Annotated in this window: 33 protein-coding genes (1 of these 33 running past the window's edge); 17 read left to right on the top strand and 16 right to left on the bottom strand. The window is 68.3% G+C overall.

The window, feature by feature from the left end:
• The first annotated feature begins 63 nt into the window (after positions 1-63).
• The 3 genes from F0U60_RS50680 to F0U60_RS50670 all read left to right on the top strand — a co-directional run bounded on the left by F0U60_RS50680 (position 64) and on the right by F0U60_RS50670 (position 2,930).
• A complete protein-coding gene (locus F0U60_RS50680) occupies positions 64-993 on the top strand; it encodes a LysR family transcriptional regulator (RefSeq protein WP_395811737.1) in 930 nt (309 codons plus the stop codon).
• A 102-nt stretch (positions 994-1,095) separates the two neighbouring features.
• Positions 1,096-1,713 carry a TetR/AcrR family transcriptional regulator gene (locus F0U60_RS50675; RefSeq protein WP_395811736.1) on the top strand — a complete coding sequence of 206 codons (618 nt, stop codon included), beginning with the start codon at positions 1,096-1,098 and terminating at the stop codon, positions 1,711-1,713.
• A gap of 50 nt (positions 1,714-1,763) precedes the next feature.
• A complete protein-coding gene (locus tag F0U60_RS50670) occupies positions 1,764-2,930 on the top strand; it encodes an FAD-dependent oxidoreductase (protein ID WP_395811735.1) in 1,167 nt (388 codons plus the stop codon).
• Between the two features lie 74 nt (positions 2,931-3,004).
• Here F0U60_RS50670 and F0U60_RS50665 read toward each other — a convergent pair whose 3' ends face one another.
• Positions 3,005-4,441 (bottom strand): alpha/beta fold hydrolase, encoded by a 1,437-nt coding sequence (locus F0U60_RS50665; protein WP_395811734.1) that lies wholly within the window; start codon positions 4,439-4,441, stop codon positions 3,005-3,007.
• Positions 4,442-4,559: 118 nt separating this feature from the next.
• Here F0U60_RS50665 and F0U60_RS50660 point away from each other — a divergent pair, with 118 nt between their 5' ends.
• Positions 4,560-5,543: a cupin domain-containing protein gene (locus F0U60_RS50660; RefSeq protein WP_395811733.1), complete on the top strand. Its 984-nt coding sequence runs from the start codon at positions 4,560-4,562 to the stop codon at positions 5,541-5,543.
• Here the strand turns inward: F0U60_RS50660 and F0U60_RS50655 are convergent.
• The 5 genes from F0U60_RS50655 to F0U60_RS50635 form a co-directional block, all read right to left on the bottom strand.
• Entirely contained in the window at positions 5,465-6,118 is a 654-nt protein-coding gene (locus tag F0U60_RS50655; protein ID WP_395811732.1) for a methyltransferase domain-containing protein, read from the bottom strand. The two genes, F0U60_RS50660 and F0U60_RS50655, sit on opposite strands and share 79 nt — an antisense overlap.
• Positions 6,119-6,331: 213 nt before the next feature.
• Positions 6,332-9,226, bottom strand: a complete 2,895-nt coding sequence (locus F0U60_RS50650) for a kelch repeat-containing protein (protein ID WP_395811731.1) — start codon at positions 9,224-9,226, stop codon at positions 6,332-6,334.
• Positions 9,227-9,475: 249 nt separating this feature from the next.
• Entirely contained in the window at positions 9,476-10,942 is a 1,467-nt protein-coding gene (locus F0U60_RS50645) for an amidohydrolase family protein (protein ID WP_395811730.1), read from the bottom strand.
• Positions 10,943-11,031: 89 nt separating this feature from the next.
• Positions 11,032-16,320, bottom strand: a complete 5,289-nt coding sequence (locus F0U60_RS50640) for an AAA family ATPase (protein ID WP_395811729.1) — start codon at positions 16,318-16,320, stop codon at positions 11,032-11,034.
• A 137-nt stretch (positions 16,321-16,457) separates the two neighbouring features.
• Entirely contained in the window at positions 16,458-17,675 is a 1,218-nt protein-coding gene (locus F0U60_RS50635; protein WP_395811728.1) for a tetratricopeptide repeat protein, read from the bottom strand.
• Between the two features lie 135 nt (positions 17,676-17,810).
• On the opposite strand from F0U60_RS50635, the gene F0U60_RS50630 reads away from it, so the two are divergent.
• From F0U60_RS50630 to F0U60_RS50605, 6 genes are all read left to right on the top strand, one after another.
• Complete coding sequence (locus F0U60_RS50630) at positions 17,811-18,617, top strand: protein phosphatase 2C domain-containing protein (RefSeq protein WP_395811727.1); 807 nt, start codon at positions 17,811-17,813, stop codon at positions 18,615-18,617.
• Positions 18,618-18,621: 4 nt separating this feature from the next.
• Positions 18,622-20,490 carry a hypothetical protein gene (locus F0U60_RS50625; protein WP_395811726.1) on the top strand — a complete coding sequence of 623 codons (1,869 nt, stop codon included), beginning with the start codon at positions 18,622-18,624 and terminating at the stop codon, positions 20,488-20,490.
• Positions 20,491-20,593: 103 nt separating this feature from the next.
• On the top strand, positions 20,594-21,664 hold the full coding sequence (locus F0U60_RS50620) for a nicotinamidase (RefSeq protein ID WP_395811725.1): 1,071 nt from the start codon (positions 20,594-20,596) through the stop codon (positions 21,662-21,664).
• Positions 21,665-21,753: 89 nt separating this feature from the next.
• Complete coding sequence (locus F0U60_RS50615; protein WP_395811724.1) at positions 21,754-22,566, top strand: hypothetical protein; 813 nt, start codon at positions 21,754-21,756, stop codon at positions 22,564-22,566.
• Positions 22,567-22,653: 87 nt separating this feature from the next.
• Positions 22,654-24,693, top strand: a complete 2,040-nt coding sequence (locus tag F0U60_RS50610) for a bifunctional metallophosphatase/5'-nucleotidase (RefSeq protein ID WP_395811723.1) — start codon at positions 22,654-22,656, stop codon at positions 24,691-24,693.
• A 167-nt stretch (positions 24,694-24,860) separates the two neighbouring features.
• Entirely contained in the window at positions 24,861-26,336 is a 1,476-nt protein-coding gene (locus F0U60_RS50605) for an ATP-binding protein (protein WP_395811722.1), read from the top strand.
• Here the strand turns inward: F0U60_RS50605 and F0U60_RS50600 are convergent, their stop codons facing one another.
• The 4 genes from F0U60_RS50600 to F0U60_RS50585 all read right to left on the bottom strand — a co-directional run bounded on the left by F0U60_RS50600 (position 26,337) and on the right by F0U60_RS50585 (position 32,692).
• Complete coding sequence (locus F0U60_RS50600; RefSeq protein ID WP_395811721.1) at positions 26,337-29,138, bottom strand: ELWxxDGT repeat protein; 2,802 nt, start codon at positions 29,136-29,138, stop codon at positions 26,337-26,339. It abuts the gene before it with no gap.
• A gap of 151 nt (positions 29,139-29,289) precedes the next feature.
• Positions 29,290-31,773 carry a cation-translocating P-type ATPase gene (locus F0U60_RS50595; RefSeq protein ID WP_395811720.1) on the bottom strand — a complete coding sequence of 828 codons (2,484 nt, stop codon included), beginning with the start codon at positions 31,771-31,773 and terminating at the stop codon, positions 29,290-29,292.
• Positions 31,774-31,814: 41 nt separating this feature from the next.
• The gene (locus F0U60_RS50590) at positions 31,815-32,243 is read right to left on the bottom strand and encodes a universal stress protein (RefSeq protein WP_395811719.1); all 429 of its coding nucleotides are present in this window, start codon (positions 32,241-32,243) and stop codon (positions 31,815-31,817) included.
• A 20-nt stretch (positions 32,244-32,263) separates the two neighbouring features.
• Positions 32,264-32,692 carry a universal stress protein gene (locus F0U60_RS50585; RefSeq protein WP_395811718.1) on the bottom strand — a complete coding sequence of 143 codons (429 nt, stop codon included), beginning with the start codon at positions 32,690-32,692 and terminating at the stop codon, positions 32,264-32,266.
• A 593-nt stretch (positions 32,693-33,285) separates the two neighbouring features.
• On the opposite strand from F0U60_RS50585, the gene F0U60_RS50580 reads away from it, so the two are divergent.
• A complete protein-coding gene (locus tag F0U60_RS50580) occupies positions 33,286-34,923 on the top strand; it encodes a sigma 54-interacting transcriptional regulator (protein WP_395825805.1) in 1,638 nt (545 codons plus the stop codon).
• A gap of 201 nt (positions 34,924-35,124) precedes the next feature.
• The gene (locus tag F0U60_RS50575; RefSeq protein WP_395811717.1) at positions 35,125-35,502 is read left to right on the top strand and encodes a hypothetical protein; all 378 of its coding nucleotides are present in this window, start codon (positions 35,125-35,127) and stop codon (positions 35,500-35,502) included.
• Positions 35,503-35,515: 13 nt separating this feature from the next.
• On the opposite strand, the gene F0U60_RS50570 is transcribed toward F0U60_RS50575, so the two are convergent.
• The 4 genes from F0U60_RS50570 to cynR all read right to left on the bottom strand — a co-directional run bounded on the left by F0U60_RS50570 (position 35,516) and on the right by cynR (position 44,155).
• On the bottom strand, positions 35,516-39,217 hold the full coding sequence (locus F0U60_RS50570) for a protein kinase (protein ID WP_395811716.1): 3,702 nt from the start codon (positions 39,215-39,217) through the stop codon (positions 35,516-35,518).
• 81 nt (positions 39,218-39,298) lie between these two features.
• Positions 39,299-41,167 (bottom strand): DUF4215 domain-containing protein, encoded by a 1,869-nt coding sequence (locus tag F0U60_RS50565; protein WP_395811715.1) that lies wholly within the window; start codon positions 41,165-41,167, stop codon positions 39,299-39,301.
• 57 nt (positions 41,168-41,224) lie between these two features.
• On the bottom strand, positions 41,225-43,066 hold the full coding sequence (locus F0U60_RS50560) for an OmpA family protein (RefSeq protein WP_395811714.1): 1,842 nt from the start codon (positions 43,064-43,066) through the stop codon (positions 41,225-41,227).
• A 201-nt stretch (positions 43,067-43,267) separates the two neighbouring features.
• Positions 43,268-44,155 (bottom strand): transcriptional regulator CynR, encoded by an 888-nt coding sequence (gene cynR / locus F0U60_RS50555; protein WP_395811713.1) that lies wholly within the window; start codon positions 44,153-44,155, stop codon positions 43,268-43,270.
• A gap of 99 nt (positions 44,156-44,254) precedes the next feature.
• On the opposite strand from cynR, the gene F0U60_RS50550 reads away from it, so the two are divergent.
• The 4 genes from F0U60_RS50550 (at position 44,255) to F0U60_RS50535 (ending at position 54,054) form a co-directional block, all read left to right on the top strand.
• Positions 44,255-45,871, top strand: coding sequence for an acetolactate synthase large subunit (locus F0U60_RS50550; protein ID WP_395811712.1), 1,617 nt, complete (start codon positions 44,255-44,257; stop codon positions 45,869-45,871).
• Between the two features lie 14 nt (positions 45,872-45,885).
• Positions 45,886-47,319 carry an aldehyde dehydrogenase family protein gene (locus tag F0U60_RS50545; protein WP_395811711.1) on the top strand — a complete coding sequence of 478 codons (1,434 nt, stop codon included), beginning with the start codon at positions 45,886-45,888 and terminating at the stop codon, positions 47,317-47,319.
• Between the two features lie 75 nt (positions 47,320-47,394).
• Complete coding sequence (locus F0U60_RS50540; RefSeq protein WP_395811710.1) at positions 47,395-48,786, top strand: cytochrome P450; 1,392 nt, start codon at positions 47,395-47,397, stop codon at positions 48,784-48,786.
• 3 nt (positions 48,787-48,789) lie between these two features.
• On the top strand, positions 48,790-54,054 hold the full coding sequence (locus F0U60_RS50535; RefSeq protein WP_395811709.1) for an AAA family ATPase: 5,265 nt from the start codon (positions 48,790-48,792) through the stop codon (positions 54,052-54,054).
• 17 nt (positions 54,055-54,071) lie between these two features.
• On the opposite strand, the gene F0U60_RS50530 is transcribed toward F0U60_RS50535, so the two are convergent.
• Positions 54,072-55,547 (bottom strand): PLP-dependent aminotransferase family protein, encoded by a 1,476-nt coding sequence (locus F0U60_RS50530; protein ID WP_395811708.1) that lies wholly within the window; start codon positions 55,545-55,547, stop codon positions 54,072-54,074.
• A gap of 41 nt (positions 55,548-55,588) precedes the next feature.
• Positions 55,589-56,056, bottom strand: a complete 468-nt coding sequence (locus F0U60_RS50525) for a rhodanese-like domain-containing protein (protein WP_395811707.1) — start codon at positions 56,054-56,056, stop codon at positions 55,589-55,591.
• Positions 56,057-56,281: 225 nt separating this feature from the next.
• Here F0U60_RS50525 and F0U60_RS50520 point away from each other — a divergent pair, with 225 nt between their 5' ends.
• A protein-coding gene (locus F0U60_RS50520; protein ID WP_395825803.1) for an AAA family ATPase crosses the window boundary here: on the top strand, positions 56,282-57,671 show its start. The gene runs 3,917 nt beyond the window's last position; only the first 1,390 of its 5,307 coding nucleotides appear in the window; the start codon lies at positions 56,282-56,284; the stop codon falls past the right edge of the window.

Raw genomic sequence — 57,671 nt, 5'->3', positions numbered from 1 at the left:
CGATCGCTACTCTGCGCATCTCGGGGCAATGCGTCCAACGCATCCTTGGCATAGACTCAATGCATGGACGACATTGCTCCCCCTCCGAGTCCCCGTCTCGACGTGCGCGACCTTCGCGTCGTGCTCGCCCTGGCCTCCGCCGGCACCACGGCGCAGGCGGCGTCCGTGCTGCATCTCACGCAGCCAGCGGTGAGCCGCGCGCTCCTCGCGGCGGAGGACAAGCTTGGCACGCGCCTCTTCGACCGTACGCCTCGCGGGCTCGTCCCCACCGCGGCCGGGCAGCGCCTCGTCACGGGCGCGACGCGCCTTCTGGTGGAGTTGGGTGACCTCGAGCATCTTGTGCGAGCGCCGGTGACTCCACCCATGCGCATCCGCCTCGTCTGCGAGTGCTACACCGTGTACCACTGGCTCCCGTCCACGCTCATGCGGTTGCGCAAGAGTCTGCCGGAGTTCGAGGTCGCGCTGGCGCTGGAGCACACGTATTCTCCCGTCGCGGCGCTCGAGGCCGGGGAGATCGACGTCGCGCTCGTCACGACGTCGGTGGTCCCTCGCGACAGACTCGAGGAGCGTCAGATCTTCTCCGATGAGGTCGTGTTCATCATGTCGGCGTCGCACCCGCTCGCGGCGCGCAAGACGCTCACGCCCGCGGATCTCCGTGAGAACAAGCTCCTGATTGGGCAGGGCGCGTCGGCGGAGTCGCACTGGTTCATGTCGAGCGTGTTTGGCCGGGCGAGGCCGCGGCTTCACATCGAGCGGCTGCCGCTCACGGAGGCAATTTTCGACGTGGCACGTGCAGGCATGGGTATCGCGGTGCTCTCCGAGTGGATCTCCAGCCCGCACCTCGGCAAGGGGGATCTTGTCGTGAAGCGTCTCGCGTCGGGACCGCTCCGCCGACCCTGGCGCCTCGCATGGCGGCGGGAGGTCGATGACGCCGCGCTCCGCCTCCTGTCCGCGCTCGAGGCCACGGCGCCCCGAGGGCTTCTGGCTGGTTGAGGAGCGGAAATCCGGCCCACGGCGACCAGGGGGGAAGGGGACGGAAGGTGTTGAAGGCGAGAATGCGTTGCGGATTAGACCAGTGGTCTATACCATTGGTCCATGCCACTCGAACGGTTCTACAAACTTCCCGAGGCCCGGCGCGCCGAGCTGCTGCGCATCGCGCTCCATGAGTTCACGGAGAAGGGAATCGAGGGGGCTTCGCTCAATGCGATCCTCGCGAAGGCGGGCCTGAGCAAGGGGGCCTACTACTATTACTTCGTGGACAAGGAGGACCTCTTCACGGCCGTCGCGGAGGACCTGTACGACCGCCTGGAGGCGCAGCTTCCGCCGCTCCTGCCCCGGCAGCCGGTGAGCGCCGAGGAATTCTGGCCGAGCCTGGAGCAGACCTTCTTGGCCTGGCTGGTGGCGGCTTCCAAATTCCCCGAGTTGCTCGGCGCGTTCCGTCAGCTCAGCCAGCAATTGCGCGCGAGCCCGCGGTTGGCCCCGATGCTGCGCCGTCGGCAGGAGGAGCAATTCCGCTCGGTCATCCAGTTGGGCCGCAAGCTCGGTTGCGTGCGCACGGATCTCCCGGTCGAGCTCCTGGTCTCGCTGATGGTGGTGAGTGACTCCGTGCTCGACGAGGCGCTCGTCGCCAGCCGCAAGACGTTGAGCGAGGCCGTCGTGCGCAAGCACGCGCGGGTGGTGTTCGACACCTACCAGCGCCTGCTGCGCCCTTGAATTCAGTGTGTGCGCCGAAACCGCGCACTCGAACCGAAGGAGGAATGAACATGAAGGTGCTTATCTCGGGAGGTGGAATCGGCGGCTTCGCCCTCGCGCGGCTTCTCCGCGACGCGGGCCATGACTGCCTGGTGATCGAGCGGGCGCGCGAATTCCGGCCGCAGGGCCACTTCGTTGCTCTGAAGGCCGAGGGCGTGGCCATGCTCGACCGGCTTGGGGTGCGCGAGGATTGCGAGGCCCGCGCGCTTCCGCTCTCGGGCCGGGTGCGGTTTCTCACGCGGGGTGGGCAACTCCTCCGCTCCGAGCGCCTGGCCGCCTTGAACGCGGGATTGGGGGGGTTCCTCCCGATTCGGCGGGCCGATCTCCACGACGTGCTCCACCGGCGCGTGCGCGACGACGTCGACGTGCGCTTTGGGACCGAGGTCACCGATTTCCGTGAGGAGGCCGGGCGCGTGACCGTGGTGCTCTCCGATGGCCGCGAGGAGTGGGGAGACGTGCTGATTGGCGCCGATGGAGTCCACTCGAAGGTGCGCAAGCGGCTCTTCGGCGAGAGCGGAGAGCTCCTGCTCGGAGGTAGCTACGTCGCCATCGACATCGATGTGGCGCATGGGCTCGAGCTCGGGGAGTTCTCGGCGTATCTCGGCTGCGGCAAGATGGTGGGGATGATCCCGAGCGCACCGGGGCGCCTCTCGGTGATCGTGTACCACGGCGGGGAGAGCCTCCGGCCGAAGCTCCGGGGGGCCGCCGCCACGCGAGCGTTCTTCGCTCGTGAGTACAACGCATTCGCACCGGTGGTGCGCACCGCCTTCGCGGGGATCGACGACCAGAGCTTCGTGTTCGTCGACGACATCAAGATGATCCGCCTCGACTCCATCGTGCGCGGGAGGGTCGGCCTGCTGGGTGATGCCGCCGCGTGCCCCACGTTCCTGTCGGGGATGGGAAGTGCCTTCGCGCTCCAGAGCGCCGTCGTGTTGGCCGAGGCGCTGAGCACCACCTCCGAGGCCCAGGCCGCGCTCGCTGCCTACTCGGCCCGCGTGCAACCCATCGCCGAACGGCTCCAGCGCAATGCCCGGTGGATGGGGTCGATGATCCTCGGACGGAACCGGGCGGTGGTGGCGGTTCGCGATTCCTTCCTCGCGCTCACGCCTCGTGGCTGGATGATGGAGGGGATGCGGGGCTTCTACAGAGCGCGCAGTGAGGGCGCTCGGGCCGCGTGACGTGGCTTCCCGGCCCGAGAGGGAGTGCGCATTAAGTGTCACCCGGCACTTCGACACGCGCCCTGGGTTCTCCGTTATCGAGAGTCACCAGCGGCGTCGGGCGCGGTCGCCCGTCCCGGCTCCGACGACATGAAGGCGTGGATCTCCGGAATCATCTGCTCCGCGGTGTCCTCGAAGAAGAAGTGATTCGCGTTGGGCAGCTCGATCGTCTTGTGGTTCGGGAAGGTCTGTTCGAACCGCTCGAGATCGGCCCGGGGAAACCCAAGGTCCTGGAGCGCCCAGAAGATGAGTGCCTTCTTGTCGGCCAGGCGAGTCAGGCTGGCTTCGACCTCCGCGAAGTACTCGGTCGCGGCGGTGATCTGCCCCGGATAGAACGCCGCGATGCCACGGCGCTCCAGGGGGCGAAAGGGTCGCAGGTAGACATCGAGGACGCCGGAGGGGAGCTCGCGCACGACGCCGTTCTTGATTCCGAACGAGGCGAAGCCGTTGAAGTTCACTTGCACGAACTCGCCGAGGGGCCCGCCAGCGATGACCGAGAACTTGCCGCGCGGAGAGCTGGTGTCTGTCGGCCACGCCCACGTGCTCCCGAGAATGACGCGGCGCACGAGCTCGGGGCGGCGTCCCGCGAGTCCGAGGCCGATGGGCCCGCCCCAGTCCTGCATCACCAACGTCACGTCGCGGAGCCCGAGGCGATCGACGAACTCCTCGACGACGAGGCTCTGCTCGCGAGGCGTAAAGCCAAACCCGGCGGGCGCCTCGGACAGGCCGAAGCCGGGGTAGTCGAGCGCGATGCAGCGGTACGAGCCTCGAAGTCCTCGAATGAGGTCGCGCCACTGGAACGACCATGCCGGGTTGCCGTGCAAGAAGAGAAGCGTCTCGCCCTCGCCTTCGTCCACGTAGTGGATACGGGCTCCGCTGGGGAGCTCGATGAACTTGTGGTCGACGTCAAACATCGCGCGAGGGAGCTCGAACGCGAGCCCCCGAGGGTCGCGTGGGGCAATGGTTTCGCTCGAGAGCGCGCCGAAGACACCGATGACCTCGAGCACGCCGAAGGCCACGAGCGCGACGGTGCCTCCTCGCGAGCGTCGCGGGCGATCGGCGAAGCGTGGGATGAGCAGGGCCAAGGCGACACCGACGCTGAGCACGGCGGGGAAGGCCGCGGCGGCGAGGCCGGGTGTTCCTACGGCCGCCATCCCCAGGAGGACGGCCAGCGCGAGCCCGATGAGCGTTGCCGCCAGGGTCGCACGAGGGCGCGCGGTACGCCTGGCCAGGGCGCGGTACAGAAATGCCGACGCGATTGCGACGAGAATACAGGCGGGCGTGACGACCGCGTAGCGGAGCGCTGGGAAGAACCCGATGCCTCGAATGTGCGGCGTTGCGAGGACGGCGAGCGTGGCCAGCGCCACGACGGGAATGGACGCGGCCCACCCGGACCAGAGCGCGTGGAAGAGCGCCCCGCGAGACCTCGGAGTCGCCTTCGTGGCGGTGGGCGTTACAGACATGGCAGTCATGGGTTGCTCCTTGGCGAACGGCTTCCTTCGTCTTGGCCCATGTTTAGAGCTGTGATTTCGGACGTTCCATGTGCAATCCTCTGATTTTCTGGTCCGATCGTCTGATGAGGAGGCACGAATGGACGTCCTGGCGGATTCGCTGCGCAGCCTTCAACTGAAGACCGAGGTCTATGGCCGCCTGGAGCTGAGCGCGCCATGGGGGCTCAAGCTCGACCTCGGACACCCGGGCTTCTTCCACGCGATTTCTCGCGGAGGTTGTTGGCTGGAGATCGAACACAAGCGCATCCCGCTTGCCGCGGGTGACTGGGTTTTCATTCTGGGTGGCACACCTCATGTCTTGAGGGACTCACCCAAGACACGCCCGTATCCCTTGCCTGAGATCTACGCGGCACATGGCGGCCAATGCGGAGGCATCCTGCGCTATGGCGGGGACGGGACGCCGACGACGCTCATCTCCTTCAGCTTCGGGTTCAAGGGGACGTGGCTCAACCCCGTGCTCGCGGGCCTGCCTCGGGTGCTGCACGTCAAAGGAGACGGGGTCGTCTCCTCGCGTTGGGTGGAATCCACCGTCCAGCTCGTCGCCGCGGAGATGGAGGCGGGACGGCCCGGGCACGAAATCGTCGCCACCCGGCTGGCCGACGTCTTGTTCATCCACGCGCTGCGCACCTACGTCGAGACGTTGCCCCCTGAGATGGGCGGATGGCTTCGAGCGCTGGAGCACCCTCAACTGGGGCCAGTCCTTCAGCAGTTGCACGAACGGCCCCAGCATCCGTGGACGGTGGACGCGATGGCGAGGATCGCCCGCATGTCGCGCTCGATGTTCGCCGCACGCTTCCAAGGCGTCATTGGCGAGAGTCCCTTGTCGTACCTCACGCGCTGGAGGATGCACACGGCCATGCAGCGGATGGCAGAGAGCGATGAATCCCTGACTGCCATCGCCGAGGCCGTGGGTTACGAAACCGACAGCGCCTTTGGAAAGGTCTTCAAGCGACACGTCGGCCAGACGCCCGGCGCGTACCGTCGTCAGCTCCGCCAGAGCAGGGAGAGCAGGCGGGGCACGGCCGTGCGCGGTTCACCCTCATCCCGGCAATCCCTCGCTTGAACCAGCACGAGGCCCGCGTCCACGGCTGCATTCAGGTACTCCGAGACGTCGTGCAGATAACTGCGGATGCTCTGGTGGGCGCCGGTGTTCGGATTCACGAAATACGCCCGCCTGCCCTGGAGCTGCCGGTAGGGGTGTAGCTCGCAGATGAAGAGCCTGCCACCTGGCCTGAGGACGCGTTTCGCCTCGGAGAAGACGAAGGACAGGTCCTCGATGTGCTCGAGCACCAGATTGCAGGTGACGGTGTCGCGAGAGGCCTCCTCAACGGGCCAAGGCTTGCGCAGGTCATGCAGGAAGAACTGGACGTGTTGAACCCCGGTGCGTTCGCGCGCGCGGTCCAACATCTTCTCCGAGGCGTCGAGCGCGACCAGGCTGCGGGCCCTGGGAGCGAGCCATTCCGTGTTCTTCCCGGTGCCACACCCAATCTCCAGGACGTCACCTCGGAAGAGGGAGGGGTCCTGGCTCTGGAGGATGGTGGCATCGAGGTCGCGCGTGGCGTTGGTCTGGGTGTCGTACACCTCGGACCAGACGTCGTACGCGGTCGCCACTTCGTCGGGGGTGGGCTTCGTCGTCATCTTCATCTCCTCCCGGGGAGGTGACGAAGGCTCGCCACCTCCCCGCGTCTCGGGCCTCTCGGCCCACGGGTTCAGGTGACGTAGCTTTGTTCGCCTCCTCGAGGAGGAGGCCCGCAGCAGCGTCACTGCTGCGGCCCAGCGGTCATTTGGCTACCACGGCTCGTGGAGGGTGTCAAAGCGCCCCGGTTGCCGATAGCAGCTTCACCGACGCCTTCACCGGCTTCGACGTGCGCCTTCTCGATGGAGCCAGAAGGCCACCAGCACCCAGGCCCAGAGCAGCGGGAAGGCGGGAGAGGTGGTGCAGCTCCAGCCGTAGTAGCTGCCGGGAGTGGCGAGGATGAAGGAAGAGGTGGTGGGCTCGCTGGTGTTGCCCGCCCGGTCTGTCGCGGTGACCGAGATGACATGGCGCCCGAGTGCCAGGGGCGGAGGGGGCGTGAACCTCCATGTGCCCGCGCCATTGGGCTTCAGCGTCACGGCTTCGCCCTCATCCAGTCTCAGCTGCAACACGCTATCCGGCTCGGCCCAGCCCAGGATGTCTGGCACCTGTTTCGTGTAGAAGGTGCTGCCGTCGGAGGGGGTCGTCACTTCCGGCGCATCGGGGGCCCGCGTGTCCACGGTGAAGTCGAGCACCTCGGAAGCAGGGCTCTCGTTTCCGGCCTCGTCGAGGGCGGTGAGCGAGACCGCGTGAGGCCCCTCGGTCAACGCTGTGTCCGGGGTGTAGCTCCAGGCTCCTCGCGCGTCGGCCGTGAGCGTCCACGTCTTCCCTCCGGACAGCGCCAGCCGCACCGTGCTGCCCGGCTCGGCGGTGCCGGAGAGGGTGGGCCGGGCGGTGTTGAGCCAGGTTCCTCTGGCCGGAGTCTCCACCTGGGGCGGAGCCGGAGCGGTGCCGTCCACCCGGAGGAGCTGCCCGCCGGTGATGCCGTTCGTCATCACGGACAGCAGGTAGTCGCCATCCCTCACCGCGGGCAGTGTGACGGTGACGGCCGTGTCCGAGAAGCCGCTCCCTGGAAGGCGGAGGAGCGTGTTCCCCTCCAGGGTCAGCAGCCCGACCAGGGGAAAGTTGGTCGCGGAGCTCTGGGTGATACCGCCGCTGGCCTCGGACAGGCCCCGGAAGCCGCGCCCGGTGAGCCGGAACGCCGCTCCTGGCTTCGCGACCAGCGCGTCCACGGCCGGGCGCCAGGTCTCGAGAACCCGCGGATCCGTGTACAGCGCCGCGTGGGAGGCATTCAGAGTGTTCGTGCCGCCGACCACCAGCACCTGGCCCGTGGGGAGCAGGGTCGCCGTATGGCCGGAGCGCTCGTCGGGCAGTGTGACGGTTGCGCTCCAGAGGCCCGTGGCCGGGTCATACTCCTCCGAGCTGAAGCCGCCGGTCACGCCGCCAGCGGCCAGCACCTTGCCCGAGGGCAGCAGCGTCGCCGTGTGGCCGGAGCGGGCGTGGGCCAGTGCACCCATCTCGTGCCAGATGCCCGTGTCCGGGTCATACACCTCGGCGCTGGTCAGTGCGCTTCCATCCACCCCGGAACCCCCGGCGACCAGCACCTGGCCCGAGGGCAGCAGCGTTGCCGTGTGGTGGGCACGGGCCTGGCTCATCTCGGTCGTCGTGCTCCAGGTGCGCCCGGCCGGGTCGTAGAGCTCCGCGCTGGCCGTTCCTCCTCCGGTGACCAGCACCTGGCCCGAGGGCAGCAGCGTCGCCGTGTGATGGGTGTGGGCCGAGGCCAGCGGGCCCGTCTCGCTCCAGGTGCCCGTGCCCGGGTCGTACTCCTCCGCATCCGTCCCGCTGACCACCAGGACCCTGCCCGAGGGCAACCGCGTCGCCGTGTGGCCGGAGCGGTTCGTCTTCATCGCGCCCGTCTCGTGCCAGGTGCCCGTGTCCGGGTCGTAGAGCTCCGCGCTGGCTGTCCCCCCTCCGGCGGCCAGCACCTGGCCCGAGGGCAGCGGAGTCGCTGTATGGCCGGAGCGGGTGTGGGTCAGCGCCCCCGTCTCGCGCCAGGTGTTCGTGGCCGGGTCGTACACCTCCGCTCGGCTCGTCCCCTCGCCCGCGGCCACCAGCACCTTGCCCGAGGGCAGCAGGGTCGTCGTGTGGCCACGATGGAGCAGGGCCGGCACGGCCACGGGGCTCCAGGTACTCGTGGCGGGGGGCACGTACACCTCCGCCTGCTGGCCTTGGACGAGCAGCACGTTGCCCGAGGGCAGCAGGGTCGCCGTGTGCAAGACGTGGCCCCCCGTGATGGGCGGAGCCGCCACGCTCCAGGTGCCCGTGGCGGGGTCGTACACCTCCACGCTGGTGAGGAGGCTAGAGAGGTCCCCCCCGACCACCAGCACGTTGCCCGAGGGCAGCAGGGTCGCCGTGTGGTCGGAGCGGGCCGTGGCCATCGCGCCCGTCATGTGCCAGGTGCGCGTGGCCGGGTCGTACACCTCGGCGCTGGTCAGCGCGCCGTCATCCTCCCCGGAGCCTCCGGTGACCAGCACCTTGCCCGAGGGAAGCACCGTCGCCGTGTGGTTTCTGCGGGCCTGGTTCATGGGCGCCGTCATGCGCCAGGTGCGCGTGGCCGGGTCGTACACCTCGGCGCTGGCCAGCGTGCGGTCCTCCCCGTGGCCTCCGGTGATGAGCACTTCGCCCGAGGGCAGCAGCGTCGCCGCGTGCTCCAGGCGGGCCGTGGCCATCGCGCGTGTCGTGCGCCAGGCGTTGGTGGTCGGGTCGTACTCCTCCGCTTCACCCTGGCTCACCACCAGCACCCTGCCCGAGGGAAGCAGCGTCGCCGTGTGAAGGAAGCGGCTGTTGCTCAGTGGCCCCGTCATGCTCCAGGTGCGCGTGGCCGGGTCGTACACTTCCGCGGTGGCGCCGGCGGGGTCCAGGAAGTCTCCCACCACCAGCACCTTGCCCGAGGGAAGCAGCGTCGCCGTGGCGGTGTAGCGGGCTTCGAGCATCGGGCCCATCGTGCTCCAGGTGCCCGTAGCCGGGTCGTACTCCTCGGCGTTCGTTCCTGGCCCTCCAGCCACCAGCACCTTGCCCGAGGGCAGCAGCGTTGCCGTGTGCATCTCGTGGTTGATGCGCGGCGTCGACACCGGCCCGGTTGCCAGCGGGGCCTGGCGCCGTCCCTGGGTCACGGCGGCACGGCCGTCCTCGTGAGGCGCCTGTGCTTGCTTTCCTCCGGACCCGCCGCAGCTCAGCCACACGCACACCAGAGGCAGCAGTCTCCAGGCACCAACAGGTGAGGGTGCCCCACGTCTCAGCCACGAAATCTTCATGCTCGCTTTCATACCGGGCACAACCCGAGCTCGAGGCTCCTGCCCGGCACGGACGTGCCCATGTTGCCGTACTTCGTCACCGCGAGCACCTCCCTGAGACTGGCCGCGTTACATGCTCCCGGCAAGCGTCTCCAGGTCGCTCAGGAGCGCCTGCCGCTCCTCGGCGGAGATGAACCGGCCCCGGACCACCACGGAGTGAATGCGCGTGGTGTTGCGGATGTCCTCCAGCGGGTTGGCATCGAGCACCAGCAGATCGGCGACCTTGCCCTGCTCCACCGTCCCCAGTGAGCCCTGCATACCGAGGTACCGCGCGGGCTCGAGGGTGGCGGCCTGAATCGCCTGCAGCGGCGTGAGCCCGGCCTGGACCAGGAGCGCCAGCTCGTCATGAAGGCTGAAGCCCGGAAACACCCAGGGCGTGGTGCTGTCGGTTCCCGCCATCACCCGCACACCGGCGCGGTGCATCTCACCCACCAGGGCAAGCCTGCGGTTGAACAGGTCGCGGCGCTGCGCACTCTCTTCCTCACTGCGGCCCTGCAGGTAGATTTCCGCCAACTGCCACTTCCAGCCAGCCACCATCGAAGCTGGCAGGTACTTCAGCCGTTCATCGTTCATGTCGAGGTCCATCGACCGGTCGAGGACGTTGTGCTGGGTCAGCGTCGGAACCTGGGCGGTCTCGTCCTTCACGAACTGATTGAAGAGCTGCATGCCCTTGGCAGGGGAGTAGGTGCGAGCCGCATCCCACTCCACGGCGTGGGTCTGCTGGAACCAGGTGTTGTAGCCGGTGATGGTCTCGGGCCTGAGCGAGATCTGCCCGACCCGCTCGCGAAGCGCCTCCTCCTCGGAGGATGTCGCGTACATCACCCCGTAGAGGTGCTCCAAGCTCGCCTGGCCCGCCGCGCTGGCCTCAGCGACGGTGACCAGGTCCGGGCTGTGTCCGGCGAAGGGCATCTGTTGCAGCCGAGCTTCGTCGGCGATGCCGAAGTAGGCCTCGCGCGACAACCGGGAGTAGACCTTGATGAAGTCATAGCCCTGGGCCTTGGCCCGGCGAACCTCCTCCCGGGCCTCGGCCTCGTTGCGGACCGAGATATGGGCGACTGGCGAGTTCTGCCAGAGCGACGGAGTGCCGTCGATGATGGTGCTGCCGAGGATCATCCGGGGCCCGAGCATGCGGCCCTCCTCGATTCTGCGTCGCCACTCCAGCATGAAGGGCTCGCCGTCCATGTGCCGGAGGGTGGTGACGCCGTTCACCACGTGGAGCAGGGGGAAGACCTGCTCCATGTTCTGGGTGTGGACGTGCATGTCGGCCAGCCCCGGCAGCAGATACTTGCCCTGGAGATCCACGGTCTTCAGACCGTCGGGGAGCTCGAGGTCGTCGGATTTCCGCAGCGCCACGATTTGCTCACCCTTGATGAGCACCGTCATGTCGGACTGTGGAGGGGTTCCGGCGGCGTCGATGACCGTGACATGAGTCAAGGCGTAGTCCGCGTCGACAACAGTCGGGTTGTCTTCGCAACCGAGGCCACTGGCGGCGAGCGCCAGGGCGAGGAAGAGGTGACGTACAGGATATCGAGACATGGATGAATCACTCCCAGGCGGGTCCCTTGCGGCTTTCGTATGCAATGGGACACCGGGGGCAGCGGGAAGTGTCACCCGGCACTTCGTCTCTACGTTTTCTCAGACACGGAGAGCGGGAGCTCCAGCGTGGTCACGGCGCCCTTCCCCGGCCCCTCGCTCTCGATGGTCAGGCGGCCACTGAGGAGCTGTGCCGCCAGGGCGCTGGAGTGCAGGCCGAAGCCGTGGCCGTCCTTGCGGGTGGTGAAGCCATGGGCGAACAGCTTCCCCTTCACCTCTGGGGCGATTCCCATTCCATCATCCACCACCTGGATGCGTGCCACCGACCCTTCCGCTCTCAGCTTTATCCACAGGTTGCGCTGCCCCTCGGGCTTTGAGTCCAGCGCGTGTTTGGCATTGCTGAGCAGGTTGATGAGGATCTGCAGCACCTTGTGCTTGTCCACCTTCACCTTGGGGACGGGAGCGCGTTCGAGGCGGACGGACACACCATGGCGCTGCAGGGCGGGCATCTGGATGCGCAGGGCATCGTCGATGAGGTGGGCCAGGTCGCATTCCTCGGTCATGAGCGTGGTCCTGGCGTACGTCTGCTGGACCTGGACGATGGTGCGGATGTGCTCGATGTGACGGCCCATGGCATCCATGTCTTCCATGAGGCGGGTCTGCTCGTTCACCAACTCGTCAGCGAGCGCGGAGAGGTAGCCCGGCAGGTGGCTGCCGCGAGAGCCCTCGGCGAGGAAGTCGGCCAGACCGGCCTGGTTCTCCAGAATCAGGGCAGCGGCCTGCTTCAGGCGGCTCACGCGAGACGAGCCCACGGCTTTGCGCATCACCTCGAGGTTGACGACGGCGCTGGTGAGCACATTGCCCACGTTGTGCAGCACGTTGGTGGCCACCTCGGCCATGCCCACCTCGCGAGCGGTATCCACCAGGCGGGCCTGGGCCTGCTTGAGCTCGTGCGTGCGCTCCTCCACCCGCTGCTCCAGCTCTTCATTGGCTCGGTGCAGCTCCTCCCTGGCGCGCTGGACGTCCTCATAAAGCCGAGCGTTCTCGATGGAGATGGCGGCCTGGGAAGCAATGTGACCCAGGAGCGCCAGGCGCGCGGGGCTGAAGGCATTGGTGGCCAGGTTGTTCTCCAGGTAGAGCGCCCCGGAGAATCGATCCTTCCTCACCAGCGGCAGGCACAACACCGAGCGCGCTCCACTGTGTGCCAGGTACGCATCGGAGGAGAAGGAGTGGGGCTTGGAGGCATCGCCGATGAGCACGTGCTCGCGCGTTCGCCGGACATAGGAGAGGAGCGTCCACGGAAGCTCCGGAGCCGCTCCCTCTGATGAAGTGCCGGTGATGGCGGCCACTGACAGGGTGTCGCCGTCGGGCAACAGCAGGGCGCCTCTCTGGGCCCCCGCGTTCTCGATGGCTGCGTGCAGCAGCGTGGTGACCAGATGCTCCAGGACGATTTCACTGGAGACCGCCTGCTGGGCCTTGACCACCGTGAGCGCGTCGATACGGGTCGAGTCCGTACTGCTGGTGGTCAGCTCGTCCTGGGCCTGGGTGTCCGTGGCGGAAGAGAGGTGGGGCCACTGGGACTCCAGGTGCTGAACCTTGCCCTGAGCACCCCACTGCCGGTACGCCGCCCGAGCTTCCCGTGCGAAGGCATGAGCGACGATGGGCGCCTGCCGGGTGCGCCAGAAGTTCGCGGCGAGCTCGCTGGCCAGTGCCACGTACTGGGTGGCACCATTCTCTCTCGCCGAGCGGATGGCTTCCTCATAAGCGCGCGTGGCCTCCTCGGACCGTCCCACGAGGCGGGCCAGCTCCGCGGAGACGAGCCGCTCGAGCGCATGGAAGTTCTCGGGACAAGTGTCTGCCCATTCCGCGAGCTGCTGCTGGTGCGACTGGATGCCCTCGAGGAACTGCCGCTGCTCCTCGGGCGTGGCCTCCTCGAAGCACGCCGCCAGGGCGAGGGCGCGGTAGAAGTGCAAGACGCACTGGGGGAGGGTGCCCTGGATGACCCACAGGAACTCGGCCGCCTTGTCCGCTGCCTCCCGGGCCTCCGCGTAGGCTCCGCACATGAAGCGTGACTGGAGCTTGGCGAGCCAATAGTTGCTCTTCAGGGTCGCCTGGCGTTTGGGGAGCTGCGCCTCGAAGGCTTGCTCATCGAAGCCCTCCCCGTTCAGCGAGCCGAACGAGCGGGTGTTCCCGCGCATGTTCTGCACGTAGCGCTGATCCAGCAGGACATAGTCCAGGGGCTCCATGACTCCCGTCTTGCGCAAGAACTCGCTGCGCACGAGCGACTCCCGGTAGACCTCCTCCAGGTGATGCCCCATGCAGAGCCGGTTGTAGACGATGTACCAGTTGCTGTAGGCGGCGCCCAGGATGTCTCCCACCTGAAGCGCGTGGTGGAGTGACTTGATGACGAGCTCCTGCGCTTGGGGCAGGGGCTGGGTCCAATAGCTGCAGAACTGCATGCAGTAGAGAACCCTCCCGCGGTGGGCGGACAGGTTGTGCCGATCGACGAACTCGAGGGCGAGCTTGGAGAAGGCAAGGCCTTCACGGTACCGCTTGAAGTACGAGCTGGAGATGAAGCCAAACCAGCCGAATCCGGGCGTGGCGGCATCCACGAATCCGTGGCGGATGGTGAGGGAGACAATCCTGCTCACGATGATGATGAACAGGTGGTGGTTGGTGGCGTAGGCGGTTGGGTAGAACTCCAGGAGGGTGCTGATGGCCAGCTTCACGTCCGGGTCGGTCGTGAGTGGCAGGTCGATGAGGCTCTCGATGGGACGCTCCCCCAACAACGTCCACACCTCCTCATGGGCGGCCACCGCCTCCTCCCAGGTGGGGGTCGGCGAGAGCGGCATGCCCAGCACGGCCAGGCACTTCTGCATGCAGGTGAGGCCCTGCTGGCTCTCGCTCATGGCGAAGTGGACGTCCATCCTCAGGATGTGGACGGCCACGGAGTCCGCACGGGTGCGAGCCCGGGGGATGAGCTCATCGACTTGCCGGCGCGCCTCGGTGATGTTGCCGTACGAGAATTCACAGCGCGCCTGGGTGAATCGCAGCTTGAAGGCGAGCTCGGGGTTCGTCTCCCAGGGGTCTCCCGGAAGGAGTGAGAAGGCCGTCGAGAAGTAGGTGATGGCGGGGCGGAGCGCCATCGCGGCCTTGGCTTTGTCACCCGCCTCGACGTTTAGCTGCAGGAGGTGGCTGCGCTCCGCGGGGTCCTCCATCAGCTCCACCCCGGCGTTGAGCTGGCTCACCACGTCGAAGAGCGACTCGCGCAGCTGTTCCTGGGAGAGGCCGTCGAGCATCAGCCGGCCGATGCGCAGGTGGGCGGCCTTGCGCTGCGACTCGGAGAGGAGGGAGTGGGCCGCCTGCTGGATGCGGTCATGGAGGAAGCGGTACTGCACCGGGCTGGTGCGCACCAACAGGCCTTCCTGGAGCGCGGGCTCGATACCTTGCTCCACCTCTCCTTCCGCGGACAGCCCGGCGAGGGTGCCCACCATCTGGAGGGAGAAGACATTGCCCACACACGCCGCCAGTTGCAGCAGATGCTGCGTGCCCACGGGGAGCTGACGCAGCTTGCCCACCAGGAAGTCGACGATGTTTTCCGAATAGCCGCGGGCCCGCACCCCTTCGGCGTCCCACCGCCAGCCTCCTCCGGGCACACGCACCAGCAGACCGTCCTGGTGGAGCGTCACCAGCAGTTGCAGGAGGAAGAAGGGGTTGCCGCCCGTCTTCTCGTGCACCAGCGCCGAGAGGGGGACGACCACCTCCCTTTCCGCTCCCGGCAGCGTGTCGGCCACCAGGTGCTCCACCTGTGCCAGGCTCAGCGGCTCCAGGCGGATGTCTGTCATGTGTGCCCCTGCCTTGCGCACCTCGTCCAACACGGAGAGGAGCGAGTGGGTGGGGCCCACCTCGTTGTCTCGGTAGGCGCCAATCCACAGCACCGGGAGGGTCTCCGGCTGCGACAGCAAATGTGCGAGCAGTTGCAGACTGGCGAGGTCCGCCCACTGCAGGTCATCCAGGAACACCACCAGGGGGTGCTCCAGGGTGGCGAACACCGAGATGAATTGGCGGACCACCCGATAGAAGCGCTGCTGCGCCTCGCCAGGGGGCACCTCCTGGAGCGCGGGCTGGGGGCCCACCAGGACTTCCAACTGGGGCACCAAATCCACGAGCAGCTGACCCTGGCCCTCCCAGGCCTGGTTCACCCGCTGGCGCCACCGGGCAATCTCCTCTTCGCTTCCCGCGAGCAACTGCTGCACCAGACCCCGGAGTGTCTGGGCCAGGGTGACGTAGGGAATGTCTCGCTGGAACTGGTCGAACTTGCCGCTCAGGAAGAAGCCGCGGCGCTGGACCACGGGCTTGTGCAGCTCGTTCACCACGGAGGACTTGCCAATGCCCGAGTACCCGCTGACGAGGAACAGCTCTGGCCTGCCCGTGCGGGCCACCCGCTCGAAGCCCTCGAGCAGGGAGGATACCTGCGTCTCTCGTCCATAGAGCCGTTGCGGCAGTTGGAAGCGGTTGGGCGTGTCCTGCGTGCCCAGCGTGAACTCCTCCCGGACTCCCTGGCTCAGCGCCTGGCGGCAGCGCTCCAGGTCCGCCAGGAGCCCCTCGGCGCTCTGGTAGCGCTCCTCGGCCACCTTCGCCAGGAGCTTGAGGACGAGCGCGGACAAGGCCAGGGGCACCTGCGGGTTCAGCTCGTGCGGGGGCCTGGGCTTCTGCGCCATGTGGGCGTGGAACCACTCGAGCGCGTCTTTTCCCTGGAAGGGACGACGACCCGTGAGCAGCTCGTAGAAGGTGACGCCCAGTGAGTAGAAGTCCGTGCGGTAGTCCACCGCCCGGTTCATCCGCCCCGTCTGCTCCGGCGACATGTAGGCCAGAGTGCCTTCAATCAAGTGCGTCGGCGCCGCGTCCAGGTGCTCCACCTTCTGCAGGGTGGCCACGCCGAAGTCGATGAGCCGTGCGTCGCCCGAGGGCTCCAGGATGATGTTGGAGGGCTTGATGTCCTTGTGGATGACGTTGCGGCCGTGGACCTCCCCCAGGGTGGACGTCAGGGAGAGGGCCAGCTGCAAGAACCGGGAGAGCTCCAGGGGCTGGCCCGTGGATTCAGAGAGGGACGGGCCCTGCACTCGCTCCAGCAGCAGCAGGGGCCGCTCGCCGATTCGTTCATAGGCATAGGGCCTGACGACGCCTCGCACGTTCCGCAGCCGTTCCAGGATGGAGAACTCGCGCCGGTAGCGCTCACTCTCTGGGCGACCAGGCGAGGCTGCCATGGGGGTCTTGATGATGACGGGCAGGCCATCTGCCTCGCGCACCGCCTGAAACAAAGCGTTCGAGCCTGTGGCTCGGATGGTACCGAGGACCCGGTATCCCGGAATATCCAACATGGATGAGCTCACCTGTTGGCGAGAACCGGTCCCCATGACGTCGTCGCGCCGATACGTCGAATTGTACGCGTTCAGAAGTGGACAGTGCACTCGCCCGGGTTTTCGCCCTCGAGGACATGCCCACCCGTCTGGTGTGCTCAGCGCCTGGTGAAGATGAAGTAGAGCGCTGGCAGGAGGCTCAGCCAGACGTGGGGTAGGCCCAGGGCGAGGTGGACGGTGAACACCAGCGAGGCGGCCAGGGAGAGCGCTCGATGCGTCACCCGCTGGCGTGGAGTCACCCGGAGCGAACGCTCGGACCGGCGGGGCCCCACGAGCACCACGAACGCCGCCAGGCAGATGGGGAGGGCCCACAGGACGCGCGGACCCAGGACCCAGAACAGGGCGCCCACGAGCACCACGAGGGCGTGGTTTCCCGCCGAGACGGCGAGCGACGCTGACTCCACTCCCTCCAGGTGCTGCTCCCGGAAGAGCCAGGAGGCGGAGGCCATCAACACCTCAGGAAGGATGAACAGTGTCGCGTAGAGGCCCAGGAGGCCCGCGGCGAAGCGCGAGAGCTGCTCCTGGCCTGGCTCCATGACGTGCATGAAGCCGCACATGCCGAACAGGATGAACAGTCCGAGCATGAGCCGGGTGCCCAGGGCGTTGCGCACGCGCAGCAGGAGGCGGAACACCGGACCGAGCACGGGGCGTCCAGCGAGGCGCGCGACGAGCAGGGAATGACGGTAGGCCGGCTCGTTCGGGTACTGCGCCAGGGCAGCCCGGAAGAGTGCCTCGGCCTCGCGGACGTCGCCCCGGTCCAGGCAGATCATGCCCCGGGACAGGAGTGCTGTGGTTTCCTGGGGATCCTGGGCCATGGCCGTCCGGCTCGCCTCGTCCGCGGAGTCATGCCGGCCCAACGCACGGAGCGACATGGCGCGCATGGCGTGGAGCTCCGGGTCCTCCGGTTCGAGCGCGAGCGCCTGGTCCAGGAGCTCCAACGCCTGCTCGTGTTGTCCGCCCCGCAGGGCCAGGTGGGCGAGCACGCGAAGAGGGTCGGGGTCTTCCGGGGACAGCCGGTGTGCCTCCTTGGCATGCTCGGTGGCCTCGAGCCGTTGCTCCGTCATCGCCAGCGTTTGCGCCAGACAGAGCCGGACCCAGGCGTCCGCGGGGTCGAGCGCGAGTGCCTCGCGGGCCGCCTTCAAGGCCTCCGGCATTCGATTGAGCCCCTGGAGGCACTGCCCGAGCATGGCGTGCGCGTGGGCGTGCTCGGGCTCTTCCGCGATGGCCTTCTGCAGCAGGGGGAGCGCATGGGCGTAGAGCCCCTTGTCCATCAGGATCGAGGCGCGGTCATAGGAGCTCTGCATGTCGGTGTGCATTCAAGCACAGATTGCTCGTGCCCCTGCCCCCAACTCACGGAAGGAGCCCATACCTGGCTTGACTTGGTGTTTTAATGACACTAACTATGTGTCCGTAAGACACGAAGTCTGTCAGGTCCCTAGGAGAGGAGTGCCATGTCCTCGCTGCCCTTCGAGCTCGCCGCTGCCACCGTCATGGGCCGGGAGCACGCCCGAGCCGGACGCAACAACCAGGACGCCCTCTGGGCTCGGGCGAGCGAGCACGGGCTCGCCGCCGTCGTCGCGGATGGGTGCGGCAGTGGCGCCCAGAGCGAGCTGGGGGCGCAGCTTGGCGCCCGCAGGGTGGTGGAGGGCGCACTCTCGCTGCTAGGCCAGCAGGTGCCCGTCGACTCGCCCGGGTTCCTCCAGCGCCTGGGCGCGGATGTCCTGTGCTTCCTTCAGGCCCTCTCCGGGGAGCTCGGACAGAGAGCCATCGGCGAGGCCCTGCTCTTCACCCTCGTGGGTGCTGTTGTCACCCCGGAGCACACACTCGTCTTCTCCGCGGGTGACGGACTCTGGGCCCTCAATGGTTCGGTTCATCGGCTCGGGCCCTTTCCCGGTAATGCGCCGCCCTACCTCGCCTATGGGCTGCTGAAGCCGGGCGCCGTCTCCTTGCAGGCCCAAGCGCTTCGGCGCACCGAGGAGGTGGACTCCCTGCTGCTTGGCACGGATGGCGTCTGTGACCTGGAGGGGCTTGCTGCTGCGCGGGTGCCCGAGCGCGATGAGCCCGTGGGTCCGCTCTCGCAGTTCTGGAGCGACGACCGGTTCTTCTCCAACCCGGACGCGCTGCGCCGTCGCCTCGCGCTCCTCAACCGCGAGGCCGTCCGCGCCGACTTCTCGGCTCAGCGCCTCGTGCGCGTTCCCGGGTTGCTCTCCGATGACACCACCCTCGTCGTCCTGCGCCGCCGGCAGGGGAGGGCCTGACACCATGGATGTCTATCTCGAAGGCAAGAAGCTCCGGTTGGACCCCACGAAGGCGCTCGGCAAGGGCGGCGAGGCCGACGTGTTCGACCTGGGCGACGGGCGCGTCCTCAAGCTCTTCAAGCCCCCCGAGCACCCCGACTACGGCAACCTCCCCGACGAGCAGGCCGCTGCCCGCGCCCGCATCGCCGAGCACCAGCACAAGCTCCCCGCTTTCCCCAAGCCACTGCCCCCGCGCGTCATCTCTCCGCAGACGCTCGCCACCGACAAGAAGGGGCGGACGGTGCTTGGCTACGCCATGCGCAAGCTCGAGGGCGTCGAGCCCCTGCGCCGCTTCGGTGACCCGTCCTTCCGCCGCGCTGGCGTGCCGTCTTCACGCGTCGCGGAGCTCTTCCGGGGCCTGCACCGCTCGCTCTCCGCGCTCCACGGCTGCGGTGTGGTGGTGGGCGACTTCAACGACCTCAACATCCTCGTCACCGGTAACGACGCGTGGCTCATTGACGCGGACAGCTTCCAGTTCGGCCCCTACCTCGCCACCGTCTTCACCGAGAAGTTCCTCGACCCGTTGCGCCTGGGGGGCTCGACTCAGGGGCTGATGCCCTCTCGCCCGGCGTCCACGGACAGTGATTGGTATGCCTTTGCCGTCGCGCTGATGCAGAGCCTTCTGTGCGTGGGGCCTCATGGGGGCATCCACCGGCCCAAGCCTCCCACCCCCAAGGCCACGCCCACCGCGCGTGTCCTCCAGCGCATCACCGTCTTCCACCCGGACGTGCAGTACCCCAAGCCGGCGACGCCCTTCGGCGTCCTCCCGGATGACTTGCTGCACTGCCTGCACCGGGTGTTCGTCGAGGACGCACGCGGGCCCTTTCCCCTGCCGCTGCTGGACTCGCTGCGCTTCACCGTCTGTGCCTCGTGTGGCGTGGAGCACGCGCGGGCCTCGTGCCCCACGTGCCGCCCGAGCGCGACGGCAGCCACCACGCCCGTCACCACTGTGCGCGGCCAGGTGGTGGCCACTCGCCTCTTCACGACGGAAGGGGTCATCCTCCACGCCTGTGTCGAGGACGGCACCTTGCGCTGGCTCTTCCACGCGGATGGGGCATACCGGCGTGAGGATGGCTCGTCCGTGCTCCAGGGCGGGATGGACCCCTCGCTGCACTGGGCGCTCCAGGGAGCCGTCACGCTGGTGGGGAAGGGCGGGGAGTTCGCGGTGCTCGCTGCGGGCCAGCGCCCCGAGCGGCTTGGCGTGGATGCGCCCGACCAGCGTCCGGCCTTCGCGGCGAATGCGCGCCATCGCTACTGGGCGCATGCCGGTGCCTTGTGGCGGGATGGGACGTTTGGCCCCGAGCGCATGGGCGAGGTGCTCGCCGGGCAGACGCGCCTCTTCGTGGGGCCGCGCTTCGGGCTCGGCTTCCACCGCGCGGGCTCGCTGCGTGGCGCTTTCGTCTTCGACGCCGAGCGCCCCGGTCTCAAGGATGGCCTTGTTCTGCCGTGGCCCTCGGGCAGGCTGGTGGACGCGGAGGCCGTCTTCGATGGCTCGCTCTGCTGGCTGTTTCTCGCTGAGGAGACGGGCGGTCGCACGGTGCACCACTGCGTGGTGGTGGGCGCGGATGGTGCGGTGAAGGCGAGTGCGCGCGGGGAGGCGGGGGATGGCTCGTGGCTCGGCTCGCTGCGGGGCAGGTGCGCCGCGGGAGAGGCCCTGTTCGCCCCTACCGATGCGGGGCTCGTCCGCGTGGAGCTACGTCAGGGCCGGCTTGAGGTGGTTCGCGAGTTCCCTGACACCGAGCCCTTCGTCGACGCGGACAGCCGCCTCTTCCTCTCGAAGCACGGGCTCACTGTCGTCCGCCGGCAGGACGTCACCGCCCTGCGCATGAGCTGACACTCCGCCGTACCCGGGGCGGCCCCGAATCGGGCCACCTCGCCTTGACATGGTGTTGTTTGGACACTATGTTGGTGTTGTCGATACACGAAGGGGGATGCACATGAAGACGCAGTCGAAGCTCAAGGAGCTGCCGCTTCCGTCGTTCTACAAGCCCGCCAATGCCAGCGCGTACGCCTACGGGCCCAATGCCCTGGCGCTCCAGGCCGAGGCTCACACCTGGCGCGGCGCCCACGGCCTCTCCGCCGCTGCCACTGATTCCTTCAACCTCCACCTGCTCCTCATCGACGTCCAGAAGGACTTCTGCTTCCCCGAGGGCTCCCTCTACGTCGGCGGACGCTCCGGCCGCGGCGCCATCGATGACAGCCGCCGCATCGCCGAGTTCATCTACAAGAACCTCGGTGCCCTGACGAACGTCACCACCACGCTCGATACCCACTTCGCCTACCAGATCTTCTTCCCGTCCTTCTGGGTCGACCAGAACGACCAGCCCCTCACCGCCTACCGTGAGGTCACTCGCGAGCAGATTGAACGCGGCCTCGTCCGCCCCAATCCCGCCATGGCGAAGTGGCTCTGCGGCGGCAACTACCCCTGGCTCCTCAAGCAGGTGAAGTACTACTGCGAGGAACTCGAGCGCGCCGGGAAGTACACCCTCTACCTCTGGCCTCCTCACTGCCTCCTCGGCGGTGATGGGCATGCCATCGCCGGTGTTGTGCAGGAGGCTCGGCTGTTCCACTCGTTCGCCCGCGGCGCCCAGTCCTGGGCCGAGGTCAAGGGCGGTAATCCTCTGACGGAGAACTACTCGGTGCTTCGCCCCGAGGTCCTCACTCGCCACGACGGGCAGCCGCTCGCTCAGCGCAATACCCAGTTCATCAAGACGCTCCTCACCGCCGATGCCGTCGTCATCGCCGGCCAGGCCGCCAGCCACTGCGTGAAGAGCTCCATTGATGACCTGCTCGGGGAGATTCTGGCTCAGGATGCCGCGCTTGCTCGCAAGGTGTATCTGCTCACCGATTGCATGTCCTCGGTCACTGTTCCCGATGGCAAGGGCGGCTTCGCCGCGGACTTCACTCCTCAGACCGAGGCCGCTCTCAAGCGCTTCGCCGATGCTGGGATGCACCTGGTGAAGTCCACGGATCCGCTCGCTTCGTGGCCGGATCTCCGCATCGCTTAGTCGGTTCGCACGGTTTTCCTCGCACGGTTCCACGTACCCTCACCCCGACCCTCTCCCGGAGGGAGAGGGAGGGGTTCACGGAGGTTCAGATGAGCTCCTCTTCCAGCAATGGCAACAGCTCTAGTTCCAATGTCTCGCAGCTCTTCCAGGCCGCTCACTCCGAGGGCGTTCTCAGCCCCGCCGCCCTCCAGGCCCTCACCGTCGTTGACCTCGGCGCTCAAATCCAAGCGGGACTCGGCATCAGCGTTGATGACGTCCAGGCCTCCGAGGTCGTCCTCGTCACCGTCATGCCTGATGACTCCGGCTCCATCCAGCACTCGGGTCATGCTCGGACTGTCTGCGACGGTCACAACCTCGTCCTCGATGCTCTCCTCTCCTCCCAACAGAAGGACGGCATCCTCTTCCACACCCGCTACCTCAATGGCTTCGTCCTCAATCCCTTCCGGCCCCTCGAGGACGTCGTCCGCATGCACTCCAAGAACTATGACCCCGATAAGGGCACGCCCCTTTATGACCAGGCCGTTGTCTTGCTCGGCACCGTGCTCGCCAAGGCCCAGGAGTTCACTCGCAACGGCGTCTCTGCTCGCACTGTGACCCTCCTCATCACCGATGGCGCTGATTGCCACTCGCAGAGCTCCCGCCCTCGCGATGTCGCCGCGCTCGTGAACGACCTTCGCCGCGCTGAGAATCACATCGTCGCAGCCATGGGCATCGACGACGGCACCACCGACTTCCGCAAGGTCTTCCGCGAGATGGGCATCGAGGACAAGTGGATCCTCACCCCCGGTCAGAGCGCCCAGGACATCCGCAAGGCCTTCCAGGTCTTCAGCCAGTCCGCCGTCCGCGTCAGCCAAGGCGCCGCCAGCTTCAGCCGTACCGCCCTCGGTGGTTTCGGAGCCTGATTCGTCATTTCTCCTGGCGTGGATTTTTTCGCTACCCTCCGGCTCCTTCCACGGCCGAAGGGCCGTCTCAACCGACGGAACGCATCCATGCTTCATCCGAAGAAACAACCTGTCTTCCTGGCCAGCGCTCTCCTGGCGCTGGCCTTCACCTCGGGCTGTGGCAACACCGAGGTGGAATCGCCGCCTCCTCTTTCCGTGCCTCCGCGGGCCGCCTTCTCCTTCCAGGTCCTCCACGCCTCGGACATGGAGTCCGGTCTCCCCGCCACCGAGGATGCTCCGCGTTTCTCCGCCGTGCTGCGCGTCCTCGAGGCACAGTTCCCTCGCCGCACCCTCAAGCTCGCCAGCGGTGATCTCTGGCTCCCCGGTGTCTTCTTCAACGCCGGGGGAGACCCCGCCATGAAGACCGTTCCCGGCGTGGGCAAGGAGAGCTCCGGCCGCGCCGACATGGCCATGTTCAACGAGATGGGCTTCCACGCCGCCTCGTTCGGCAACCATGAGTTCGACAACGGCACGCGGGAGATTCGCAACATCATCGCCAGTGATGGTGACTGGTCCGGCGCGAAGTTCCCCTATCTCACGTCCAACCTCGACTTCAGCGCCAACAGCGACCTCAAGGGGCAGGTCGTGCCCGCCGGCACCGAGCTCGATGCCAACAACCCCGGCACGAGCCTGCACAACAAGATCACCCCCAGCATCATCTACACCCTGGACGGCCAGAAGGTCGGCATCGTGGGCGCTACCACCCCGCAGCTGCCGCGCATCTCCTCGCCGGGCACCGTCATTACTTCGCCCGCGGATCCCGTCGACTATGACGGGCTGGCCTCCATCATCCAGGCCCAGGTCGATGCGCTGCGCAATACCGGCGTGGACAAGATCATCCTCATGGCGCACATGCAGCAGTACTTCGTCGAGGTGGACGAGCTGCCCAAGCGCCTCGATGGTGTGGACATCATCATCGCGGGTGGCAACCACGCCGTCTGGGCCGATGCGGATGACGCGCTCTACTCCGGCGACACCGCCACTGTGGAGTACCCGCAGTGGAAGAAGTCGAAGTCCGACCAGCCCATCGCCGTGCTGAACGTGTCCTCCAACTGGCACTACGTGGGGCGCTTCATCGCTCACTTCGACGAGGCGGGCGTGCTCCTCCCGGCGCTTCACAACTCCTTGCAGAATGGCGCCTACGCCACGGACGCGGCGGGGGTCGCTCGCCTCGCGGCCGCCTCCCAGGTGGACCCCGAGGTCAAGGCCATCGCCGACGGCGTGAAGGGCGTGGTGCTCACCAAGGACGGCACCATTTTTGGCAAGACGCAGGTGTACCTCAATGGCCTGCGCACCTCCGTGCGCACCGAGGAGACCAACCTCGGCAACATCACCTCCGATGCGAACCTCTGGTACGCCCAGAAGTCGGATCCCTCCACCGTCATCTCCCTGAAGAACGGCGGCGGCATCCGCGACTCCATCGGCGCGGTGGGCACTGGCTCCGACCCCACCTACGGCCCACCCGCCGCCAACCCCGCCGCCAACAAGCACGAGGGCGACATCAGCCAGCTCGACATCGAGAACAGCCTGCGCTTCAACAACGACCTGGCGCTGGTGACCGTCACCGCGAAGCAGCTCGAGGAGGTGCTCGAGCACGGTGTGGCGGCCGTGGCCCCTGGCGCAACTCCGGGCCAGTTCCCCCAGGTGAGCGGCATCCGCTTCGAGTATGACGCCAGCAAGCAGGCGCAGGTGCTCGACGGCAGCGGCACTGTCACCACCCCCGGACAGCGCATCCTCAAGGCCGTCCTCGTGAACGAGGCGGGTGACGTGGTGGACACCCTGGTGGACAACGGCGTCCTCGTGGGCGACGAGACGCGCACCTTCCGCCTGGTGACGCTCGGCTTCCTGGCCGGTGGCGGTGACGGCTACCCGTTCCGCCGGTTTGAGCAGGAGAACGGCGGGCTCTTCAACCGCGTCTCGCTGGCCACGACCAGCGGCCAGGGCTTCTCGGCCGAGGGCCGCGAGCAGAAGGCCTTCGCGGACTACCTCGCCGCGAAGTTCCCCGCCTCAGGCCCGGGCTACTCCGCCGCCGACACGGCCAAGGCGGCCGACGCGCGCATCACGCCCGTCACCGCCAGCCAGCCGTAGGCCTGCGCTACGCAGGAGTGGGGCCGCATCCTGGTGCTCCCCTTCCTGGTTGGGGGGCACCTGTTCTCATGGCCTCCCTCCTACCAAGCGTCGAGGGCCGACACCTTCCGGACACATCTTCTGTCTCTGAGAAGATACGGCGCGGGAGGACCGCGCCCGGAGGTGCCATGAGCCTCAAGGGTGTCATCACCATGGCCGTGACCCTGCTGGGGGTGCTCGCCCTGGCGGCCGCTGCCTCGCTCGTCACCCTGACGACCTACCTTCACCGCACCACCGAGAGCATGGGCGAGGCGGTGGAGGGCGTCCGTCTCGCCGAAGCGCTCCAGGTGGACCTGCTCTCCCTTGCACGGCTGCCTGTTTCCACCTCCCCTCAGCTACCCGCGACCAACGGCCACTCACTCGCCAGCACGCAAGCCGCCGTCCAGCTCCATCTCTCCGAGGCCCGGAGCAACGCTCGGATGGAGCAGGAGTTGGCGATGATCGACGAAGTTGAGCGCTCCATCTCCGCCTTCTTCCTCGCGCGTGAAGGGCTGCAGAACCAGCCCGCCGAGGAGGTGTCCCGGGTGATGGGCCCCCGCATGGAAGCGGCGCTCTCTGCCCTGGACCGGCTCGTCGAGTTCAACGTGCAGGAGGCTCGCGTCGCCCGGGCTCAGGCCGATCGGTGGGATGGCATCGCCAACATCATTGGCATCGGCGTGGCTGCGTTTCTGGTGCTCGGTGGGGCGGGGCTGTTGCTGTGGATTCGCCGCTTCGTCTTCCGCCCCTTGCTCGACATCAGCCAGGCCATGCGCCGCTTCGGCTCCGGCCGCAAGCGCACCCGCGCCCCCGAGGAGGGCCCCACCGAGCTGCGCGAGATGGCACACACCTTCAATGAGATGGCCAACTCCCTGTCACGCCAGCAGGAGCAGCAGCTCACCTTCCTCGCGGGCGTGGCGCATGATCTGCGCAACCCCCTCTCCGCGTTGAAGATGTCCGCTGCGCTCGTCACCTCCGGCCGTCCCGTGCCCGAGGAGCGCCTGCGCAAGACGATGGGGCTCGTGCGTCGTCAGGTGGCGCGGTTGGACCGGATGGTGGGGGACCTGCTCGACGCCACCCGCATCGAGGCCGGTCGCTTCGAGTTGAGCCTGGAGGAGCGCGACGCCCGCGAGCTGGCCACCGAGGTGGTGGAGCTGTACCAATCCGGGGGCTCCTCCCATGACCTGCGGCTCCTGCTTCCCGAAGAGCCCGTCATGTTGAGCTGCGACGCCACGCGCATCGAGCAGGTGCTGCATAACCTGGTGAGCAACGCGTTGAAGTACTCGCCAGGGGGCAGCGTGGTGGAGGTGCGGGTCGAGCGCGTGGGGGAGGAGGCGCTGCTGTCCGTGGTGGATCGGGGCATCGGCATTTCGGCCGAGGAGATGCGCAACCTCTTCGCGCCCTTCAAGCGCATGGGGAGGGCGCGCGAGACTGCTCCGGGTATTGGGCTCGGCCTGTCAGTGGCGCGGCGCATCGTGGAGGCGCATGGCGGCCGCATCGAGGTGGACAGCCGTCCCGGCATGGGCTCCACCTTCCGCGTGCGGTTGCCCCAGTCCCACGCCGCGGCCCACCCTCCGGAGGCCAGACCCGGGGAGAGCGTCCCGGGCCCGGCCGACAGCGTTCACTAGCTACGGCTGGTGGTGGAAGGCGGCCTGCTTCACGGACCAGAGCTCCCGGCCGTGCTCGCCGTCATCAGCGACGAAGAAGAGCCGCGAGCCGGAGACGGTGAGCTCCAACGGAGAGGCGCTGAGCGGCCCGGGGGCTACGTCGGCGAAACGGCGGGTGCCCGCGGTGGTGCCGTCCGTGGTCCACAGCTCCAGGCCGCTCACGCCGTCCGAGGCGGAGAAGGCAATGGTGCCCTGATTGCCAACGGACACGAAGGGCGCCAGGTGCGCACCGCTGTTCTCGGGGCCGGGCAGCACGTCGCGCAGTAGGACGGTCCCCGCGGCCGTGCCATCGCTCTTCCACGGCTCGTACCCATGGACGCCGTCATCCGCCGCGAAGAAGAGGGTGCCGCCCAGGGCGTACAGGCGCGAGGGCCGGTCCGAGCTCCAGGAGGGGGCGATGAAGGCGGAGTCCGCGCCCGGGGCGATGTCCGTGACGCGCACGGTGCCCTCGGAGGTGCCGTCGGTCTTCCACAGCTCACGGCCGTGGATGCTGTCATCGGCGGTGAAGAAGATTGTTCCCCCCAGCTCCACCAGGTCGTGGAGCTTGGAGGAGAGCGGGCCCGGGTAGATGTCCTTGACGAGGACGGTGCCCTCGGCGGTGCCATCGGTCCTCCACAGCTCCGCACCGTGGATGTTGTCGTTGGCGGTGAAGAGCAGGGTCGTCCCCAGCGCGAATCGCTCCTGGTATTCAAAGGAGTTGATGGCGCCGCGGGAGCCAGGGACGAGGTCCTTGACGAGGACGGTGCCCTCGGCGGTGCCATCGCTCTTCCATAGCTCGTCGCCGTGGACGCCATCGTTCGCGGTGAAGAAGAGGGTGTTCCCGACGCGCGTCGGCTTCGCGATGTCGGAGCCGCCGCTGCCCGGACGGATGTCCTTGACGAGGACAGTGCCCTCGACGGTGCCATCGGTCTTCCACAGCTCGGTGCCCACGGTGGTGTCTGCGGAGGCGGAGAAGAAGATGGTCGAGCCCACCGGGGTCAGCCACTTCTTATCGATGGAGCGAAAGCCGCGGAGGCTGCTCGTTCCAGCCTCGGTACCATCGCTCTTCCACAGTGAGGAGTTGCTCTCGCGGAAGAAAAACAGCGTGCCGTCCACGGTGGTCAGCGCGGGGATGCGCTGCCAGCGCATCATGCCGAGTTCCTTGACGAGGGTGGTGCCCTCGGTGGTGCCATCGCTCTTCCACAGCCCGAATCCGTGCTCGGTGTTCCAGGCGGAGAAGAAGAGCGTGCCGTCCACATCCGTGAGGAGCTGGGGATCGGAGTCGTCGAAGCGGTAGGTGTCATGCAGCAGGCGGGTGCCTTCAGGTGTCCCGTCCGTCACCCAGGGCTCCATCCCGTGGAGGTCTCCGTGAGCCCAGAACACCACACGGTTCCCCATGCGCATGAGGCTCGAGGGGCCGTACAGGGGCTGGCCTTGAGAAGTCAGGAAGGGCGTGGTCCCCGCCACGCTCCCATCGGTGACCCAGAGTTGCGTTCCCGCAGAGAAGAGCAGCCGGCCATCTGGAGGGGAGGCCGCCGTGCTCCGCTCGGGAAGCTCGTCCAGGGAGAGGTTCTCCTGGAGGAGGAATGTGCCCTCGGGTGTGCCATCGCTCCGCGTGAGGTGGCCGTTGTACGCCGAGAAGAGCAGGGTGTTCCCCACGGACAGGCCCGTGGGCACCGGGTATTGCAGGGCGTCGGGGAGGTCTACGACCTTCTGGGTCCGGGTGCCGTCGCTCTTCCACAGAGCCCAGCTCCAACTGGAGGAGTTCCGGACGGAGAAGAAGAGGTTTCCTCCGACGGTCGTGTGCACCGAGAGCGGCTCGTACGGGTCGATGCCCGGGAGTTGGACGGTCCCCTCGGGGGTGCCATCGCTCGTCCACAAGCTGCTCTCCCAGTTGCCAGGGTTGATGAACACCCGTGAGCCGGCGGCGAAGAGCACGGGGTATTGTGCCGCCGAGGAGACATAGCCGAGCGAGGCGAGCCGCACCGTCCCCTCGGGAGTTCCGTCCGTTTTCCAGAGCGCCCCATCTTCATCGAAAAGGGCGTCCACGAAGAACAACGTTCCCTCCGCGCAGACGATGCGGCTGTTCTTGCGCAGATCGTCTTCGAGGAGAATGTGCACCGGTGCGAGGCGGACGGGACGCTCGGGAGTGCCGTCGAGCGTCCAGAGGCCATCGTCGGTGCGGAAGAACACCCGGTCATTGCAGGCGATGAGCTCGCTGGGGCCGATGGGACCGATGACAGGGCCTGCCGAGGGCTGCTGGATGTTGACGGTCCCCTCAGGCGTGCCGTCGCTCTTGATGATGCGAGTACCAAGGTTCTCGTCAGCGACGGTGAGGTAGACGGTGTCGCCCACCGCGGCGAGTGACTGCGGGAGGGAGCCGTACCCCACGTGGGTGACGAACTGCCGGACCAACCGGGTCCCCTCCGGGGTTCCGTCCGTCTTCCAGAGCGCGGAGCCGGTGAGCCCGTCCTCGATGGTGAAGTAGGCCGCCGAATCCGTGGCGGCGGAGGGCACGTAGATGAACGAGGCGTTGCTGCCGTTCCCGGAGAGTGGCGGTTCGCCCACCAGGATGTCCTTCACCAGCGAGGGTTTAAGCCCTGGCGGTGGGCTGGGCTGCTCCACGGGGGAGGGGAGGGGCGGCTCAGAAGTGGAGGGGGGTTGTGACTCCGAGGTGGAGGCCTCGGTGGCGTTCTGCTCTGGCGCGGGGCCAGAGCAGCCGAGTGCGACAGAGAGCATCAAGGGAGACAACGGGAGGAGGCGATGTCTGGGTTTGCGGGGCATGGGCGCGGCCTTGTGCAACGGTCGTGCTCGCCCGCTCGCTCCCCAGCCATGCACACCCTTTCAGAGGAGAGCACCGCGAGGCGTTCCGCGGGTCACCGCCGCGTGAGGGCACCGGACTGCCGTTTTTCGTCCGGCCCGGTGCCCTTCTTTGTCAGCCACGCTTCCAGCGGCGCACCAGCTTCGACACCTCCAGCACCGTCGCGGGGATGAGGCCCAGCGCGAACGCCAGTCCCAGCTCCCACAGGTGCAGCTCCCCCAGGCCGAACAGCGCGCGCGCGGCGGGCAGTTCGTAGATGGCCAGTTGCAGCCCCGCCGAGAAGAGGACGACGCCCAGCAGCAGCCGGTTGGTGAGCGGCCCCACCTCCCAGAAGATGCGCGTGGCGCTGCGCGCGGCGAACGCTCGCATCAGCTCCGCGAACACCAGCGTGGAGAAGGCCAGCGCGCGCGCTCGCTCCACGTGCTCCACCGGGTCCGTCCACACGAAGACCCCCATCACCACCGCCACTTCCAGCGCTCCCATCAGCAGGATGTGGTGCCACTGCGACCGGCCCAGCATCGGCTCGTCCGGGCGTCGAGGCGGACGCGACAGCAGCTCCGCTCGCGCCGGGTCCATCACCAGTGCCAGCGCCGGCAGGCTGTCCGTCACCAGGTTGATCCACAGGAGCTGCAGCGGCAGCAGCGGCAGCGGTAGGCCCACCAGCGACGCGGCGAACATCAACATCAGCTCGCCTACGTTGCCCACCAGCAGGTACACCAGCGTCTTGCGGATGTTCTCGTAGATGGCGCGGCCTTCGCGGATGGCCGTGACGATGGTGGCGAAGTTGTCGTCCGTGAGCACCAGGTCCGCTGCCTCGCGCGTCACCTCCGTGCCCGTGCGCCCCATGGCGATGCCGATGTGGGCCTCGCGCAGCGCCGGCGCGTCGTTCACCCCGTCCCCCGTCATCGCCACCACCTCGCCCCGCTCCTTCCAGCGGCGGACGATGCGCAGCTTGTCCTCGGCCGTCACCCGCGCGTGGATTCGCTCCGCGGCGTCCTCCCCCGGCAGGAGGATGCCCAGCTCGCGCCCGATGGCCTGTGCCGTCTCCTGGCTGTCGCCGGTAATCATCACCGTGCGCACTCCCGCAGCGCGCGCCGCCGCCACGGCTGTCACCGCCTCTGGCCTCGGTGGATCCGCCATGCCCACCAGCCCGAGCAGCTCCAGCCCCTCCTCCTCGGGGCCCGAGCCACGCGCGACTGCCAGCACCCGCAGGCCTCGGCCGGACAGCGTCCGCATCGCCTCGAGCGCACCCTCCGTGCCCGCGTTGCACCGCGGCAGCAGCACCTCCAGCGCACCCTTCACGTAGAGGGCCCCGTCCGCACGCAGCACGGACATGCGCTTCGTCTCCGAGTCGAAGGGCCGCACCGCCACCCTCGGACGATCGCGCTCAATCTCCTCGCGGTGGATGCCCCGGGCCAACGCCGCACGCAGCAGCGCCAGCTCCGTCGGGTCTCCCGTGCCCTCCTTGCCGTCTGGCCCCAGCGAGGCGTCACAGCACGCCGCCGAGGCGAAGAGGACGGCGTGGGGATTCGCACCCCACACCTCGCGCACCTCCATGGTGCCCGTGGTGAGCGTGCCCGTCTTGTCCGTGCACACCACCGTCGCCGAGCCCAGCGTCTCCACCGCCTGCAGCCGGCGCACCAGCGCGTGCCTCGCCGCCATGCGCTGCACGCCCAGCGCCAGGGCAATGGTCACCACCGCCGGAAGTCCCTCGGGCACTGCCGCCACCGCCAGCGAGATGGAGGACATCAGCACCGCCAGCCACCCTTGTCCTCGCCACAGGCCCAGCGCCGCCACCAGGACGACGATGGCCGCGCACGCCATCAGCAGCGTCCGCGTCACTCGCTCCAGTCGCTGCTCCAGCGGAGTGTCCGTGTCGCTCGTCGAGGCCAGCAGGTGAGCAATCTTCCCCAGCTCCGTGTGCATGCCGGTGGCTCGCACCTCGGCCACCCCCGTACCGCGTGTCACCGCCGTGCCCAGGAACACCGAATCCGTACGCTGCGCCAGCGGTGCATCCGCGGCCACCGGCACCGCCGCCTTGTCCACCGGCACGCTCTCGCCCGTCAGCGCTGCTTCATTGGTGGCCAGCGCGTGGGCCTCCAGCAGGCGCGCGTCCGCGGCCACCACGTCTCCGGCCTCCAGCAGCAGCACGTCCCCGGGCACCACCTCCGCCGCGGGGAGCTGCACCGCGTAGCCGTCCCTCATCACCCGCGCCCTCGGCGCCGTCATCGAGCGCAGCGCGAGCAGGGCCCGCTCGGCTTTGAACTCCTGCGCGAAGCCGATGAGGGCGTTGAGCACCACGATGGCGCCGATGGCGATGGCGTCCGCGTGCTCCCCCAGCATCGCCGACACCCCGCACGCTCCCAGCAGCAGGACGATCATCGGCGAGCGGAACTGCTCCAGCAGCACGCCCCACGGCGAGCGCGTCTGCTCGCGCTGGATTTCGTTCCGCCCGTGCTCCGCCAGCCGCCGCGCGGCCTCCGCCTGGCTCAGCCCCAAGGAGGGCGCTCCGGCGACGTTGACCGGGCGCGGCTCTGAAAGAGGAGGTCCGCTCTGGGAGGTCTTCTCCCGGACAGCGTTGGAGGTGAGGTCGTTCATCTGGGGGCTCCCGGTATCGCGGGTTCGAGCGTCTCGCTCTCCTACTTGGGCGCCTCGGGTACCACCATCAGGGGTTTGGGGCACTGCCGAAGCAGCGTGTCCGCCACGCTTCCCATCAGCGTGCGCGCCAGCGCCCCGCGCGCCCGCGTGCCGACGATGACCAGGTCCACGTCCTCCGCCTCGGCTGCCTTCGAGATGGCCTCCGCTGGCTCGCCGTGGAGCACCGTCACCTCGGTCTGAGGCCCACTGCGGCCGGTGAGTTGGCGCATCTCCGCCAGCAGCCCGCTCGCGTAGTCCTCGCAGGCGCGCTCGAAGGCGGCGAAGTCCGCTGTCTCTCCCTCGGCAATCGAGGGCGGCAGCACGTGCACCAGCGTCACCCGGGCGTTCACGCGTCCGCCGAGGTCCAGCGCCATGCGCGCCGCCTCGCGCGCCACGTCGGTGCTGTCGACCGCCACCAGTATCCGCCTCATCTCACTTCCTCCGGGTCCGCTCATCGCACGACCACCACAGGTTTGCCGCTCGAGTGCACCACTTGGGTGGCCACGCTGCCGAGTAGCAGCCGTGCCATTGCTCCGTGTCCCCGGCTCCCCATCACCACCATCTGGATGTCCGGCGCCTCCGAGCGGTCATGGATGGCGAGCGCCGGAGTTCCCACGCCCAATTCCGTCTCCACCGCCACGTTGTGCGCTCGGGCCTTGTCCGCCAGGGAGTTCAGAAGTTGGGTGCCCTCGGTCCGGAGGGCGTCCTGCAGCTCGGAGAGTGTCTCCGGGCCGCCGCCGCCGCCCATGGGGAGCATCACCTGCTGCATGACGTACAACAGGACGACTCCCACCCCCAGCTTTGCTGCAAGCGAGGCCCCGAACTCCAGGGCGCGCAGGGACGCGGGAGAGCCATCAACCGCGATGAGGATGCGAGCCATGACCCGCTCCATTCCATGTCCCGTGCCAGCCCAGCTCCGAGGCACGGGCACGCCTCGCACCCGCCAGGGCGCAAGGGCTGCGCGGGATGGACGCAAGGGTTGCGTTCCGCCCGCTCCTTCCTTCCTACGTTGCACACCCGGGCCCCGTGCTGCTGGAGCTTGGAAGCGAGGGAGCGTCTAGGGGCCTGGCTGATGGACGAGGGCGCTGTCCAACCCCTCGTATTTCCTGGACGGGAGCGGTGGAGCGCCCGGGAGGCCTCTTCATTGCTCTGGAGCGCGGGCCCCATCCCTCACAGGAGCGAAGAGAGAATGTCCCACGAAGGTCTGGCGCGTCTGCGTTGGTTTCCGGTCACTGCGGCCCTGCTGTCGTTGGTCGCGTGTGGAGGCCCCGAGCGCTGCCGGATGACGCGGCTCGCATCGCGGTTCGTCGAGATTTGTCATCCGCCCGGGTTCGGTCGTCAACGTCACGGCCATTTTCGAGCGCGAGACCTACTGCGCTCAGTAGTCGTCCGGCCTGCCAGGAGTGCGCCTCCCGTGTGGTAATGGGGTGGGGCGGTGTAGACTCCCCCATGGCGAAATTTCTGCCAGGCCCCATGCAGCGCAAGATCTCCGACGACCCCTCGACGACCGCAGTGCACGCGCGTGGCAAGGAAGCCCACGCCTCGCGCTCCGTGCCCACCCTGACCATCGTCTCTCATCCGCAGCCCCAGCGCATCGGCGAGCGGCTGTTGCTCGAGACGCTGGTCTCCCTGGGCAGGACGGCGTCCCTGTCACGGAATGAGCCGGATTTCTCCCGTCCTGGCAGCCTCCTGGCTTTGCCTCTGGGAGACCCCTTCATCAGCCGCAAGCCCGTGCAGTTCGAGCCCGGGGTGCGCGGTGGCGTGCGGCTGCTCGTGCCCGAGGACGGCACGCAGGTTCACGTCGCCGGGCGCCCCGTCATCGGAGGCCTGGAGCTCTCTCCCGAGGAGCTGGCCGCGGGCGTGCCGATCGTGCTCGCCGAGCGCGTGGCGGTGCTGCTCCACCTGACGCGCACGCCCGAGCAGCCTCACCTGGGGGAGCTGGGCATGGTGGGTCAGAGCGAGGGCGTGCGGCGCGTGCGCGAGGAGGTCTCTCGCGTGGCTGACCTGAACGTGCCCGTGCTCATCCGAGGTGAGACGGGCTCGGGCAAGGAGCTGGTGGCGCGCGCCATCCACCAGAACAGTCCGCGCCGTGCCGGCCCCTTCATCAGCGTCAACCTGGGTGCCCTCCCCAAGGAGCTGGTCTCCGCCGAGCTCTTTGGCGTGCAGAAGGGCGCGTACACGGGCGCCGCCAAGGACCGCGAGGGCTTCTTCCGTGCGGCCCATGGGGGCACCCTCTTCCTGGACGAGGTGGGCGAGGCTCCGCCCGAGGTGCAGGTGGCGCTGCTGCGCGTGCTGGAGACGGGCGAGGTGTTCCCCGTGGGCAGCCATGCCCCAGTGCCCGTGGACGTGCGGCTCATCACCGCCACGGACGCCAACCTGGAGGAGCGCATCCGTCAGGGCGTCTTCAAGGCGCCGCTGCTGCACCGGCTGGCGGGTTTTGAAATTCAGGTGCCGCCCCTGCGCGAGCGCCGCGAGGACATTGGCCCGCTCTTCCTCCACTTCGCCCGTCAGGAGCTGGAGGCCACGGGTGAGCTGCAGCGGCTGTCGGGCACGGACCCTCGCGCCGAGCCGTGGCTGCCCGCCTCGCTCGCCGTTCGCCTGGTGCGCTACGCCTGGCCCGGCAACATCCGCCAACTGCGCAATGTCACCCGGCAGCTCGTCATCGGCAGCCGCGGCCTGCCGGGCCTGCGTGTCGATGCGCGGCTCGAGCAGGAGCTGGACTCCGCCGCCGCCGCCGTTCCCGGGCAGGTCCTCTCCACTCCGGGCGCCTCCAGGCCGGCTCCCGCCTCCGAGGAGCCGGACTCCGCGGAGGTCCGAGCCTCCCGGCGCAAGCCCTCCGATGTCGGGGAGCAGGAGTTGCTGGAGGCCCTGCGTGCCAGCTCGTGGGATCTCAAGGCGACCGCGGACCGGTTGGGCATTCCCCGCTCCTCCGTCTACGTGCTCATCGAGAAGAGCTCCCTCATCCGCACCGCGAAGGACCTGAGCCCGGAGGAGATCACCCGCTGCTTCCACGAGTGCCAGGGAGACTTGGATCAGATGGTGCGGCGGCTCGAGGTGTCCAAGCGCGCGCTCCAGCGCCGCGTGCGTGAGCTGGGCCTCGCCGAGGCCTGAGCGTGGCTCCCGGGTCCTGGCGCTGACGTGTCGGCCCGTGTCCCTGACGTGTTGGTGACGTGTCCATCCGGGCCCCGGCCGGGACGGGAGCGCCGTGCTTCCGAGGGGAACGGCGGGTGAGCCCGCCTGGTACGGTGCCTGCAATTCCCGGCGAGCAACGTCCCTTCACTGTCCCCGCACGGGATTCAGGAGCCAGGGCCCATGGCCAACCACATCAACGTCTACATCACGGACACGGGGATTTCGTACGACCCCAGCAATCTCGTCAGTCAGGGCGACATCGTGACGTTCCACTTCCCCACCTCCGCCCAGAGCGTCCAGATGAATTTTGGAACGCCCAGCTGTTTCTCCTCGTCCAATCTGTCGCTGACGGGCGGCACCCAGGGGCCCACGAGCTCGCTGGAGGTCGACATGCATGCCAGACCGGGCTCCTACCCGTTCACCGTGACGACCTCCCAGGTCGCGCTCTCGTGGGTCGAGGGGAAGTTCCGGCACGGCGGAAACTACGAGTCGAAGAATGGCTCGCTGGACGTGACGACGGAGCCCCCGCCCCCCGAGGAGAAGGACAAGAAGAAGTAGGCGCAGGCGCGAGTTAGGGCCCAGGTGAGCCCGCCACGGGCTGCTGCAAAGCGGCGAGCTGGTGGCTCCACGCGGGCCTGAGGTGAGGGTTGTGGGCGAGGGCCTGCTTCAGGTCCTCCCGGGCCTGGGTCCGCCACGTTCGCTGTTGCTCGGCCGGGGCGGCGGTATCGGCCAGGGCCAGGAGGATGCTCGCGCGCAGGGTCTGGGCCCTGGCCCACCGGGGCCGGGTGGCGAGGAGCTGCTCGGCCCTCTCGAGGCCTTGCCGCAAGAGTGGGACGGGGTCGGCGCCGCGGTGCTCCCTCCACTCGGCCCAGGCGCGGTAGAAGTGGCCGGCGGCGAGCTGGTACTCCAGCCGCTGCGGCTCCAGCTCCCGTGCCTGCTGGAAGGCCTTTGCCGCCTCCTCGAAGTCCTCCTCCCGCGCCTGGTCCCGCCGCGCCAGCCAACGGGCCCGCACGCCGCGCGCCTCCGCGAGGTACCGCCAGGCATCACCGAGGCGCGGATGGAGCTGGCGTGCACGGGCGACTGCTTCCTCGGCACGGTCGAGCTCCGGCCGAGGGTCACCTCCCTGCTCCAGAATCCGGGTGGCCATCAGGTCATGCGTCCGGGCCAGGTTGGCCCAGAAGTTGGCATCGCCGGGCAACAGCTCGAGCGCCTTGCGATAGGACTCCTCGGCCTTGCGGAGGCTTGGGCTCGGGTCCTCTCCGCTCGCGAGCTGGAAGGTGGCCCGCAGGGCATGGACCTCGCCGAGGTTGTTGTAGGCATAGGCTTGTTGCGGCGCCACGGCTCGGGCTTGCTCGTAGGCCTGCTGGGATTGGGTCAGCAGGGCCTCGGGATCGCCTCCGTCCTCCCAGAGCTGCTCCGCCTGCCACACGAACACCATGCCCAGGCCATTGTGGAGCAGCGACAGCTTGGGGTTGATGGCCAGCCCCTTGCGGTAGAGCGTCAGGGCCTTCTCGAGGTCCGGCCCAAAGTCCTCGCCCCGGTTGTGGCGCAGGTGGGCGAGCTGGGTGGAGACATCGGCTCCGTGGAAGCAGGCCGCGACATTGGCGGGGTTGAGGGCCAGTGCCCGATCGAGCGCATCCCGGGCCCGCTCCAGGTCTCCCTCCACGTCGGGCGCGTGAGGGCGTGAGGCCCGCTGGCGGTAGGCACTGCCCAGGTTGATCCACGCATCCGCCTGGCGCTCGTCCAGGTGGATGGCGGCGAGGTACGCGTCGATGGCCTTGCCCAGGTGGACGAATGGGTCTCCGCCGTGCTCGCTCTCATAGTCAGCCCAGACCCTGTGGGTCACACCGAGGTTGGCGTAGAAGGCGTAGTCGCGCTCCTCGGGGCGGAGGCGTTCGAAGGACTCGATGGATTGGCGGAGCTGCTCGCGGGGATCCTCCCCCTGCTGTTGCCGGTAGCGGGCCCACAGCCGCCAGGTGACGGCCAGCTGCAGCGGGACGCGGGCTCTCGGGGGTGCGAGCTCCTGGCTGGCGCGCGCGGCGGCAATGGCCTTCTCCAGCAGGGGCTCCACATCTTTGGCGCTCTGGTTGATGCGTTGTTCGGCGAGCCGTCGGTGGAAGCCCGACTCCAGCACCTGGGCGCGGTAGGAGTCCGGCGCTGCGGCGAGCGCGCGGGACAGGGCCTCCAGGCCTCGTTGGTAGTGGGGCAGGATGTTTCCCTTGCCGTACAGCTCCATGATGAGCGCGGCGAGCTCCAGCCGCCCCAGGGCGTAGTGCGCGGAGGGTTCGCTCTCGGCGGTGCCGATGGCGGTGGCATAGGCCTGGCGGCCAGCGTCGAGGTCCGCCTGGGAGCCGGCGCTGTCTCCCTGGTTCCAGCGTTGCGTGGCTCGGGCCAGGAAGACGTCGCCCCGGAGCAGGGGAGCCTCGTAGAACCACGGCTGTGCGGTGCCCAGGGTCTCCAGGTGGGCCAGCGCCTCCTCGTAGCGGGCCTCGTGGAAGGCGAAGAGCGCCTTCACATAGGAAGGCGGGGCGTGGACGTCGAGGCCCTCGGCCTGCCGCAGGTACGCGAGCGCCGGGTCCCGATAGCGCTGCTCGAGCTGGCGGCGGCGAGCCTCGCGCTGCTCGGGGCTGCGGCGCTCCACGTCCTGGAGGAGCTGCTCGCGGTAGAGGTTGCCCAGCACGAGCCCGAGCGCCCAGGCCACCCGGGGCTCGCGGTAGCCGAGCTGCCATGCGGACTCGAGCCGCTCGCGTGCGCCCTCCAGGTCATCCAGGGTGAGCAGTGCGCGGCCCAGGGCGTACTGGCCCGGACCCTGGGCCCGAGGGCCGGCCTGGCGCACCTCGGCCTCCAGCGCGTCCATCTCCGCGCGGAGGGCCTTCCGGTCCTCGCGTGTGTCGTGCAACCGCGACAGGGCGGAGTAGCGCGCCGAGGCTTCGATGCGCTCCACGCGCTCGGTGAAGCTGCGGGAGAGTCGCTCGCGCTCGGCCACCTCGCGGCGGGCGAGGACGGCCTGGCCGAGGGCCAGCGTCACCACGAGCAGCGCGCCCGTGCCGAGAGACAGCGCCACCCGGTGCTTGCGGACCTTCTTGCGCAGCCGGTAGCCCAGCCCCTGGCGGGCCAGCACCGGCTCGCCACCAAGGAAGCGCTCCAGGTCCTCGACGAGTGCGCGCGCCGAGTCGTAGCGGGCCGAGCGCTCCTTCTCCAGGCACTTGAGGACAATGGCCTCAAGGTCCGAGGGGATGTCCGGGTCCAGTGCGCGGGGAGGGCGGAGCTCGTCGGACTGAATGCGGGTGATGACCTCCAGGGCGTTGGCGCCGGTGAAGGGGGGCTGTCCGGTGAGCAGCGCGTAGAGCGAGGCGCCCAGGGCATAGACGTCCACGCGCCTGTCCAACCGGGACACCTCGCCCCGGGCCTGTTCGGGAGCCATGTAGTGGGGCGTGCCCAGCACCGCGCCCGAGGCCGTGCCCTCGTCGCGCCAGTCTCGCGCGAGACCGAAGTCCATGACGAAGGGCGCGAGGCCTCCGTCCTCGGTGCGCTCCACGAGGATGTTGGCGGGCTTGATGTCGCGGTGGATGAGGCCGGCGCGGTGGGCCGCGTGCACGCCCTCGGCGGCCTGGCGCAGCACCAGCACCTTCTGCTCCAGGGTGAGCGCGTCCGCGAGTTGTCCCAGCGGTTGCCCGTCCACGTACCGCATCGCGATGAAGCCCCGGCCCTGGACCTCACCGACTTCGTACACCTCGCACACGCGCTCGTGCCGCACGCGGGCCTGGGCGCGGGCCTCGGCGAGGAACCGGCGCGCGAGCTCGGGGTCTCCGCCGCGCACGAACTTGAGGGCCACGTTGCGGCGCAACAGAGGATCATACGCGAGGAACACCAGGCCCATGCCGCCCTGGCCGAGGAAGCGCACCGGCTGGTAGCGCTCCCAGTTCGGCACCGGGAAGGTGGGCTCTCGAGGCTCCTCGGAGGGGGTGACGGAAGACGAGGGGGACGCTCCGGGCGTGCCGGGGGCCAGGGTGGCGGCCTCTTCGGGCTGGGAGTCACTCGAGTTCGAGCCGTTGCGCCGGCCTGTGTCTTCTCGGGAAAGCTCCTCGCGCAACATGACGAGGGTGTCTTCGGAGAGCACGCCTTGCTCCCGCAGGAGCTCCAGGGGACTTCGCTCCAGGCGGAGCGCCTCCTCGCGCAGGGCTCCGGCTTCCTCCTGGGAGAGCAGCCCTTCATCCAACGCGAGGAGCAACTCCTCCTCGTACGCCTCAGGCTTCTGACCCGTCGTCCCCACCGGGGCAGCATATAAGAAAACGGGGGCCCACCCGGTCAGGTGGACCCCCGTCTGGGTCTTTCAGAGACCCTTCACTTCAGCTCAGCGACGGCTCCTCCGCCGCAGGCCAAGCAGGCCCAGGAGCGCCAGCCAGGACGACACGGGCGCCGCGCTGCAGCCGCCACCTCCGAAGACGGGGGGCTCCCCTGCCGGAGGCTCGGGCGGGGGCTCGGGCTCCGTGACGGGCTCCGTCACCGTCCACGTGTACTCGGCGGGCGAGGGGTCCACGTTGCCCGCCTTGTCGGTGGCGCGCACGCGCAGCGTGTGCTGCCCCGGGGTGACGGTGTAGGTGCTCGCGCAAGGGGCCCAGCCCTGGCCATCCAGCTCGCACTCGTAGGTCACGTCCGTCTCGTTCGAGGAGTACGTGAACTCGGCGGTGGTGTTCTCGGTGCTCGAGTCGGGCTTCTGGTCGATGGAGGTATCGGGCGGCTGGTTGTCGATGGTGAAGGTGTCGGAGTTGGACTCCGGGCTGGGGTCACCCCCCGACGGCCGGGTGGCCGTGGCCGTCACGGTGTGCGGGCCCTGGGCGAGCGCCGTGGTCGGGGTGCAGGTCCACGCGCCGCTGGCGTTGGTGATCGCGGTGCAGATCACCGTCGTCCCCTCGCGCACCGTCACCGTGGTGCCCGGCTCCGACGTGCCGCTGATCGGGGGCGTCGTGTTGCTGGTCACGGAGCCATTGGGCGGGCCCGTGATGATGGGGGCTTCCAGCTCCGTATCATCGTACCTGAAGGTGACGGGGTTACCCGGCACCGTGGCACTCACGATGGTGGAGGTAGGCGTGATCGTCTGCGTCCCGGGGGTCACACCAACGAGGTTGCACGTCCATCGGCCGGTGGCATCGACGACGGCGGTGCAGGATGGCGTGGTGCTGCCACCGACATAGACGTTCACGGTGGCGCCCGGCGTGCCGGTGCCCACGACCGTCGCACCCGAGGTGTCGCCCGAGGGCGGATCCGTGATGACGGGAGGCAGCTGGCAGATGGACACCGAGTCCACGCGGTAGGTGATGGTGTTCTCGCTGTTGTTGCCGTTGTCGCAGTCGGTGTCGATGAAGGCCACGCGGACGTCGCCCGTGATGGCATCGAAGTCTTGCCGCAGCGTCGGCAGGTTGCGGATGGCCTGGCTCAGAGCCTCGGTGCGCGTGGTGTAACCCGCGGTGTACCCGCGCGAGAAGTTCTGCGGACCGGTGGCCGAGCTGTAGTTGACGCCCATGATGCCGGGGCGCCAGTTCTCGTTGTTCGAGAAGCTGGCGGCTCCCGAGACGTACTGAATGCGGTAGCGGCCCGGCACGCTCAGCAAGGGCTGGGTCGAGGCCTCGGGCAGGCCTACCGGAGAGTTGAGGTTCGACACCTTCGTGCACTCGCTGCGGCCGCGGCGGGTGAAGAAGGCGCTCACGTTCGTGTTCTGGCAATTGAAGGCGCTCTCCCTGACGCAGGTGGAGGAGCAGCCGTCACCCGAGGTGGTGTTGCCATCGTCGCACTCCTCGGCCTCGGCCTTGACGCCATCGCCACACGTCACGGCGCACGTCACAGGGCCCGAGGGGCTCGCGAGGTTGGCGATGCAGTTGTACCCGGCCTCGAGGGTGCAGGTGGCGCTGCAGCCATCACCGGCGGTGGTGTTGCCGTCGTCGCAGTGCTCGAAGTCGTCGATCGTCCCGTTGCCACAGTTGGCATGGGCCTCGAGGGTGCAAGTCGGGCTGCAACCGTCGCCGGCGGTGGTGTTGGCGTCGTCGCACTGCTCGACTTCTTCGATTTTGCCGTTGCCGCAGGTACTGACGAGCGCGGAGGTGCGCTCCTGCGTGGGCTCGGAGGAGGTGGGGCCGGAGAGCTCCGTTCCACCACAGCCGGTGAGGGTTGCGAGGAGGGCGAACGTGAGCGCCGCCGCGGAGAGACCCGCGCGTGAGGGCTTCACGGTTACTGGCTCCCGGGGGAGCGTTTCATTGACACACGTATCCATGGAATCTCTACCTCACTTCTCAATGGTGTCGGAGGGGTTGCCCTGCTTCGTCTCTACGCCATTGGCGTCCCCGACGATCTTGAACTCCACGCGACGGTTCTTCGCGCGGCCTTCCTTGGTGTCATTGCTGGCGATGGGCTGCGTCTGGCCGAAGCCCCTGGGCTCCAGGCGGTCGGCGGCCACGTTCTTGCCCTGGAGGTACTTCGCCACCGCGTTGGCACGGCGCTGCGACAGGTCCATGTTGTAGTCGGCCTTGCCCTGGTTGTCGGTGTGGCCCTCGATGCGCAGCTTCTCGATCTCCGGGTGCGAGTTGAGGACGGAGGCCACCGAGTCGAGCAGCTTGTAGCTGCGCGGGCTGATCACGTCCTGGTTGTTCTCGAAGAAGACGGACTCGAGCGTGCGGATCTGCCCCTCTGTGATCTCCACGCGCTGCTTCTCCTTGCAGCCCTTGTTCTTCTCGGTGCCCTTCTCGTCCGGGCAGTTGTCGAGCCGGTCGACGATGCCGTCGCCATCGCGATCCTTGTCGGGGCAGCCGCGGTTCTCCCTCGGACCCGCCTCATTGACGCAGGCGTCGCGCGCGTCGGTGACGCCGTCCTGGTCGTTGTCCGGATCGGGGCAGCCGTCCTCGTCCTGGAAGCCGTCCTTGTCCTCGGCCTCCTTTGGGCAGGCGTCCTTCGAGTCCGTGATGCCATCGCCGTCCGAGTCCGGGTCATCCGGGCAGCCGTCCTCATCCTGGTAGCCGTTGATGTTCTCCGCCTGGGCGGGGCAACGGTCGGCCCGGTTGAGGATGCCGTCCTTGTCGTCGTCGGTGTCGGGGCAGCCGTTGAGCTCGGCGAGGCCTTTCTCCGTCGGGCAGCGGTCGGCGGAGTTCTTCACACCGTCGCCGTCGGCGTCGAGGTCGGGGCACTGGGCCGGGTCGTGGGGCTTGCCCTCCACGCACCGGGCCGCCGCGGCGGTGTCAGGGGAGAAGGAGAAGCCCGCGAACACGCGGAAGTTCGGCGTGCCCGGCGTCTGTCCGAAGCCGGGGCCGCCCATGCCGTACACCTCCACGCCCTGGCCAAGGGGGGCGCGCAGGCCGAGCAGCACCTCCAGGGAGGCGGGCGTGCGGGCTGTGGGGTACGTGCCGCGCACCAGCAGCTCCTCCTTGAGGCCGAACAGGGCGGCGGAGACGTTGATGCCGCCATTCACCTCCAGGCCCAGCTCGTCCCGGGAGTCCACCCGTCCCTCGGAGAGCGGGTACGACTTGGTGCGGACGAGCGCGCCCACGTCGGCGCCCACGCGCCAGGAGTCGCCGATGCGCTTGCCGAGGCCCAGGCGCGGCGTGAAGACGAAGCCCTGGTCCCGTGTGAGGGCCTCCGCGCTGCCGAAGGGCAGCGCCGCGCCGAGGTGCACGCCGAGGTCCAGCGGTCCATCACGATTCTCAGAGAGGATGCCGGCGCGCGCCTGCAGCCAGGGCGTACCCAGCGCCAGGTTCGAGGGCGTCTCATAGCCCAGCCGCCCCGTCTCCGGGCCCCACTGGGACACCACGGGAATCTGCGCGCCCACCTCGAGCCAGTCCGTGAAGGCGTAGGCACCGCTCAGGTGCGCCGTCACGCGGTCGGAGATGATGGTGCCAATCTCCTTGTCATCCTGGAGAAGGACGAGCGGCTTGCGCTGATAGTGCATGGTGAAGGCGACGTTGTACTGCCCCTTCTGGAGCAGGTCGCCCGTGGACAGCACGAGGCTGTCGCGCGCACTGGGGTTGAGTTGCAGGCGCTCCAGCTCGAAGCTGGGGATGCTGGTCTGGGCCTGCGAGGTGAATGCCCAGAGGAGTGCGACTCCTCCCAGCAGCTGGTGATGCTTTCGTGAAAACAAGGTTTCCCTCCCACCCGCTTGCTCCGGTTCCGAAGCGGCCGCTCTCGAAGAGCGATGGATGTGACAAGCGTGATTGCAGGCTCCGGGCCACGGAGCCGCCGGGGGCTTCTAGAGGAAAGTGGGGTGTGCGCCAACCCTGAAGGCCTCGGGAAAAGAGCGTTTTGACGCGTCAATGGCTGGTTTGACACAAATGTTGACGCGTCAATCCTCCCCGGCATCCTTCGCCCTCTCACGCACCTCCGCCGCGAACAATTCCGCCGCGGGTGCACGGGGCGCGCCCTTGCGCCAGAGGAGTGCCGCGAGCTCGGACCGCGGCGCGGGGGTGAGCCGTTTCACCACCAACCGCTCGGCGTCGGCGAGCCGCGGCTCGGGGAGCACGGTAACGGCGAGGCCCGCGCGGACGATCGCGAGCACGGTGCCCACCGCGTTCGACTCCAGCGCGATGTGGGGGGCGAGCCGCATGGCGGAGAACCAGGCCTCCACGCGCGCCCGCACCCGCAGCCCGCGCGAGAGCAAGGCGAAGGGCTCCTCGGCGAGCTGCCGCGCTCCGACGGACTCCGCTCCCGCCAGCGGGTGCCCCCGGGCGACGACGAGCGCGAGCTTGCTGTCGAAGACGGGCTCCGCGTCGAGGTCGGGGAGGCGCGCGGGCGCATACGCCAGCCCCACGTCCAGCTTGCCATCCGCGAGCCGCCGCTCCACGCGTCGCACGATGGCTTCCTCGGCGCTCAGTGCCAGGCCCGGATGCCTGCGCAGCACGGCGGCGAGCGCGGGCACCACCACGCCGCGCATGCTGGGTGGGTAGCCGACTCGCAGCGTCCCCGTCGTCAGCCCGTGCAGCGCTCCCACCGCCCTTCGGCCGGCGTTGACGTCCTCCAGCGCGCGCGAGGCATAGGTGCGGAACAGCTCTCCCGCCTGCGTCAGCCGCACACCGCTGCGTGCGCGCTCGAAGAGCGGCGCGCCGAGCTCCTCCTCGAGCTGGCGGATCTGCTGCGACAGCGTGGGCTGAGACACGTGGAGGTGTCGCGCGGCACGGCCGAAGTGCAGCGTGTCAGCGACGGCGGAGAAGTAGCGGAGGTGGCGGAGCTCCATTCCTCCATCATAGGCAATGCCTATCGACTCCATGGGAACAAACGAATGGACGAATCGTGGGTCCCGTTTAGATTTCTCCTCGTCCCGGAGGAAATCCCCATGAAGGCATCGGATCTGTTTGTCAGAGCGCTGGAAGCGGAGGGCGTGCGCTGCGTCTTTGGACTCCCTGGAGAGGAGAACCTGGACATGCTCGAGTCCATGCGCGCCGCGGGCATGCGCTTCGTTGTCACGCGTCATGAGCAGGCCGCGGGCTTCATGGCTGCCACCTGGGGGCGGCTCACTGGGAGCGCGGGCGTGTGCCTCTCGACGCTAGGGCCTGGCGCGACCAACCTCGTGACGGCCGCGGCGTATGCTCAGCTCGGCGCCATGCCCATGGTGATGGTCACCGGGCAGAAGCCCATCAAGGTCAGCAAGCAGGGCCACTTCCAGATTGTCGACGTCGTGGGGATGATGCGGCCACTCACCAAGTTCACCCGCACGCTCGTCTCCTCGGAGCACATCCCCTCCGCGGTGCGCGAGGCCTTCCGCCGGGCCCAGGAGGAGCGCCCCGGCGCGACGCACCTGGAGCTGCCCGAGGACGTGGCGCGTGAGTCCACCGAGGCCGCGCCCATCGCGCCGCTCGCCCATCGCCGGCCCGTGGCGGATGAGGCCTCCATTGCTCAGGCGGTTGAGGCCATCGCCTCCGCTCGCCGCCCGTTGCTCATGATTGGCGCGGGCGCCAACCGCAAGCTCACCTCGGAGATGCTGCGCGTCTTCGTGGATCGCGTGGGCATTCCCTTCTTCAGCACTCAGATGGGTAAGGGCGTGGTGGATGAGACGCATCCGCTCTGGATGGGCACGGCGGCGCTCTCGGACGGGGACTACGTCCATCGTGCCATCGAGGCCTCGGACTGCATCATCAACGTGGGCCATGACGTCATCGAGAAGCCGCCCTTCGTCATGCGCGATGACCGCCGCACGGTGGTCCACTTGAACTTCTCGCCGGCCGAGGTGGACCCCGTGTACTTCCCTCGGGTGCAGGTGACGGGCGACATCGCCAACGCGGTGTGGCGCCTGGCGGAGGGCGTTGGCTCGCGTGCGCACTGGGACTTCTCGCCCTTCGAGGAGGCCCGCGCGGGGCTCGACGCGCAGCTCGCGCGTGGCACCGACGATGACCGCTTCCCCATCTACCCCGCGCGGCTCGTCGCCGAGGTGCGGCGCGCGATGCCGGATGACGGAATCGTGTGCCTGGACAACGGCATGTACAAGCTCTGGTTCGCTCGCTACTACCGCTGCCGCCGGCCCAACACGCTGCTGCTCGACAACGCGCTCGCGACCATGGGCGCGGGGCTCCCGTCCGCGATCGCGGCCAAGCTGGTCCACCCGCGACGCAAGGTGCTCGCGGTCTGTGGTGATGGCGGGTTCATGATGAACTCGCAGGAGCTGGAGACGGCGGTGCGCTTGCGGCTGGACCTGACGGTGGTCGTGGTGCGCGACGATGGCTACGGGATGATTCGTTGGAAGCAGGGGGAGATGGGGCTGCCGGACTATGGGATGGCGCTGGGCAACCCAGACTTCGTTCGTTACGCGGAGTCCTACGGCGCACGCGGACACCGCCCCACGAGCGCCACGGAGTTCGGTTCCACGCTCGCGCGCTGCCTGGAGTCGGGCGGCGTGCACGTCATCGACTTGCCTATCGACTACTCGGACAATGCGCGCGCGCTCGGCGCCGTGTGAAAGGGAGGAACGCCATGCTGGCTGAACGCTACCCGTATTACCTGGCCAACCGTCCGCGACAGCCCAACGCGGAGCTGGCTGTGACCGACAAGTACTCGGGCGAGGTCGTGACACACGTGGCGCTCGCGGACGCGGGCGCTGTGGAGGAGGCTATCGCCGCCGCCGTGCGAGCGACGGGCCCCATGCGGAGGCTGGCGCCGTATGCGCGGCAGGAGGTGCTCGAGCACTGTGTGCGCCGCTTCCGTGAGCGGGCCGAGGAGCTCGCGTTCGCGCTCTGCGTGGAGGCAGGCAAGCCCCTGCGTGACGCGCGGGGCGAGGTCACCCGGTTGATCGACACCTTCAAGGCGGCAGCCGAGGAGGCCGTGCGGATAGAAGGCGAGGTGCTGAACCTGGAGGTGTCGCGGCGCGCGGCCGGCTACCGAGGCTTCACTCAGCGCGTGCCCGTGGGCCCGTGCTCGTTCATCACCCCGTTCAACTTCCCGCTCAACCTGGTGGCGCACAAGGTGGCGCCGGCCATCGCCGCGGGCTGCCCGTTCGTGCTCAAGCCGTCGGATCGCACGCCCGTGAGCTCGATGATTCTTGCCGAGGTGCTCGCCGAGACGAACCTGCCCGAGGGAGCCTTCTCCGTCCTCCCGACGCGCCTCGAGGATGTGGGGCCCTTCATCGAGGACGACCGGCTGAAGCTGCTCTCGTTCACGGGCTCGGAGAAGGTGGGGTGGGAGCTCAAGGCACGCGCTGGCCGCAAGAAGGTGGTTCTGGAGCTGGGCGGCAACGCGGCCTGCGTGGTGGACCGAGACCAGGGCGACCGCCTGGACTTCATCGCGGACCGTGTGTCGCATGGCGCCTTCTTCCAGGCGGGGCAGAGCTGCATCTCGGTGCAGCGCGTGCTCGTGCACGAGGAGTTGTACGACGCGCTGCGTGAGCGGCTCGTCGCACGGGCGCGGGCGTTGCGCGCGGGGAATCCCCGGGATGAGGCCACCACGCTGGGTCCCATGATTGACGAGCCCGCTGCGCGGCGGCTGGAGGGGTGGATTCAGCGCGCGGTGGAGCGTGGGGCGCGTGTGCTGACCGGGGGAGGGCGGCGTGGTGCACTGCTCGAGGCCACCGTGCTGGAGGGCGTGCCCGCCGACGAGCCGCTGAGTGCGGAGGAGGCCTTCGGACCGGTCGTGTTGCTCCAGCCCTTCCGAGCGTTCGACGAGGCGCTCCGCGTGGTGAACGAGGGGCGCTATGGCTTGCAGGCGGGTCTCTTCACCAACGACTTGTCGAAGGCGATGCGCGCGTGGGACGAGCTGGAGGTGGGTGGCGTCGTCGTGGGCGACGTGCCGAGCTTCCGCGTCGACACGATGCCCTACGGAGGCGTGAAGGGCTCGGGGTTGGGGCGCGAGGGCGTGAAGTACGCCATCGAGGACATGACCGAGTTGCGGCTGCTCGTGCTTCGCCAGGAGTGAAGTCGCGACGCACGCTAGAGGAGAGGAGGGGTTGCACCCTCGGCCCCTCCCTCACGTCCCATTTGGGCTTCCTGTATGATCGGACCTCATGGGCTGTGCCCCCAACAGCCCGGAGACATCGACATGACGCACCAGGTGGATGCTAGCTCCCCATCTCCTGAAAACCTCCCCCTCCCGCCTGGAAAGTCTGGCCTCCCGTTACTCGGGGAGACGCTGGAGTATCTGCGCTCCAGCCGGGCCTTCATCCAGCGCCGGCACAGTCAGTACGGCCCCGTCTTCCGGTCTCACGTGCTGGGGTCGCCCACCGCGTTCCTGCTCGGCCCGGAGGCCATCCAGTGGATCTTCGCGGGCGAGGGCAAGTACCTGAAGAACCGCTGGACTCCTGGAATCCGCCAGCTGCTCGGGGCGCACTGCCTCTCGATGATCGAAGGCGAGGAGCATCTGGAGCGGCGCCGCCTGCTCGCGCCCCACTTCAGCTACGCGACGATGCGCGGGTTCGTGCCCTCCATCGAGTCGCTCGCCACGCGGCACTTCGAACGCTGGGCGGCGCTCCCGGGTGACTTCACCCTGTGGCCGGCCATGCGGGAGCTGGCCTTTGAGATCGCCCTGGCGCTCATCTTCGGGCAGGACACCGTGGACGTGCCGTTCCTGATGCGCCACTTCAAGGCCTGGACGGCGGGACTCTTCTCTCCCCTTACGGTGAACCTGCCCTGGACGACGTTCGGTCGGGCGCTCGCCGCGAAGAAGGCGATGGTCGGCTATCTGGACAAGGTGGTCGCCGAGCGGCAGACGCGGACCGAGCAACCGCCGGATCTGCTGGGCTCGCTCCTCCAGAGCCGTGACGAAGGGGGCGCCCCCCTGACGCGCGAGACGATCGTCGAGGAGCTGCAACTGCTCCTCTTCGCCGGGCACGACACCACCGTCACCGCCACCGCCAACCTCATGCTGCTGCTGGCCCAACACCCGGACGTGCTCCAGCGCGGCCGCGAGGCGGTCGCGGGCCTGAATGGCCCCCTCACGCTGGATGCGCTGCGGGCGATGCCCTACCTCGCCCAGCTCATCAACGAGGGGATGCGCCGCATTCCACCCATTGGGGGGGCCTTTCGCGTCACCACTCAGGACGTGGTCTTCAAGGGCTTCCGCATCCCCAAGGGCTGGATGGTGCCCGTCAGCATCAGGGCCGCGCACGCGGGCTCGAACTGGCCGGATCCGGACCGGTTCGACCCCGACCGCTTCGGCTCCGAGCGCACCGAACAGAAGAAGCCAGGCGCGTTCATTCCCTTCGGTGGCGGGCCGCGCATCTGCCTGGGCCAGCACTTCGCGATGGTGGAGATGAGCGTGATGCTGACGTTGTTGCTGAAGCACTACGCGTGGGAGCTCGTGCCGGGGCAGGATCTCGAATACCTCCTGGTCCCCTTCCCCCAACCCAAGAGCGGCATCCAGCTTCGGTTTCGCCGCCTGGGTTGAGTGATGCTCGACCTGCCAGGGTACAAACTGCTCGGTACGCTCCGAGCCACGAGCTCGAACGTGCTCTTCCAGGCGGTGCGTGAGTCGGATGGCCTGCCGGTCATCATCAAGACTCCCGCGACGGCCGTCTCGGGCCCGCGTGAGCGCGAGCGCTATCGCAGGGAGTACGGCATCCTGCAACGGCTGCGGGATGTGAGTGGGGTAGTCCGAAGCTATTCCCACGAGCAGGTCCTCGAGCGTCCGGTGCTCCTGATGGAGGAGGTGCGCGGAGCGCCCCTGTCCGAGCTCGTGGGCCAGCCCCTGGAGGTGTCGCGCTTCCTGGAGCTGGCCATCTCCCTGGCGGAGAACCTCGCGGAGATCCACCGCCATGGCGTCATCCACAAGGACATCAAGCCCGCGAACATCATCGCCGAGCCGGAGGGCGGAACCCGCCTCATCGATTTCGGGGTGGCCACGTTGCAGCGGGTGGAGCACCTGGAGGCGGCACCGGCGGACCTGATTGAAGGGACGCTGGCGTACATGTCGCCGGAGCAGACCGGGCGGATGAACCGGTTGGTGGACTACCGCACGGACCTGTATTCGCTGGGGGTGACGTTCTACGAGCTGCTGACGGGAAGCCGGCCCTTCCAAGGGCGGGATGCGCTCGAGTGGTTCCACGCGCACATGGCCCAGCACCCGAAGCCGCCTCACGAGCTTCTCCCGACCATTCCCCTGGCCCTGTCGGCCATCGTGATGAGGCTGTTGGCCAAGACGGCCGAGGAGCGCTACCAGAGCGCCGAGGGGCTGAAGGCCGATCTGGAGCAGTGCCGCGGAGGGATGCTCGAGGTGTTCCCGTTGGGGACTCGGGACATCCCCCGGCGGCTCTCTCTGCCGCAGCGGCTGTATGGACGCGAGGCCCAGGTGTCCACGCTGCTGGCGGGCTTCGGGCGGGTCGTCCACGGAGGACAGGCGGAGCTGATGCTGGTGCGCGGCTACTCGGGCATCGGCAAGTCGTCACTGGTGCAGGAGCTGCACAAGCCGGTGGTGCAACGGCGAGGCTTCTTCCTGAGTGGGAAGTTCGAGCAGTTCCAGCGAGACATTCCGTACGCGACCCTGGCGCGGGCGATTCAAGGGCTGGTGCAGCAGTTGCTGGCGGGCAGCGACGAGGAGCTGGCCCAGAGGCGTGAGCGTCTTCAGGCGGCCTGGGGGGACCAGGGCCAGCGCATGGTGGAGCTCGTTCCCCAGCTGGAGCTCATCGCGGGCAGCCAACCTCCCATGGAGGCGCTGCCGCCCGCCGAGACGCGCAACCGCTTCAATCAGGTGTTCCTGAAGTTCCTCGGGGTGTTCGCCACGCGGGAGCACCCGCTGGTGTTGTTCCTGGATGACCTGCAGTGGGCGGACGCGGCCAGTCTGCAATTGTTGCAGCACCTGCTCACCCACCCGGAGGCGCCGCCCCTGTTGCTCATCGGGGCCTACCGGGACAACGAGGTCAGCCTCTCCCATCCGTTGATGCTGTCCCTGGAGGCGGTGCGCAAGTCGGGCGCGCGCGTGACGGACATCCAGCTGGAGCCACTGAGCCTGGAGCAGGTGGAGCAGCTGGTGGCGGATGCGCTGCCAGGGGCGGAGCGGGAGGTGGTGGAGCCGCTGTCCGCGCTGGTGAGGGAGAAGACGGGCGGCAACCCGTTCTTCCTCAACCAGCTCTTGCTGGCGTTGGACCAGGACGGGCTGCTGGTGCGCACGCCGGAGGGAGGGTGGCGGTGGGACGTGGAGGGCGTCCGGGCGACGGGGTACTCGGACAACGTGGTGGACTTCCTGGTGGGCAAGCTGCGCCAGCTGCCCAGGGAGGTGCAGCGCCTGCTGCAACTGGCCGCGTGCGTGGGCAACGTCTTCTCCCTGTCCATGTTGAGCACCCTCTCGGAGTTGAGAGACGTGGGCGAGGTGGAGCAGGGGTTGGGGCCCGCGCTGCAGGAGGGCCTGGTGATGCGGGGAGGCCCGGAGCAGTACCGCTTCCTGCATGATCGCATCCACCAGGCGGCCCATGCGCTCATCTCGGAGGAGGAGCAGAAGGCCATCCACCTGCGCATTGGCCGGGCAATGCTGGCGGGGCTCTCTCCCGAAGAACAGAGGGAGAAGCTCTTCGATGTGGTGAGCCAGCTCAACGCCGGGGCGGAGCTCATCCAGGAGCCCGAAGAGCGTCACCAGCTGGCGAGGCTGAATGCGGAGGCGGGAGCGAAGGCGATGGCGTCCATCGCGCATCGTCCCGCCATCACCTATTTCGCGAAGGCGTTCGCGCTCATCCCGGGAGACCCGTGGGAGACGGACGAGGCGCTGGCCTTCAAGGTGAGGCGCGAGTGGGCGACGTGCGAGCTCATGTGTGGCAACTCCGCCGAGACGAGCCGTCTGGCGGAGGAGCTCCTCTCTCGAGCACGTACCCACTCGGACATGGCGGATGCCTACCGCTTGAAGAATGACACCCTGGTGGGCGGAGGGCGACTCCAGGAGGCCTCCGCCTGCATGTTGGAGTTCCTGGAGCGGCTGGGCATGGCGCTCCCCTCGAATCCCTCACAGGAGGAGGCAACCGCCGCCTATGAGGAGGTGTGGGCGCTGATCGGAGAGCGCCCCATCGAGAGCCTCGTCGACCTTCCACTCATGACCGATCCGGACATGAAGCTGACGATGGGGGCCCTCCATTCGCTCTTCTCGTCCTCGTTCTTCATCAATCCCCACCTGCTCATCGTCAACCTGTGCCGGATGGTCTCCCTCACCCTACGTCACGGCTTCACGGCGCACTCCGTGACGGGCTTCAGTTGGCTGGGGTTGATGTCCGGTGTCTCCTTCAATCGGTACCGGGAGGGCTATGCGCTGGGGGTGCTCGCCCGCGAATTCGTCGAGCGCTACAGCCTGTCCGCTCTCCGGGGGAGGCTCCTCTTCAGCCTGCAGTTCATCAGCTACTGGAGCCAACCCCTCTCCGTGGCACAGGACATCGTCCTCGGCGCCTTCCACCACGCGGTCCAGATGGGGGACTTCCAACCGGCTTGCTACTGCAGCTCGTCCATCCTCTTGAACCGCATCGCCATGGGGCACAACCTGGATGATGTCTACCAGGAGTCGCTCGTGCGAGCCGACTTCGCGCGCAAGGTCGGGGTCGTGGATGCGCGGGACGTGATCCTCCTCTATCAGCGCTACGTGCAGCAGATGCGCGGGCGCTCGTTCGCGTTCGACACGCTGAGCGGAGAGGGCTTCGACGAAAAGGAGTTCGAGGCGTCCTTGTCGTCCGCGCGCATGGGCGTCCTGCGGAGCGCCTATTGGGTTACCAAGCTCAGGTCCCGCTTCATGTGTGGCGCCTACGAGGAAGCGCTCGAAGCAGCGGACAAGGTGGCCGGGCTCATCTGGGTCATGAAGGGAAGCATCAACATCCTGGACTTCCACCTCTACCGGGCCCTGTCACTGGCCGCGAGCTTCGAGGCCCGGCCGGAGGAGGCGCGGGGGGAGCTCCTCGAGTCCCTCCAGCGGCACCATGTGCAGCTCGCGCAGTGGGCGGAGAGCTGCCCCGAGACCTTCCGTGCTCCGGAGCGGATGGTGTTCGCGGAGCTGGCCCGTCTCAAGGGGCGGCCGGATGAGGCGAGCCCCGCTTATGAAGAGGCCATCGATGCGGCCCGCGAGAACGGCTTCCTCCAGTATCTCGGCATCGCGGCGGAGCTCGCGGCGAACTTCTGGCGGACGCGGCGGGCTCGGACGGCCGCCCTCTGCTTCGCGCGCGATGCCCGGGCGGCCTACGTGGAGTGGGGTGCCCAGGGCAAGGTCCGGCACCTGGACTCCCGCTGGCCAGGCCTTGCGCCGCTGCGGGTCATCCCTGAGGACGAGACCCTCCGCACCGAGGTGACCACCAGTACGGACTCGACGCAGATCGACGCACTCACGCTGGTGAAGGCACAGCAGGCCATCTCCGGGGAGATCGTCCTGGAGCGGCTGGCGAACACCCTGATGCAGGTGGTCATCGAGAACGCCGGCGCTCAGCGGGGCGCCCTGCTGCTGCCGAAGGGGGATTTTCTCTCGGTCGCGGCCGTCTCAGGCGCCTCTCCAGACGGGGAGCTGCCGTGGACGCTCATCACCTACGTCAAACGGACCCACGAGCAGGTGCGCATCGACGATGCCTCCCAGCCCCATCCGTTCTCGTCCGACGAGTATTTGCGGCGCGGTGGAGTCCGCTCCGTGCTGTGCCTGCCGCTGATGAGACAGGAGGTGTTCTCCGGGGTGCTGTACCTGGAGAACAACCTGGCCACCAACGCCTTCAGCCCGGAGCGCCTCTTCCTGTTGAGTCACCTCGCCTCGCAGGCGGCCATCTCCCTCGAGAACGCGCGGCTGTACACGGAGGTTCGGATCGCCGAGGCGGCCCTGCGCCGGGCCAACGACGATCTGGAGCGGCGGGTGGACGAGCGCACGCGCGCGTTGAAGGAGGCGCAGGCCCGGCTGGTGGACATGGCCCGCGAGGTGGGCATGACGGAGGTGGCCTCCAACGTGCTGCACAACGTGGGCAACGTCCTCACCAGCGCCGTCATCAACATCGAGCTGATGCGAAGGGCCGTGGGCTCCTCCCGTGTGAACCGGGTGAAGCAGGCCGCGGGCCTGCTCCTGGAGCACCGCGGCGACCTGGCGAACTTCCTCTCCGAGAACTCGCGAGGCAGCCAGCTCCCGGAGTACCTCGCCGAGCTGTCCGACGAGCTGCTGCGCGAGCAGGAGAAGCTGATGGAGGACGTGGAGGCGATGGCTCGGCACATTGAGCACATCCGCGCCGTCGTCCAGGTGCAGCAGACCTACGCCAAGACCTCGCTCATGGAGGTGGAGTGCGATCTGGCACAGCTGGTGGATGACGCCCTGCGCATCCAGCTGGGCTCGCTCAAGCGCCACGGCGTCTCCGTCATCCGCGAGTTGTCGGCAGTGCCGAAGCTGCAGGTGGACAAGCACAAGGTGTTGCAGATCCTCATCAACCTGCTGAGCAACGCGAGGAACGCGCTGGACGTGCTGCCCGAGGGGCAGCGGCTGCTGCGCGTACGGCTTGTCTTGGAGGGAAGGCAGGCTCGCATCCAGGTGGTGGACAACGGCATGGGGATAGCGCCGGAGGTGCGCGAGAAGCTCTTCACGCACGGCTTCACCACACGCAAGGACGGCCACGGCTTCGGCTTGCACGCGAGCGCGCTGGCCGCGCAGTTGATGGGAGGGCGCCTCACGCTGGAGAGCCAGGGCCCAGGCAAGGGCGCCACGGCCACCCTGGAGCTCCCACTCCCCTGAAGCACGGTGGGGCGGAGTCAGAGCAGCGACGCCAGGGAGGCTGCCGCGGACCGGAGTGCGGCGGGGTCCACGCCGGAGAAGCCCAGCACGAGCCCGCTTGAGCGCTTCGTTCCCAGGTAATGTGCGGAGAGGGGACGCGTGTCCAGGCCTCGGCTCGCGGCTCGTTGGACGAGCGCCACGTCATCCGCGCGGCCCGCCAGCTTCACCGTGACATGCATGCCCGCTTCGACGGAGCCCACCGGCTGGAGGCTGTTCCCGGCCTCGCGGCGGAGCGCATCCAGCAGGGCCTGCCTCCGTTCGGCGTACAGTAGCCGCATCTGCCGCAGGTGCGCGGTGAAGTGGCCGCGCTCCATGAAGTCGGCCATGGCGGCCTGGGACAGCAGGGCGGTATGTCCGTCCGCCAGGGACTTGGCGCGAAGGAAGGGCTCGACGAGCGGCTCCGGCACCACGAGGTAGGCCAGCCGCAGCGAGGGGAACATCACCTTGTTGAAGGTGCCCACGTACAGCACGCGACCCGTGTCACCCAACCCTTGCAGCGCGGCGATGGGCCGCGACGTGTAGCGGAACTCGCTGTCGTAGTCGTCCTCCACCACCCATGCGCCCGAGGCCCGAGCCCATTCCAGCAGGGCCAGCCGGCGCGCGAGGCTCATCGTGAGGCCGAGCGGGTACTGGTAGGACGGTGTCACATAGGCCAGCCGTGCCTTGGGTGCTCGAGAGAGGCCCTCGTCCACCCGCAGCCCTTCCTCGTCCACGGGCACGGGGATGAGCCGTGCGCCCGTCGCGGAGAAGGCGGTGCGCGCGCCCAGGTAACCGGGCTCTTCCATCCACACCGCGTCGCCCTCCTCCAGCAGCAGGCGCGCCACCAAATCCAACGCCTGCTGCGTGCTGGTGACGATGAGCACCTGCCGCCAGTCGCAACGCACCCCGCGCGACGTCCCCACGTGCGCGGCCACCGCCTCACGCAGCGGGCGCCAACCGGCCGTCTCTCCGTAGCTCAGCAACTGCGTGCCCGTCTGCCGGCTCTGGCGCTGGAGCGAGCGCCGCCAGAGGGAGAGCGGGAAGGCGTCCAGCGCGGGCATGCACGGGGTGAGGGGAAGCAGGCCGCTGGGCGCCGCCGACAGTGGCAGCTCCGCGACCCGTCGGCCTCGCGCGCGCAGCGGTGGGGCGAGCTCGGCTCGGCCTGTGGGGGCGCGAACCGGTCCATCCGGAGGCCGGACATGCTCGGGCAGGGCCACCACCGAGCCAGAGCCCACGCGCCGCTCCAGCAGCCCCTCCGCGTCGAGCTGGGCGAAGGCCTGCTCCACGGTGTTGCGGGACACCCCCAGGTTGGCCGCCAGCGTCCGAGTGGAGGGCAACCGGCTTCGGGGCGGTATCACGCCTGTGAGGATGGCCTGACGCAGGCGCTCGTAGAGCTGACGGTGCAGCGGTCCCTGCTCCTGGCGCAACCCCGGGAGGTGCGGAGGGAACAGCTTGGCGGGCACTCCTCGCGGCATGGGCTCGCAGCCTACCTCGCCCACCAGGTACGGGGAGTCCCTTAGAGTTCGCCCTTGGCGCCGAAGACGGGGACGCCCTGGGGGAGCGTGCCCTCGGTGGGGCAGCCCTCCTTCACCCAGTATTCGATGCCGCCCAGAAGCTCCTTCACTCGGAAGCCCAGCGCGGCGAAGCGGACCGCGGCCTTGGTGGCGCCGTTGCAGGCCGGGCTCCAGCAGTAGACGATGATGACGTCGTCCTTGGAGAGCGCCGCCGTCGTCTCGGCGGAGACGGTGCGGCCCGGGATGTTGAGCGCTCCGGGGATGTGCCGGCGCGCGTAGGCCTCGGGCGAGCGAGTGTCCACCACGACGAACCCCTTCCGGCCGCGCTCCAGGTCGAGCCTCAGGTCGGCGGGATCCGTCTCCACTGACAGTTTCGCGAGGAAGTGCTGCCGCGCGGCCTCGGGCGTGGCGGCGGGTGTTTCGAGAACAAAGGAGAAATGTGGCTCGGTGGACGGCGACGCGGGACGCATGGTGTGACTCCGGGGATGAAGGAATGAACGTGGCGGAGTATGGGAATGAAGTGGTCCTCTCAAAAGAGCCATTTCCGTCCCGTGGCAGATACCATTGGAGGCAAACCCCCAATCCCTGGGCTGTACCCGGCGAGCGAATCACGGGGACGGGGGGTGGCTTCTGGTGGGAATGAATTCGGTTGTACGCTCTTTGACTCGGAGGGGGGCTGGTCGACCTGAGCCATGATGTTTGACATCCCGGGTTACAAGATTCTCGGCACGCTGCGCTCCACCGGCTTGAACGTGCTCTTCCAAGGGGTGCGCGAGTCGGATGGCCTGCCGGTCATCATCAAGACTCCCGCGACGGCCGCCACGGGCCCGCGCGAGCGCGAGCGCTATCGCCGGGAGTTCAGCATCCTGCAACGGCTGCGGGGGGTGAGCGGCGTGGTCCGCCCCTATGCCCACGAGCAGGTTCTCGAGCGCCCGGTGCTCCTGATGGAGGAGGTGCTGGGCGAGCCCCTGTCTGAGTCCGTGGGCCAGCCCATGGAGGTGCTGCGGTTCCTGGAGCTGACCATCCCCCTCGTGTCGATCCTCGCGGAGATCCACCGTCGCGGCGTCATCCACAAGGACATCAAGCCGTCCAACATCGTCGTCGAGCCCACGGGGAAGACCCGGTTGGTCGACTTCGGGGGAGCCTCACTGCAACGGGTGGAGCACCTGGAGGCGGCACCGGCGCACCTGATTGAGGGGACGCTGGCGTACATGTCGCCGGAGCAGACCGGGCGGATGAACCGGTTGGTGGACTACCGCACGGACCTCTATTCGCTGGGAGTGACGTTCTACGAGCTGCTGACGGGAAGCCGGCCCTTCCAGGGGCGGGATGCGCTCGAGTGGTTCCACGCGCACATGGCCCAGCACCCGAAGCCGCCTCAGGAGCTGGTTTCGTCCATTCCCCTGGCCCTGTCGGCCATCGTGATGAAGCTGTTGGCCAAGACGGCCGAGGAGCGCTACCAGAGCGCCGAGGGGCTGAAGGCCGATCTGGAGCAGTGCCGCGAGAGGCTGCGCGAGGGGAAGCTCGAGATGTTCCCGTTGGGCACCCGGGATGTGCCCCAGCGGCTCTCCCTGCCGCAGCGGCTGTATGGGCGCGAGGCCCAGGTGTCCACGCTGCTGGCGGGCTTCGAGCGGATCGTCCACGGAGGACAGGCGGAGCTGATGCTGGTGCGCGGCTACTCGGGCATCGGCAAGTCGTCACTGGTGCAGGAGCTGCACAAGCCGGTGGTGCAACGGCGAGGCTTCTTCCTGCGTGGGAAGTTCGAGCAGTTCCAGCGAGACATTCCGTACGCGACGCTGGCACAGGCGATTCGAGGGCTGGTGCAGCAGTTGCTGGCGGGCAGCGACGAGGAGCTGGCCCAGTGGCGTGAGCGTCTCCAGGAGGCCTGGGGGGACCAGGGCCAGCGCATGGTGGAGCTCGTCCCCCAGCTGGAGCTCATCGCGGGCAGACAGCCTCCGGTGGAGACGCTGCCTCCCTCCGAGGCACGCACTCGCTTCAATCAGGTGTTTCGCAAGTTCCTCGGCGTGTTCGCCACGCGGGAGCATCCGCTGGTGGTGTTCCTGGATGACCTGCAGTGGGCGGACG

Origin of the sequence: Archangium minus, from assembly GCF_044360475.1 — a bacterium.
GTDB lineage: Bacteria > Myxococcota > Myxococcia > Myxococcales > Myxococcaceae > Archangium > Archangium minus.
The sequence above is the reverse complement of the archived record's forward strand: the minus strand, read 5'-3'. Positions and strand labels throughout refer to the sequence as shown.

Excerpts from the sequence above, each read along its gene's own strand:
- F0U60_RS50625 (WP_395811726.1), top strand. The coding sequence starts at position 18,622 with ATGGATGTCTATCTCGAAGGCAAGAAGCTCCGGTTGGACCCCACGAAG.
- F0U60_RS50540 (WP_395811710.1), top strand. The coding sequence starts at position 47,395 with ATGATCGGACCTCATGGGCTGTGCCCCCAACAGCCCGGAGACATCGAC.
- F0U60_RS50580 (WP_395825805.1), top strand. The coding sequence starts at position 33,286 with ATGCAGCGCAAGATCTCCGACGACCCCTCGACGACCGCAGTGCACGCG.
- F0U60_RS50665 (WP_395811734.1), bottom strand. The coding sequence starts at position 4,441 with ATGACTGCCATGTCTGTAACGCCCACCGCCACGAAGGCGACTCCGAGG.
- F0U60_RS50645 (WP_395811730.1), bottom strand. The coding sequence starts at position 10,942 with ATGTCTCGATATCCTGTACGTCACCTCTTCCTCGCCCTGGCGCTCGCC.
- F0U60_RS50660 (WP_395811733.1), top strand. The coding sequence starts at position 4,560 with ATGGACGTCCTGGCGGATTCGCTGCGCAGCCTTCAACTGAAGACCGAG.
- F0U60_RS50600 (WP_395811721.1), bottom strand. The coding sequence starts at position 29,138 with ATGCCCCGCAAACCCAGACATCGCCTCCTCCCGTTGTCTCCCTTGATG.
- F0U60_RS50670 (WP_395811735.1), top strand. The coding sequence starts at position 1,764 with ATGAAGGTGCTTATCTCGGGAGGTGGAATCGGCGGCTTCGCCCTCGCG.
- F0U60_RS50680 (WP_395811737.1), top strand. The coding sequence starts at position 64 with ATGGACGACATTGCTCCCCCTCCGAGTCCCCGTCTCGACGTGCGCGAC.
- F0U60_RS50550 (WP_395811712.1), top strand. The coding sequence starts at position 44,255 with ATGAAGGCATCGGATCTGTTTGTCAGAGCGCTGGAAGCGGAGGGCGTG.
- cynR (WP_395811713.1), bottom strand. The coding sequence starts at position 44,155 with ATGGAGCTCCGCCACCTCCGCTACTTCTCCGCCGTCGCTGACACGCTG.
- F0U60_RS50610 (WP_395811723.1), top strand. The coding sequence starts at position 22,654 with ATGCTTCATCCGAAGAAACAACCTGTCTTCCTGGCCAGCGCTCTCCTG.
- F0U60_RS50605 (WP_395811722.1), top strand. The coding sequence starts at position 24,861 with ATGAGCCTCAAGGGTGTCATCACCATGGCCGTGACCCTGCTGGGGGTG.
- F0U60_RS50525 (WP_395811707.1), bottom strand. The coding sequence starts at position 56,056 with ATGCGTCCCGCGTCGCCGTCCACCGAGCCACATTTCTCCTTTGTTCTC.
- F0U60_RS50575 (WP_395811717.1), top strand. The coding sequence starts at position 35,125 with ATGGCCAACCACATCAACGTCTACATCACGGACACGGGGATTTCGTAC.
- F0U60_RS50615 (WP_395811724.1), top strand. The coding sequence starts at position 21,754 with ATGAGCTCCTCTTCCAGCAATGGCAACAGCTCTAGTTCCAATGTCTCG.
- F0U60_RS50635 (WP_395811728.1), bottom strand. The coding sequence starts at position 17,675 with ATGCACACCGACATGCAGAGCTCCTATGACCGCGCCTCGATCCTGATG.
- F0U60_RS50620 (WP_395811725.1), top strand. The coding sequence starts at position 20,594 with ATGAAGACGCAGTCGAAGCTCAAGGAGCTGCCGCTTCCGTCGTTCTAC.
- F0U60_RS50595 (WP_395811720.1), bottom strand. The coding sequence starts at position 31,773 with ATGAACGACCTCACCTCCAACGCTGTCCGGGAGAAGACCTCCCAGAGC.
- F0U60_RS50675 (WP_395811736.1), top strand. The coding sequence starts at position 1,096 with ATGCCACTCGAACGGTTCTACAAACTTCCCGAGGCCCGGCGCGCCGAG.
- F0U60_RS50590 (WP_395811719.1), bottom strand. The coding sequence starts at position 32,243 with ATGAGGCGGATACTGGTGGCGGTCGACAGCACCGACGTGGCGCGCGAG.
- F0U60_RS50530 (WP_395811708.1), bottom strand. The coding sequence starts at position 55,547 with ATGCCGCGAGGAGTGCCCGCCAAGCTGTTCCCTCCGCACCTCCCGGGG.
- F0U60_RS50630 (WP_395811727.1), top strand. The coding sequence starts at position 17,811 with ATGTCCTCGCTGCCCTTCGAGCTCGCCGCTGCCACCGTCATGGGCCGG.
- F0U60_RS50545 (WP_395811711.1), top strand. The coding sequence starts at position 45,886 with ATGCTGGCTGAACGCTACCCGTATTACCTGGCCAACCGTCCGCGACAG.
- F0U60_RS50640 (WP_395811729.1), bottom strand. The coding sequence starts at position 16,320 with ATGTTGGATATTCCGGGATACCGGGTCCTCGGTACCATCCGAGCCACA.
- F0U60_RS50585 (WP_395811718.1), bottom strand. The coding sequence starts at position 32,692 with ATGGCTCGCATCCTCATCGCGGTTGATGGCTCTCCCGCGTCCCTGCGC.
- F0U60_RS50655 (WP_395811732.1), bottom strand. The coding sequence starts at position 6,118 with ATGACGACGAAGCCCACCCCCGACGAAGTGGCGACCGCGTACGACGTC.
- F0U60_RS50535 (WP_395811709.1), top strand. The coding sequence starts at position 48,790 with ATGCTCGACCTGCCAGGGTACAAACTGCTCGGTACGCTCCGAGCCACG.